42 protein-coding genes and 2 pseudogenes are annotated in these 47593 nt (G+C 66.2%); 18 read left to right on the top strand and 26 right to left on the bottom strand.

Annotated features, from left to right (window positions below):
- Positions 1–618: 618 nt before the first annotated feature.
- Both QTI24_RS30175 and QTI24_RS30180 read right to left on the bottom strand, forming a co-directional pair.
- Complete coding sequence (locus tag QTI24_RS30175) at positions 619–1137, bottom strand: hypothetical protein (RefSeq protein WP_286605503.1); 519 nt, start codon at positions 1135–1137, stop codon at positions 619–621.
- Between the two features lie 292 nt (positions 1138–1429).
- Positions 1430–2710: a tyrosine-type recombinase/integrase gene (locus QTI24_RS30180; RefSeq protein ID WP_286605567.1), complete on the bottom strand. Its 1281-nt coding sequence runs from the start codon at positions 2708–2710 to the stop codon at positions 1430–1432.
- A 237-nt stretch (positions 2711–2947) separates the two neighbouring features.
- On the opposite strand from QTI24_RS30180, the gene mutS reads away from it, so the two are divergent.
- The 3 genes from mutS (at position 2948) to QTI24_RS30195 (ending at position 7358) form a co-directional block, all read left to right on the top strand.
- Complete coding sequence (mutS, locus tag QTI24_RS30185) at positions 2948–5539, top strand: DNA mismatch repair protein MutS (protein WP_286605505.1); 2592 nt, start codon at positions 2948–2950, stop codon at positions 5537–5539.
- A 26-nt stretch (positions 5540–5565) separates the two neighbouring features.
- Positions 5566–6405 carry a proteasome-type protease gene (locus QTI24_RS30190; protein WP_286605508.1) on the top strand — a complete coding sequence of 280 codons (840 nt, stop codon included), beginning with the start codon at positions 5566–5568 and terminating at the stop codon, positions 6403–6405.
- Between the two features lie 146 nt (positions 6406–6551).
- Positions 6552–7358 carry an alpha/beta fold hydrolase gene (locus QTI24_RS30195; protein ID WP_286605509.1) on the top strand — a complete coding sequence of 269 codons (807 nt, stop codon included), beginning with the start codon at positions 6552–6554 and terminating at the stop codon, positions 7356–7358.
- Positions 7359–7483: 125 nt separating this feature from the next.
- Here the strand turns inward: QTI24_RS30195 and QTI24_RS30200 are convergent, their stop codons facing one another.
- Together QTI24_RS30200 and QTI24_RS30205 are read right to left on the bottom strand one after the other, a co-directional pair.
- The gene (locus QTI24_RS30200) at positions 7484–8308 is read right to left on the bottom strand and encodes an undecaprenyl-diphosphate phosphatase (RefSeq protein WP_286605511.1); all 825 of its coding nucleotides are present in this window, start codon (positions 8306–8308) and stop codon (positions 7484–7486) included.
- A gap of 81 nt (positions 8309–8389) precedes the next feature.
- On the bottom strand, positions 8390–9073 hold the full coding sequence (locus QTI24_RS30205; protein ID WP_286605513.1) for a GNAT family N-acetyltransferase: 684 nt from the start codon (positions 9071–9073) through the stop codon (positions 8390–8392).
- A 186-nt stretch (positions 9074–9259) separates the two neighbouring features.
- On the opposite strand from QTI24_RS30205, the pseudogene trhA reads away from it, so the two are divergent.
- Positions 9260–9927, top strand: a pseudogene (gene trhA / locus QTI24_RS30210) (PAQR family membrane homeostasis protein TrhA).
- Position 9928: 1 nt separating this feature from the next.
- Here the strand turns inward: trhA and QTI24_RS30215 are convergent.
- The 6 genes and pseudogenes from QTI24_RS30215 to QTI24_RS30240 all read right to left on the bottom strand — a co-directional run bounded on the left by QTI24_RS30215 (position 9929) and on the right by QTI24_RS30240 (position 19989).
- The gene (locus QTI24_RS30215) at positions 9929–10567 is read right to left on the bottom strand and encodes an aspartate/glutamate racemase family protein (protein WP_286605515.1); all 639 of its coding nucleotides are present in this window, start codon (positions 10565–10567) and stop codon (positions 9929–9931) included.
- 9 nt (positions 10568–10576) lie between these two features.
- A pseudogene (locus QTI24_RS30220) lies at positions 10577–10750 on the bottom strand (amino acid ABC transporter substrate-binding protein); the annotation flags it as partial.
- Positions 10751–10837: 87 nt separating this feature from the next.
- On the bottom strand, positions 10838–12316 hold the full coding sequence (locus tag QTI24_RS30225) for an efflux transporter outer membrane subunit (protein WP_286605517.1): 1479 nt from the start codon (positions 12314–12316) through the stop codon (positions 10838–10840).
- Positions 12317–12342: 26 nt separating this feature from the next.
- Positions 12343–15600 (bottom strand): efflux RND transporter permease subunit, encoded by a 3258-nt coding sequence (locus tag QTI24_RS30230; RefSeq protein ID WP_286605519.1) that lies wholly within the window; start codon positions 15598–15600, stop codon positions 12343–12345.
- Entirely contained in the window at positions 15597–18710 is a 3114-nt protein-coding gene (locus QTI24_RS30235; RefSeq protein ID WP_286605521.1) for an efflux RND transporter permease subunit, read from the bottom strand. The genes QTI24_RS30230 and QTI24_RS30235 overlap by 4 nt, the downstream gene beginning before the upstream one ends.
- 10 nt (positions 18711–18720) lie before the next feature.
- Positions 18721–19989 (bottom strand): efflux RND transporter periplasmic adaptor subunit, encoded by a 1269-nt coding sequence (locus tag QTI24_RS30240; protein WP_286605522.1) that lies wholly within the window; start codon positions 19987–19989, stop codon positions 18721–18723.
- A 216-nt stretch (positions 19990–20205) separates the two neighbouring features.
- Between QTI24_RS30240 and QTI24_RS30245 the strand changes: the two genes are divergently transcribed.
- Genes QTI24_RS30245 through QTI24_RS30270 form a run of 6 tightly spaced genes read left to right on the top strand, consistent with a single transcriptional unit; the run spans position 20206 to position 24458 of the window.
- Positions 20206–20619 carry a DUF2306 domain-containing protein gene (locus QTI24_RS30245; protein WP_286605523.1) on the top strand — a complete coding sequence of 138 codons (414 nt, stop codon included), beginning with the start codon at positions 20206–20208 and terminating at the stop codon, positions 20617–20619.
- Between the two features lie 38 nt (positions 20620–20657).
- Entirely contained in the window at positions 20658–21176 is a 519-nt protein-coding gene (locus QTI24_RS30250) for a DUF6622 family protein (protein WP_503011331.1), read from the top strand.
- 19 nt (positions 21177–21195) lie between these two features.
- Positions 21196–21477: a 2TM domain-containing protein gene (locus QTI24_RS30255; RefSeq protein WP_286605525.1), complete on the top strand. Its 282-nt coding sequence runs from the start codon at positions 21196–21198 to the stop codon at positions 21475–21477.
- The gene (locus tag QTI24_RS30260; protein ID WP_286605527.1) at positions 21474–22508 is read left to right on the top strand and encodes an alpha/beta hydrolase family protein; all 1035 of its coding nucleotides are present in this window, start codon (positions 21474–21476) and stop codon (positions 22506–22508) included. Before QTI24_RS30255 ends, QTI24_RS30260 begins: the two co-directional genes overlap by 4 nt.
- 49 nt (positions 22509–22557) lie before the next feature.
- Positions 22558–23628, top strand: a complete 1071-nt coding sequence (locus QTI24_RS30265) for a sensor histidine kinase (RefSeq protein ID WP_503011332.1) — start codon at positions 22558–22560, stop codon at positions 23626–23628.
- Positions 23625–24458 carry a LytR/AlgR family response regulator transcription factor gene (locus QTI24_RS30270; protein ID WP_286605529.1) on the top strand — a complete coding sequence of 278 codons (834 nt, stop codon included), beginning with the start codon at positions 23625–23627 and terminating at the stop codon, positions 24456–24458. Before QTI24_RS30265 ends, QTI24_RS30270 begins: the two co-directional genes overlap by 4 nt.
- A gap of 80 nt (positions 24459–24538) precedes the next feature.
- Here the strand turns inward: QTI24_RS30270 and QTI24_RS30275 are convergent, their stop codons facing one another.
- Positions 24539–24880: a hypothetical protein gene (locus QTI24_RS30275; RefSeq protein ID WP_286605531.1), complete on the bottom strand. Its 342-nt coding sequence runs from the start codon at positions 24878–24880 to the stop codon at positions 24539–24541.
- Between the two features lie 135 nt (positions 24881–25015).
- Between QTI24_RS30275 and QTI24_RS30280 the strand changes: the two genes are divergently transcribed.
- A complete protein-coding gene (locus tag QTI24_RS30280) occupies positions 25016–26818 on the top strand; it encodes a glutamine--tRNA ligase/YqeY domain fusion protein (RefSeq protein ID WP_286605533.1) in 1803 nt (600 codons plus the stop codon).
- Between the two features lie 27 nt (positions 26819–26845).
- On the opposite strand, the gene QTI24_RS30285 is transcribed toward QTI24_RS30280, so the two are convergent.
- Entirely contained in the window at positions 26846–27781 is a 936-nt protein-coding gene (locus QTI24_RS30285; RefSeq protein ID WP_286605534.1) for a M14 family metallopeptidase, read from the bottom strand.
- A 152-nt stretch (positions 27782–27933) separates the two neighbouring features.
- Between QTI24_RS30285 and QTI24_RS30290 the strand changes: the two genes are divergently transcribed.
- Positions 27934–29583, top strand: a complete 1650-nt coding sequence (locus tag QTI24_RS30290; protein WP_286605535.1) for an HsdM family class I SAM-dependent methyltransferase — start codon at positions 27934–27936, stop codon at positions 29581–29583.
- Complete coding sequence (locus QTI24_RS30295) at positions 29580–30758, top strand: restriction endonuclease subunit S (RefSeq protein ID WP_286605537.1); 1179 nt, start codon at positions 29580–29582, stop codon at positions 30756–30758. Before QTI24_RS30290 ends, QTI24_RS30295 begins: the two co-directional genes overlap by 4 nt.
- Positions 30759–30764: 6 nt before the next feature.
- Here QTI24_RS30295 and QTI24_RS30300 read toward each other — a convergent pair whose 3' ends face one another.
- The 5 genes from QTI24_RS30300 to QTI24_RS30320 all read right to left on the bottom strand — a co-directional run bounded on the left by QTI24_RS30300 (position 30765) and on the right by QTI24_RS30320 (position 35330).
- Positions 30765–31394, bottom strand: coding sequence for a TetR/AcrR family transcriptional regulator (locus QTI24_RS30300; protein WP_286605539.1), 630 nt, complete (start codon positions 31392–31394; stop codon positions 30765–30767).
- An 11-nt stretch (positions 31395–31405) separates the two neighbouring features.
- On the bottom strand, positions 31406–31828 hold the full coding sequence (locus QTI24_RS30305) for an ester cyclase (RefSeq protein WP_286605541.1): 423 nt from the start codon (positions 31826–31828) through the stop codon (positions 31406–31408).
- Between the two features lie 156 nt (positions 31829–31984).
- Positions 31985–33028: an aldo/keto reductase gene (locus QTI24_RS30310; RefSeq protein ID WP_286605543.1), complete on the bottom strand. Its 1044-nt coding sequence runs from the start codon at positions 33026–33028 to the stop codon at positions 31985–31987.
- Positions 33029–33427: 399 nt separating this feature from the next.
- Positions 33428–34381, bottom strand: coding sequence for a ribosome biogenesis GTPase YlqF (gene ylqF, locus QTI24_RS30315; protein ID WP_286605544.1), 954 nt, complete (start codon positions 34379–34381; stop codon positions 33428–33430).
- Positions 34382–34442: 61 nt separating this feature from the next.
- A complete protein-coding gene (locus QTI24_RS30320; protein WP_286605546.1) occupies positions 34443–35330 on the bottom strand; it encodes a LytTR family DNA-binding domain-containing protein in 888 nt (295 codons plus the stop codon).
- A gap of 151 nt (positions 35331–35481) precedes the next feature.
- Between QTI24_RS30320 and QTI24_RS30325 the strand changes: the two genes are divergently transcribed.
- The 3 genes from QTI24_RS30325 (at position 35482) to QTI24_RS30335 (ending at position 37884) form a co-directional block, all read left to right on the top strand.
- On the top strand, positions 35482–36717 hold the full coding sequence (locus QTI24_RS30325) for an acyltransferase family protein (protein WP_286605548.1): 1236 nt from the start codon (positions 35482–35484) through the stop codon (positions 36715–36717).
- Between the two features lie 13 nt (positions 36718–36730).
- Complete coding sequence (locus QTI24_RS30330) at positions 36731–37090, top strand: HPF/RaiA family ribosome-associated protein (protein ID WP_286605549.1); 360 nt, start codon at positions 36731–36733, stop codon at positions 37088–37090.
- Between the two features lie 131 nt (positions 37091–37221).
- Positions 37222–37884 (top strand): carboxypeptidase regulatory-like domain-containing protein, encoded by a 663-nt coding sequence (locus QTI24_RS30335; protein WP_286605551.1) that lies wholly within the window; start codon positions 37222–37224, stop codon positions 37882–37884.
- A 7-nt stretch (positions 37885–37891) separates the two neighbouring features.
- On the opposite strand, the gene QTI24_RS30340 is transcribed toward QTI24_RS30335, so the two are convergent.
- The 3 genes from QTI24_RS30340 to QTI24_RS30350 are packed head-to-tail and all read right to left on the bottom strand — an operon-like array spanning position 37892 to position 40340.
- Positions 37892–38335 (bottom strand): desulfoferrodoxin family protein, encoded by a 444-nt coding sequence (locus tag QTI24_RS30340; protein ID WP_286605552.1) that lies wholly within the window; start codon positions 38333–38335, stop codon positions 37892–37894.
- Positions 38336–38355: 20 nt separating this feature from the next.
- A complete protein-coding gene (locus QTI24_RS30345) occupies positions 38356–38730 on the bottom strand; it encodes a response regulator (protein WP_286605554.1) in 375 nt (124 codons plus the stop codon).
- On the bottom strand, positions 38727–40340 hold the full coding sequence (locus QTI24_RS30350; RefSeq protein WP_286605556.1) for a sensor histidine kinase: 1614 nt from the start codon (positions 40338–40340) through the stop codon (positions 38727–38729). Before QTI24_RS30350 ends, QTI24_RS30345 begins: the two co-directional genes overlap by 4 nt.
- Positions 40341–40437: 97 nt before the next feature.
- On the opposite strand from QTI24_RS30350, the gene QTI24_RS30355 reads away from it, so the two are divergent.
- The gene (locus QTI24_RS30355) at positions 40438–41574 is read left to right on the top strand and encodes an adenylate/guanylate cyclase domain-containing protein (RefSeq protein WP_286605557.1); all 1137 of its coding nucleotides are present in this window, start codon (positions 40438–40440) and stop codon (positions 41572–41574) included.
- Here QTI24_RS30355 and QTI24_RS30360 read toward each other — a convergent pair.
- From QTI24_RS30360 to QTI24_RS30380, 5 genes are all read right to left on the bottom strand, one after another.
- The gene (locus tag QTI24_RS30360) at positions 41571–42728 is read right to left on the bottom strand and encodes an alpha/beta hydrolase (RefSeq protein ID WP_286605558.1); all 1158 of its coding nucleotides are present in this window, start codon (positions 42726–42728) and stop codon (positions 41571–41573) included. The two genes, QTI24_RS30355 and QTI24_RS30360, sit on opposite strands and share 4 nt — an antisense overlap.
- A 45-nt stretch (positions 42729–42773) precedes the next feature.
- Positions 42774–43691 (bottom strand): SDR family oxidoreductase, encoded by a 918-nt coding sequence (locus tag QTI24_RS30365; protein WP_286605559.1) that lies wholly within the window; start codon positions 43689–43691, stop codon positions 42774–42776.
- 78 nt (positions 43692–43769) lie between these two features.
- Entirely contained in the window at positions 43770–44147 is a 378-nt protein-coding gene (locus tag QTI24_RS30370; RefSeq protein ID WP_286605560.1) for a response regulator, read from the bottom strand.
- A gap of 132 nt (positions 44148–44279) precedes the next feature.
- Positions 44280–45845, bottom strand: coding sequence for a glutamate--cysteine ligase (gene gshA / locus QTI24_RS30375; RefSeq protein ID WP_286605561.1), 1566 nt, complete (start codon positions 45843–45845; stop codon positions 44280–44282).
- Between the two features lie 186 nt (positions 45846–46031).
- Positions 46032–46688 carry an alpha/beta hydrolase gene (locus tag QTI24_RS30380; RefSeq protein ID WP_286605563.1) on the bottom strand — a complete coding sequence of 219 codons (657 nt, stop codon included), beginning with the start codon at positions 46686–46688 and terminating at the stop codon, positions 46032–46034.
- Between the two features lie 112 nt (positions 46689–46800).
- On the opposite strand from QTI24_RS30380, the gene QTI24_RS30385 reads away from it, so the two are divergent.
- The gene (locus QTI24_RS30385; RefSeq protein WP_286605565.1) at positions 46801–47127 is read left to right on the top strand and encodes a hypothetical protein; all 327 of its coding nucleotides are present in this window, start codon (positions 46801–46803) and stop codon (positions 47125–47127) included.
- 30 nt (positions 47128–47157) lie between these two features.
- Here QTI24_RS30385 and QTI24_RS30390 read toward each other — a convergent pair.
- A partial coding sequence (locus QTI24_RS30390) for an autotransporter domain-containing protein (RefSeq protein WP_286605566.1) occupies positions 47158–47593 on the bottom strand: 436 nt, incomplete at its 5' end.

Consider the following 47593-nt stretch of genomic DNA (forward strand, 5'->3'; position numbering starts at 1 on the left):
CCCCCCCCGAAGAGAGCGGTCGCTGCGCGGCAAGCCGCTTCGGGCTACGCCCTACGCGCCTTGCCGCGCAGCGAGTGAAGGAAGACTTACACCACTTGCTGGGACATCAACGTACGGTGTGTCAGCCTGTCGTCCGTAGGCCAATGCGGCATCCAAGTCCGCGTTCAAAATTGCCCAGACGGCCTTTAGTTGAGCGACGGCTTCAACGCGGGTCATGTAGAGGCTCCAGTTGATTCTCCAAGGCTGCGGTGGTAAAGCTGGGGGACCGCTTGTGGCCGGATGCAGCGCTTGGGCGTCGCCGTCGCAGCGAGAGAGGTCTCCTACTTGGCGGGGCAAGCGTTGACGCCCACCTGATAGGCGTCGTGACACGCTTGGTACACCACACGTTCGCGCACAGCGGACACGCAACCAGAATAGTGGCCGGTGCATTGCCGCACGCAATCGGGTTGGGCCTTGGATGTGTCAACATCTTTGGTTGGGAAGGGTGGTGCACCCGCTAAGAGGGAACGCGGCGGTACAAAGAGCGGCAGCAAGCTTCATCAAATTCCCTCGCGTGTTGTTGCCGCGATTCTGACCCAAGGCCGTGCATCCAACGCGAACTTCCGCTCCTCGCCGTTTTCAGTCCGGAGGGGTTCGCGCCGGATGCACTTGCCATGCCTTGTAGCCTCCTTGCGCGTACGAACTGGTGGGGAAATCACCGCCGACATAGACCGCGGTGAAAGGAATGTTGTTTGGCAGATCGAGCCGCCGTAGAAGCGCCTCCATATCGGGAATTGCCGTGAGCGCAGGGCGAACGGCCACCAGGAGGATGACGTCCGACCCGTAATTTTTCGCGCACTTTGCCGCAATGCGCTTCTCGATGGACCCCAGCAAACGGTCATCGAAGTTGATGCCGGACCACCTCTTAGGGGCCTCCGGATGACGGCGAGCTCCTTGCCATTGCATCTTTGAGTCCTCTTTGTCGTAGTACGCGCCGACGACCTCAATCCCGAGTGTCCGGCCGTCGAACCCATAGATGAGGTCAGGAGCCTCATCGCCTCGACATAGAAACGAATAACTCGTTCCGTCTCGTTCGTTCAACCACGCGATGAGGCTTTCACCGACCGCTCGTTCGTGTTGTTCTTGAATGGCTTCCAAAGGAATCTCGGAAAAGGAAGAAGGCCTCAGGATAGCGCCTCTTGGCCGGCTGAAGCCCGTCAATAGAGAACAGCATGCCTCTGTTTCTCGGCGAGGCCGCCAACGCTGCAGGGCGTTCAGAAAGGTCCGGTTGTGGCCGAGGCTGTGTGAAAACGCGATGCGGTCGACGTCATTCCGAAAGTCGACCTCTCAGACGGGCTCAGACAGCGTTTTCTCGAATGCTCAAAGGGGTCAAGGACCCTCAAAAACGTGAGTCAACGAAGTTCTCACACAGCCTCGGCCGAACTCTGCCTTACCTAGTTCCGGCGGCTAGGCTTTCGAGCCTGGCATCCAGTTTCTTGAGCCACACCCGCCGCTCCTTGTCGTAGGCGTGCCGGTTGTACACGCCCTGGATACCAGGCTGCACGTGCCCAAGGATCGCCTCGCCGACTTCACCGGGGCATCCGAGCGCCGCGAGCAGCGTTCGGCCTGTTCGTCGAAGATCATGCGGCGCCCATTTGGTCACCGGCAGGCGTGTCCGCTCCAGCTCTGGGTGAGTCTTGGCATAGGGCATGTGATAGTGGACCGCGACCCCGATAGTTTTCTGCTCGACATGCCCAAACCTTCCCCTCGACGGGAACAGGTAGCCCTTCGGGGTCGCTGCAAGCCGGCGACGCACGACCACCTCAGCGCGGCCGACGAGTGGTACCCGGAGATCCGTCGCGTGCTCGTGACGCGCATTCTTCGTCTTGAGCTTCGGCACCGTCCACCAAAGGCCAGTGGGTTCGTCAGTGATTTCGCCGGCCTCCATGGCCATGATCTCCGCCCCGCGCGTGCACGTCCACAGGTAGAGAGTCAGCGCATCGTCCGCGAGCTGCGTGAAGTTGGGCAACCAGCGGATCAGTTCGCCGGCCTCGGCGTCGCTGAGCACGCGCTTGACTGCGCCGGCCTTCTCACCGAGTAGCTCCTTGCCCTTGCTGCGGAGCTTGCCGCGCATGATCAGCCGCCACCAGTTTGGAGACTCCTCAGGCAGCCGACCGGCGTCGAGGGCGTAGTCCCATGCCGCGCCGAGTTCCTGTTTGATGCTTGCTGCCTGGACGGGAGTCGAAGAAAGTGCCTCGAGGAAGTCGAACGCTTCGGAGCGCTTCAGGGTCGCGGCCGTCAATTGGGCAACGGGGCCCAGGTTGCGATCCATCATCCGCCTGACCTCGGCCGCGCCCTTGGCCTTGCGATTGACGTCGATGTGCCCCGCGAGATAGTCCTCGACCAGGCGCCGCACGGTGTACGCCCCCACTCGCTTTTCCTTCGCTGCGGCAATCTCCACGGCGCGGTCGGCCTTCTGAGCCAGCGACGGATCGTTGCCAGCATCGCGGCTTAGCTTCAACGTCTCCCATTCCGAGACCGCCTTGCCGAAGGACATTGCAGGCCAGCGACCGATCGCCTTCTGCCGCATGCGCCCGTCGACCGGCGACTTGTAGCGGTAGGTCCATGTCTTCGTGGTGGCAGTCGCCTCCAGGCGAAGGCCGGGACAGCCGTCAACCATAATGTGCTGGTCGGGCTGCAGCTGCTTCGCAGCGCGCGCGTCAAAGTGCATGAAGTCCCGGTCGGCGTAGGTTTCCTGATGACCCGTTCCGCCGTCCGGCGTAACTTTCAAGATCAAGAGGGCCAAAACCTACGCTAGCGGCGCGAGTTTAGCCAAGTTTTGATAAGTGACGATAAGTTGAACTCTGAAACGATCGAGCGAGAAAAAGTCAATCAAATCAACGGCCTTCCATCAAAATCCGTTGTGAATCAAGCAGTTACGAAGCCCGACTTTTCAGGGCACACGCCCATGATGGCCCAGTACCTGGGTCTCAAGGCCAACCATCCGGACACTCTGCTCTTCTACCGGATGGGCGATTTCTACGAACTCTTTTACGCGGATGCTGAAAAGGCTGCGCGCCTGCTCGACATCACCCTGACCCAGCGCGGCCAGTCGGCCGGACAGCCCGTGACCATGTGCGGCGTGCCGTTCCACGCTGTCGACACGTACCTCGGCCGGCTGATCAAACTCGGCGAATCCGTCGCGATCTGCGAGCAGGTCGGCGAGGTCGGCGCAAGCAAGGGGCCGGTCGAGCGCAAGGTGGTTCGCGTGGTCACGCCCGGCACGCTGACCGACGCCGAGCTGCTCAATGACAAGAGCGAATCACTGCTGCTCTCCGTGCACGCAGGTACGCGCAACTTCTGCGGGCTCGCTTGGCTCAGCGTCACCGGGGCCGAACTCCGGCTGGCGGAATGTCCGGCCGATGCACTCGAAGCCTGGATCGCCCGCATCGCGCCCAGCGAACTGCTCTACAGCGCCGAGGTGACACCTGCCTTCGAGCAACGCCTGAAAGCCGCCCGCAGCGCCACACCATTCACCCTGTCGCTGCGACCAGCCTGGCAATTCGACGGCGGCCTGGGCGAACGCAAGCTCTGCGAACAGATGGGCAGCAACAACCTGGCGGCCTGGAGCGCCGAATCGCTGACCAACGCGCATGCCGCCGCCGCGGCTCTGCTGGGCTATGCGGAACACACCCAGGGCCGCGCGCTGTCGCACGTCCAACGGCTGTCGGTCGAACGCGATGGCGACCTGATCGAGTTGCCTCCGACCACGCGGCGCAACCTCGAACTGGTGCAGACCCTGCGCGGCGAGGAATCGCCGACGCTGTTCTCCCTGCTCGACACCTGCATGACCGGCATGGGCAGCCGGCTGCTCAAGCGCTGGCTGCTGGCACCGCGCCGCGATCGCGGCGATGCGCAGGCCCGGCTCGAAGCCATCGATGCACTCCAGGCCGCAGTGCCGGGTGGCACCTCCGCGGCCTGGCGCAGCTTGCGGGAACAACTCAAGAACACCAGTGACGTCGAGCGCATTGCGGCGCGCATCGCGCTGCGGCAAGTGCGCCCGCGCGAACTGGTGGCGCTCCGGCTCGCGCTCGCCAAGGCGGAACACCTGTCGCCCGCCCTGCCCACCTCGGCATCGCTCCCGGCGCAGATCGCCAACCAGCTCGCGCCGCCCGCCGGCTGCGTCGAACTGCTGCTGGCCGCGATCAGCCCGGAACCCGCCGCATTGGTGCGCGACGGCGGTGTCATCGCCACAGGCCATGACGCCGAACTCGACGAGCTGCGCGCCATCAGCGAGAACTGCGACGATTTCCTGCTGCAGCTCGAAGCCAGCGAGCGCGAACGCACCGGTATCGCGAATCTGCGCGTGCAATTCAACCGCGTGCATGGCTTCTACATCGAGGTCACGCAAAGCGCGCTTACCAAGGTGCCCGACAACTACCGCCGCCGCCAGACGCTGAAGAACGCCGAGCGCTTCATCACGCCCGAACTCAAGGCCTTCGAGGACAAGGCGTTATCGGCGCAGGACCGCGCCCTGGCGCGCGAGAAATGGCTCTACGAGCAACTGCTCGACGCCCTGCAGCCCTTCGTCGCGTCGCTGACTCGGCTGGCCGGCGCGCTGGCGACGCTCGACGCGCTGTGCGCCCTCGCCGAACGCTCGCATACCCTGCACTGGCGCGCGCCGCGTTTTGTGGCGCATCCGTGCATCGAGATCGACAAGGGCCGCCATCCGGTGGTCGAAGCCCGCCTCGCCGAAAAATCATCGGGCGCGTTCATTGCCAACGACACCCGCCTCGGTCCGCAGCAACGGATGCAGGTCATCACCGGCCCCAACATGGGCGGCAAGTCGACCTACATGCGGCAGGTCGCGATCATCGTGCTGCTGGCCTCGATCGGCTCGCACGTTCCGGCGGAATCCTGCCGGCTCGGGCCCATCGACGCGATCCACACGCGCATCGGCGCGGCGGACGACCTGGCCAATGCGCAATCGACCTTCATGCTGGAGATGACCGAGGCAGCACAGATCCTGCACGGCGCCACCGCCCATTCGCTGGTGCTGATGGACGAGATCGGCCGCGGCACGAGCACCTTCGATGGCCTCGCACTGGCCGCCGGCATCGCCGCGCAGCTCCACGACCGCACGCGCGCCTTCACGCTCTTCGCGACGCACTATTTCGAACTCACCGAGTTTCCGGCCACGCACCACGGCGCGGTCAACATGCACGTGAGCGCCACCGAAGCGGGGCGCGACATCGTGTTCCTGCACGAAATGCAGCCCGGCCCGGCCAGCAAGAGCTACGGGATTCAGGTCGCGCGGCTCGCCGGCATGCCGGCCGCCGTGGTCAACCATGCTCGCCAGGCGCTGGAAGCGCTGGAGGCCCAGCAGACGCAGACCCGCGCGCAGGTCGACCTCTTCGCACCGCCGCCGGTTGCCGAGGCACCAATGGCCAGCGCCGTAGAATCCGCGCTGACCGCGCTCGACCCCGACGCGATGAGCCCGCGCGAGGCATTGGAAGCGCTCTACTCACTGAAGAAACTCCAACTGCGCGACCAGGGCTGATGGTCCGATTCGTGCAAGAAGAACTCATGACTTACTGCGTCGGCATCAAACTCAACGCCGGACTGGTGTTTCTCTCCGATTCACGCACCAATGCGGGCGTGGATCACATCAGCACCTTCCGCAAGATGATCGTCTACGAGCAGCCGGGCGACCGCGTCATGGTGCTGCTGTCGGCGGGGAACCTGAGCATTTCGCAGTCGGTGCGCGAAATCCTCCAGATCGAGGAACTTCGCGAGGTACGGGAAGACGGCGAGGACGGCCCGCCGATCACGATCTGGAACGCCAAGAGCATGTTCGACGCCGCCCGCGTGCTCGGCTCGGCCGTGCGCCACGTGTACGACCGCGACGCCGAGGCGCTCAAGCACGCCGGGCTGGATTTCAACGTCTCCTTCGTCTTCGGCGGCCAGGTCAAGGGCGAAGGCATGCGCCTCTTCCTTGTCTACGCCGCCGGTAATTTCATCGAGGCGACCAGCGAGACACCCTACTTCCAGGTCGGCGAATCGAAATATGGCAAGCCCGTGCTCGACCGCGTGCTGACGCCAGACACCCCGCTCGACGAAGCCGCCAAGTGCGCGCTGGTCTCGATGGATTCGACGATGAAGTCGAACCTGTCGGTCGGCCTGCCGCTGGACCTGGTGGTCTACGAGGCCAACCGCCTGCAGACCGACAAGGTGGTCTGCATCGACGCCGACAACCCCTACTACCGCATGATGCACAACAGCTGGGGACAGAAGCTGCGCGAGGTGTTCGACAGCATCGAGGATCCGGTCTGGGACGACGCCTTCACCGAGCACCCGCTCAAGATGCCTGCCACGCGGCACAGCCCGCTGCGCAAGATTTCCACTCCAGACGAAAAGCTGATCTAGATAGAACTCGCCCCCAGGCTCGCCCACTTCGTGTGGCCGCCCACCCCCTGCCGGGGGCAACCCCGGCGGCCCGGCCAAGCCGGTTCCGCGGGGTTTTGCGAACGGGCATCGCTTCGCTGGCCGGCTTGTTCAAATCGCGCATTCCCATGCTCCCTCCCGTCATCTTTTCCCACGGCAACAGCTTTCCCGCGAGCACCTACCGCGTGATGCTCGACAGCCTGCGCAATCGCGGCTTCGAGATCGATGCGATCGAGAAATTCGGCCACGATCCAAAGTATCCTGTGACCGACAACTGGCCGCATCTCGTACAGCAGCTCGCGGACTTCGCGAACGAACGCGCCAAGCAGGCCGGCGCGCCGGTGTTCCTCATCGGTCATTCGCTCGGTGGATTCCTGAGCCTGATGTGCGCCGCGCGCCATCCGACGCTCGCCAGGGGCGTGGTGCTGATCGATTCGCCGATCATCGGAGGCTGGCGCGCCGGCACCATCAACCTCATGAAGCGCACGCCGCTGATGAAGAGCGTCTCACCCGGCATGATCAGCCGCAGGCGCAAGAACCTCTGGGAGCACCGCGAGGCGGTCTTCGAGCACTTTCGCAGCAAGAAGGCTTTCGCGAAATGGGACGAGCGCGTGCTGCGCGACTACATCGAGCACGGCACTTTCGATGTCGACGACGCACGGGCGCTGAGCTTCGATCGCGATGTGGAAACGGCGATCTACGACACGCTCCCCCACAACCTGAGCTCGCTGCTGCGCGCCCACCCGCTCAAGTGCCCCGTCGCCTTCATCGGCGGGCGCCAGTCCGTCGAGATGCGGCGGGTCGGCATGACGATGACGCAGCAGGTCACCAAGGGCCGCATCATGATGCTCGACGGCACGCACCTGTTCCCGATGGAAAAGCCGATCGCGACGGCCGCTGCGGTGGAGGCCTCATTGCGCAACTTGCTCGCCTAAAAAAAACCAACGACCGTCCCGATCCCCTTCCAGGAATACCGTGGAACCGGCTCCGCCGGGCCACGGGTATGGCCCCCGACAGGGGGTGGGCAGCTACACGAAGTGAGCAAGCCTGGGGGCGAGCGTCAATCCTTCCAGACGACAGCGCCACTCCACGCAGTCGCCAGCACCACGATGCCGAAGGCGATGCGATACCACGCGAAGGGGATGAAGTCGTGCGTGCTGATGTAGCGCAGCAGCCAGCGCACGCATAACCACGCGCTGACGAACGAGAACACCAGCCCGACCGCGAACAGCGGAATGTCGGCCACCGACAGCAGCGCGCGCTCCTTGTAGAGGCTGTAGGCCCCTGCGCCGATCAGCGTCGGAATTGCGAGGAAAAACGAGAAGTCGGTCGCCGCCTTGCGCGACAGCCCCAGCAGCATGCCGCCGATGATGGTCGCGCCGCTGCGGCTGGTGCCGGGGATCATCGCGAAGCATTGCACGATGCCGACCTTGAGCGCATCCCACGGCGTCATGTCGTCGACGTGCTCGACGCGCACCGAACCGGGTGGCCGCTTCTCGGCCCACAGGATGATGAAGCCGCCGATGATGAAGGTGCTGGCCACCACCACCGGCGTGAACAAGTGCGCCTTGATCATCTTGCCGAACAGCAGCCCCAGCACGACAGCCGGCAGGAAGCCGATCAGCACGTTGAGCGCGAAACGCCGCGCCTTGGGCTGGCGCGGCAGCGCGACGATGGTGGAATGGATCTTCTGCCAATAGACCAGGATGACCGCGAAGATCGCACCAGTCTGGATCGCAATGTCGAACACCTTGGCCTTGTCGTCGTCGAAGCCGAGCAGCGAGCCCGCGAGGATCAGATGGCCTGTCGATGAGATGGGTAGGAATTCCGTCAGACCCTCGACGATGCCCATGATGGCGGCCTTGACCAGCAAAACGATATCCACACACGCTCCTTGAAAGAGCGTCGATTATCGCGATGGCGGCGGTCAGGATCCGTTCAGGCGGCAGATCGGGCTGGGTGAGGCTCAGCGCTGCGAGATCACACGCACGATGGCCTCGCAGTGGTCACGAAAACCCATCCGGCCATAGAGACGGTGGGCGCTCTCGTTGTCTCGCATGACATGGAGGAACGGCGTTTCGCCGCGCTGCAACTGGCGGCGAATCAGTTTCGCGACCAGGCGGCGCGCAAGCCCTCGCCCCTGGGAGTCGGGGTGCGTGCACACGCCGCTGATCTCGCGCAGCGAACCCGCGCTCATGCGTTCGCCGGCCATGGCGATCAGGCGATCCCCTTCGAAGCAGCCGAAATACTCGCCGAGCTCGGGTGTCCTCGGCCCGAAGGGTCCAGGCCGTGTCAGCGCGGCCAGCTCGACGGCCTGCGCCGCATGCTCCGGCCGCAGTGGGACGGCGTCGCCCCACTCCTCAGCCTCGACCTCGGGCATGGGGCCGTCCCACACCATCCTGAACATGGTCGAATCCAGTTCGATCTGCCAGCCATCCGGCGCGTCACCCGACCAGTCCATGCAATAGAAGCGATCGCCCGGCTCGCAATAGCGAGCGAGTGCGTCGAAATCGGGACTCTGGACGTTCTCGAACCCGACGATCGGCGAGAAGCCCGGCGCGTACCGGCGGGCATGGCCATCGCCGATGGCGTATTTCGAATGCGGGCCGGCAAGGGTGTGCCAGGCGATGTTGTCGAGGAGATCCTTCATCGGAGCGCGGGTGCTGTGGACGGACGCTCATGCTACAGGCCCGACGGGGAGATCTTTCGACCGGAGAAGCATCCGAGTTGTCGGGGGATTTCTCCGGCCCTGCGCGTTCGCCACCACTGTGCCATCGCTTTCGGGTACGGTCGCCTCTCACCGTCACGAGTGCTTCTTCCCATGAACAGTCAACGTATGCAGCCGTCCGCGGCACCTGTCAATCTGCTGCCCACCACCACGGCTCGCGAACAGACGGGCATGGAAGAACTGGCCAACGCGCTGAGCCACGGCGCAGGGCTGATGCTCGCCATCGCGTCGCTGCCCATTCTGGTGTACAGCGCTTCCCAGGACGGAGCGGCGGCGGTGGTCGGCGCCAGTCTTTTCGCCGGCACGATGATCGCCCTGTACCCCTGTACCACGCGTTGCCAACGGGAAGGGCCAAGGCCTGGTTCAACCAGCTCGACCACGCAGCGATCTATCTGTTCATCGCCGGCAGCTACATCCCTTTTCTGCTGGGAGTGCTGCGCGGGCCCTGGGGATGGATGCTGTTCGGCGGCGTGTGGTCCGCAGCTGCACTGGGGGTCGCCGCCAAGCTGTTCAACCGGCTTCGGCATCCGCTGTGGTCCACCGGCCTGTACGTGGCCATGGGATGGATGGTCGTGATCGCGGCCGTCCCGCTGTATGAGCGCATGTCTGCGGCAGGGCTCACCTGGCTCGTCGCCGGTGGCCTGCTCTACACGGCAGGTGCTGTGGTCTTTCTGCTGGACTCCAAAGTGCGCTTCGCGCATTTCGCCTGGCATCTGTTCGTGCTTGGCGGCAGCGCCTGCCATTTCTTCGCTGCGCTCTGGTACGCGCAGGGCTGAGTCAAACGCGCTCGCGCAGGGCGCGCACGGCGCTGTCGACCGTGGTCAGTACCGGCAGGCCCGTCGCAGCCTCACAGGCCTTCCGCGCCCGCGCCATGCTGAATTGCGCCAGGGCGATGCGCGTGCAGCCACGGTCGCGGAGCGAACGGGCCTGCGCGACGATCAATTCATCGTGCCGCTGGGCGTCTCCGGCGTTCAGCGCGTCGAGTGCACCTTCGGCGAGCGCGAGTTCGAGTTCCACGCTCGGCGGAAACTCAGGCGGCATCGACTCCAACGTCGGCCCGAAGGTCGCGAGAAGCCCAAGCTTGCCGGCACCGGCCGCAGCCTCCGCCACCATGGCCTCATTGGGCTTCAGCACTGGAATGCCCGCATGCCGCCGCGCCACCGCCTCGATGCATGGCCCGAAGGCCGAGCAGGTGAAGAGGATGCCCTGTGCACCGGTGTCGACCGCGTACTGCGCCAGCCGCTGGAAGCGCTCGTGCATCGCCTCATCCAGTCCACGCCCGCCGCGCGCGAGATCGGCGCTCAGGCTGTCGTCGATCAGGTTCATGCGCGTGGCCGCGGGCCAGTCGCGTTCGAGCGCCTCGTTGATGGGAGCGACCGAATGGGTCAGCGCGTGGATCAGGGCAATGCGGGTCATGGGAGAGGCTCAGATCTCCTTCGACGACGGATTGGCGAACGCGTCCTTCGTCTCGGCGTTGAGCGGGTAGTTGATGTTGATGTTCTTCGGCGGAGGAATCGGCGACATGAACCAGCGGTTGTACAGCTTTTCCATTTCGCCCGATTTCATCATCCCGCCGACCACGCGGCCCCTCAGCGCCTTGGCCTCGCGCATCGACCAGGCCGAAGCGCAGTTGTTCGAGTCGGGCGCTTACCTCCAGGCCGCCCCGCCTGCGCGGCGGCTGACGACTCAGGAGCCGGCGCGCGCCACGGGCGGCTGCTTCGTGCCCGGCGCCATCCACTCGGCCTCCCAGCCGCCGCCCAGCGACTGGATCAGTCCCACGGCCGCGTTCTGGCGGTTGACCTGCAACTGCAGCAGGTTGCGCCGCGCGTTGAGCGCCGAGACCTGCGCCACCACGACGCTCGTGTAGTCGATGGTGCCCGCGCGGTAGCGGTTGACGAACTGCTGCTCCGTTCGGTCCGCGGCGGCCGATGCCTGCCGGCGCAGACCTTCCTGCTCGGCGAGGCTGGCGCCCGCAGTGAGTTGGTCTTCGACATTCTGGAAGGCGGTCAATACCGTCTGGCGGTAGCGCGCCACGGACGCCTCATGACCTGCCTTGGCCGCGTCCACGCTGGCGCCGATGGCTCCCGCGTCGAACACGACCTGCGCGACGGACAGCCCCAGAGACCAGAGCGTGTTCGATGCATTGAACAGATCGCCGACGCGGCTCGACGCACTGCTGATGCCCCCGTTCAGCGTGAAGCTGGGGTAGTACGCCGCGCGCGCGATGCCGATCTGTGCATTGGCCGCAGCCACGTCACGCTCGGCAGCGGCGATGTCGGGCCGGCGCTGCAGCAGGGTCGAGGGCACGCCGGCCGGAATGCCGGGCACGACGGGATTCCACTCGGCCACCGGCAAGGAGAAGTCCGCAGGCGCGGCGCCGACCAAGACGGCAATCGCATGTTCCAGCGTATCGCGGTTCCGCTGGGTCTCGAGGGCGTCGGCCTGCGTGTTGACGTACAGGGTCTCCGCCTGCAGCACATCGCTCTGCGCCGCAATGCTTGCAGCGTAGCGGTTGCGTGTGATCTCCAGGCTGCGCTTGTAGCCTTCGAGCGTTTCCCTCAGGATGCGCAGTTCGGCATCTGCCTCGCGCAGCGAGAAATAGCTGCTCGCAAGGCTGCCCACGGTGGACAGCCGTGCCAGGGCGAGATCGGCTTCGCTCGCCTGAGCGCCGGCCTGCGCACTGTCCACGGCCTTGCGCAGCCGGCCCCACACGTCCGGCGCCCAGTCGGCGTTGAGCGAAGCGGTCATGGCGTTGGTTGGCGAAGTGTTGCGGGCGCCAGCCCGGCGCGCGCTGCCGTCGGCCGAGACGGTGGGGAACAGCGCCGCGCGCTGCCCGCGCACCAGCGCCTGCGCCTGCGAGTAGTTGGCGACAGCCACCGCGATGTTCTGGTTGGACACCTGCACACGCGCCGCAAGCTCGTTCAGCACCGGATCGCCGAAGAGCGTCCACCACTCGCCACGGTCCAGCGCGTCGGCGGGCGCCGCGGGGAGCCAGCCCTCGGCAGCGGGTGCGGATTTCCATGCGGCCGGCGCCGTGGTCTCGGGCTGGACATAGGCAGGGCCGATGGCGCAGCCTGCCAGCGCCGCAGCCAATGCCAAGACCAGGGCAGTGCGCTCGAGACCGCCTGCACGGCGGCGGGGAAAAAGTCGATTCGTTGCGGTCATGGTGTCGGATGCTCTGTCGCGGGCCTTCATGCGGAGGCGTCGGCCGCGCGGCCCAGGAATTTCTCGTTGGCGGGACGCCGGCGCAGCTTGTCGAGCAGCACGTAGACGACCGGCGTGGTCAGCAGCGTCAGCAACTGGCTCGCGATCAGTCCGCCGATGATCGCCACGCCCAGCGGCTGGCGCAGCTCCGCGCCGAGGCCGAAGCCGATGGCGAGCGGCAACGCACCGAGCGCAGCGGCCAGCGTGGTCATCAGGATCGGACGGAAGCGCAGCAGGCAGGCCTCGCGCACCGCCTCCACGGCGGTCAGTCCGCGCGAGCGCTCGGCCTCCAGCGCGAAGTCGATGATCAGGATGGCGTTCTTCTTGACGATGCCGATCAGCAGGAACACGCCGATCAACGCGATGATCGAGAACTCCATGCGAAACAGCAGCAGCGCCAGCACCGCGCCCACGCCGGCCGAAGGCAGCGTGGTCAGGACGGTGATCGGGTGGATGAGGCTCTCGTAGAGCACGCCCAGCACGATGTAGATCACGATCAGCGCCGCGATGATCAGGAACCACTGCTGCCCCTGCGACTGTTGCGCCGCCAGCGCCGTGCCCTGGAAGCTGCCGCGCACGTTGACCGGCATGGCGATGTCGGCCTCGGCCTGCGCGACGATGCGCTTGGCATCCGACAGGCTCACGCCATCGGCCAGGCTGAAGGAGACGGTACTCGCGAGCTCGGTGTCCTGGTGGTCGATGGAGGTCGGTACCGCGCGCTCGGTGAACTTCGCGAAGGCCGACAGCGGCACCATGAGCGTCGTGTCGGTGGCGATCTGCTGGCCGGCGGATGACGTGCGCGACCCCGGATTGGCGGAGGTCGTGGTCGACGTGCCTGTGGTCGCGTCCTTGTTGAGTTCGACCGAGGACGTGATCGACTCGCCGCTCGTGGTGGTCGTCGTGTTCAGGGTCGAGGGCACGTACAGGTCCCTGAGTGCGTTCGGCGAGCGCTGGAAGCGTGGCGACCACTCCATGATCACCGAGTACTGGTTGAGCTCGTCGTAGATGGTCGCCACCGAGCGCTGCCCGTAGGCGTTGTAGAGCGCGTTGTCCACTGCGGCCGATGTCACGCCGAGCCGCGCCGCGGCATTGCGATCGACCTCGACGAAGGTCTCGACGCCGTTGTCGGCGTCGTCGCTGTCCACGTCGGTCAGCGCGGTTTCCTGGCGCAGCCGGTCGGCCAGCTTGGTCGACCACGCACGCAGGTCGGCGAGGTTGTCGCTCTTGAGCGTGTACTGGTAGCTGGAATTGCTCGAGCGCCCGCCCATGCGAAGGTCCTGCACCGGACTCAGGAACACGCGCAGCCCCGAGAGCTGGTTGAGCTGCGGACGCAGGCGGTCGATGACGGCCTGCGTCTTCACATTGCGTTCGGACACCGGCTTGAGGTTGACGAACATGAAGCCGCCGCCCGCACGCCCGCCACCCGAGAAGCCCACCACCGTGTCGACGGCCGGGTCCTTGCGGATGATGTCCACCGCCTGCCGGAGCTTCTCGGCCACGGCCGCCGACGAGATGCTCTGGTCGGCGCGCAGGCCGGCGTTGAGCTGACCATTGTCCTGCTGGGGGAAGTAGCCCTTGGGAATCGCGTTGAAGAGATAAACATTGAGCCCGATCACCGCCAGCAGCACGACGATCACGACGCCCTTGCTCGCCAGCGCCCAGTCGAGGCTGTGGGCATACACACGCAGCGTGCCGTCCCATGCGCGCTCCGACTGCCGGATGAACCAGCCGCGCACGCGTCCGGGCTTCTTGCCGCCCTCTTCCGCCTCGCTTCGCAGCAGCATGGCGCACAGCATCGGCGTGGTGGTGAGCGAGATCACGAGCGAAATCAGCACCGCGGCCGACAGCGTGACAGCGAATTCGCGGAACAGCCGCCCCACCTGCCCGCCCATGAACAGCAGCGGGATGAACACCGCCACCAGCGATAGGCTGATCGACAGCACCGTGAAGCCGACCTCCCGCGCGCCGCGCAGTGCCGCCTCGACGCGGTTCATGCCGGCCTCGACGTGGCGAGTCGTGTTCTCGAGCACGACGATCGCGTCATCCACCACGAAGCCGGTGGCGACCGTGAGCGCCATCAGGCTCAGGTTGTTGAGGCTGTAGCCCAGCAGGTGCATCACGCCGAAGGTGCCGAGCAGCGAGACGATCGTCGCCACGGCCGGCACGATGGTGGCGCGGGCCTTGCGCAGGAACAATCCGACCACCAGCACGACGAGCACCACGGAGATCATCAGCGTGAACTCGATCTCTCGCAGCGAGGCACGGATCGAGTTGGTGCGGTCGGAGGCGACCTGGATGTCGATGTCCTGCGGCAGTTGCTCGCGCAGCTCGGGCAGCAGCTTGCGCACGCCGTCCACGGTCTCGATGATGTTGGCCCCCGGCGATTGCGTGACGAGCACCACGACCGAGGGCTCGCCATTGAAGAGACCCAACGTGCGAGTGTTCTCCACACTGTCGATGACTCGCGCCACATCGCCCAGGCGCACTGCGGCATCGTTGCGCCACGCAATGACGAGGTCGCGGTAGTCAGCAGCACGACGCCCCGGCGCCGGCGTATAGATCTGCAGTTTGCGATCGGCGCTTTCGATCGCGCCCTTCGGCCGGTTGGCGTTGTTGGCCTGAATGGCCGCGCGCACATCCTCGGTGCTGATGCCCAGCTTGTTGAGCGCGAACGGCTCCAGCTCGACGCGCACCGCAGGCAGTGATCCGCCGCCGATCTCGACCTCGCCCACACCCTCGACCTGCGACAGCCGCTGGCTCACGATGTTCGACACCGCTTCGTAGATCTGGCCGGGCGTGCGAGTCTTGGAGGTCAGCGCCAGGATGATGACCGGCGCCGCCGTGGGATTGCGCTTGCGGTAGGTCGGATTGCTGCGCAGCGTGGCGGGCAGATCGACACGAGCGGCGTTGATGGCGGCCTGCACCTCACGTGCCGCGCTGTCGATGTTGCGGCTCAGGTCGAACTGGAGCGTGACACGAGCGGAGCCGTTGGAACTCGTCGACGTCAGTTCATTGACGCCGGGAATGATGCCCAGTCTGCGCTCCAGAGGCGTCGCGACGCTCGAAGCCATCGTGCTCGGGCTTGCACCGGCAAGGCTGGCCTGTACGGAGATGGTCGGGAAGTCGACTTGCGGGAGCGGCGAAACCGGCAGCACGAAGAACGCGACGATGCCGGCCAGGGCAATGCCGATGGTCAGCAATACCGTGGCGATGGGGCGCTCGACAAAAGGCTTGGAAAGGTTCAAGCAGTCGCCCTCCGTCCAAACCTCTGCCCCATCCGATCGAACGCCAGATAGATCACGGGCGTGGTGAACAGCGTCAACACCTGGCTCACGACGAGCCCACCAAAGATCGCCAACCCAAGAGGACGCCGCAGCTCAGCGCCCTCGCCCCACCCGAACATCAGAGGCAGCGCGGCAAACAAGGCGGCCAGCGTGGTCATCAAGATGGGCCGGAACCGCAGCAACGCCGCCTGGTGAATCGCCTCCAGCGGCGCCTTCCCCTGGTTGCGTTCGGCGTCGATCGCGAAGTCGATCATCATGATCGCGTTCTTCTTCACGATGCCGATCAGCAGGATGATCCCGATGATTCCGATCACCCCCAGGTCATTGCCCGTCACCATCAAGGCCAGCAACGCACCCACACCTGCCGAAGGCAGCGTGGAAAGAATCGTCAGCGGGTGGATGTAGCTCTCGTACAGCACCCCCAGCACGATGTACACGCACACCACCGCCGCCAGAATCAGCCACAGCTGGTTGGTCAGCGACTTCTCGTAGGCCCCTGCGGCACCGAGGAACGTCATGCTCACGCTCGCCGGCATGGCAATGTCCTTCGCCGCCGCACGGATCGCCGCGACCGACTTGCCTAGCGCCACATCCGGTGCCGTATCGAAGCCCACCGTCGCCGCCGGGTACTGCGCCACCCGCGTCACCTGCAAGGGCGCGAACTGCTCCCGCACCGTCGCCAGCGAAGACAGCGGTGTCGCCGTGCCCGCACCCGTGCGCAACTGAAGATTGCCCAACCCCTCCGGCGAAGCCAGCGCCTCGCGCTGCGCTTCCAGAATCACGCGGTACTGATTGGTCTCGGTGAAGATCGTCGAGACGATGCGCTGGCCGAACGCGCTATAGAGCACGTCGTCCACCGAACTGGCTGTCACCGACAGGCGCGACGCCGTGTTGCGGTCGATATCCACATAGGCAGCCAAGCCTTGGGCGCCGGCATCCGTCGTCGGATTGCGCACCTGCGGCACGCTACGCAGACGCTCGACGAGCTTGCGCGCCCAAGTGTTCACCGTCGCGGTATCGACACCTTCGAGCGACACGCGGAACTCCGTCGGCCCGGTCTCGGCATCGATCGTCAAGTCCTGTGTCGGCTGGAGATAGAGCGTCACGCCGGCCACGTTGCTGCGCACGCGTTCGCGCAGCCGCTGCATCACTTCACTCTGCGTATCGTGATCGCGGCGCAGGTTGATGAGCATGCTGCCCGTGTTCAACGCCGTGTTGTTCGCTGCATCCACACCGACCACCGAACTCAGGCTCTGCACATCCGGGTCGGCGAGGATCGCGTTGGCTGCGGATTGCTGCAACTCGGCCATGCGCGCGTACGACACTTCCTGCGCCGCCTCGATCCGCGCCTTGAGCTGCCCCGTATCCTGCGTCGGAAACAGCCCCTTGGGAATGAAGACGTACAGCAGCACGGTCAGCGCCAGCGTCAGCAACGCCACCACCATCGTCAGCGACTGGTGACGGAACACCCACTGCAGCCAGATGTCATAGCGCGCGATCACACGGTCGAAGAAGCGTTGCACGCTCGCCCCGAAGCGGCCGCCCTCTTCCGCCTCCGGCTTGAGCCAGCGCGCGGACATCATCGGCACCAGCGTGAGCGAGACCACCGCGGAGATCAGGATGGTGATCGCCAGCGTGACCGCGAACTCGCGGAAAAGCCGCCCCACCACGTCGCCCATGAACAGCAGCGGAATCAGCACCGCGATCAGCGAGACCGTCAGGGAAATGATGGTGAAGCCGATCTGCGTCGCGCCCTTGAGCGCAGCCTGGAATGGCGGCTCGCCCTTCTCCAGGTAGCGGGCGATGTTCTCGATCATCACGATCGCGTCGTCCACCACGAAGCCGGTCGCGATGGTCAGCGCCATCAGGCTCAGGTTGTTGAGGCTGTAGCCCAGCAGATACATCAGCCCGAAGGTGCCGATCAGCGAGATGGGCACCGCGATGCTGGCGATGATGGTCGCGCGCACGCTGTGCAGGAAGAAGAAGATCACCAGCACGACCAGCACCACGGCGAGCGCCAGTTCGAGCTGCACGTGGCTGACCGATGCGCGGATGCCGGTCGTGCGGTCGCTCAGCACCTCGACCTTCAGCGAGCCGGGCAGCGATGCCTCCAGTTCGGGCAGCTGCTTCTTGATGGCGTCGACCGTGCCGATCACGTTGGCGCCGGGTTGGCGCTGCACGTTGAGAATGATCGCCGGGTACAGCTTGCCGTCCTGCTCGCCGGTCTTCGCACTCGAATGCACGGCTGCCCAGGCGCCGAGCTGCGTGTTCTCCGCACCGTCGATGACGCGCGCCACGTCGGTCATGCGTACGGGGGCGCCGTTCTTCCACGCGACGATGAGGTTCTTGTAGTCGGCCGCCGTCACGAGCTGGTCGTTGGCGTTGATGGTGTACGCGCGCTTCGGTCCGTCGAAGCTGCCCTTGGCGCTGTTGGCGTTGGCCGCGGCGATCGCGGTGCGCAAGGTGTCGAGCCCGATGCCGACCGACGCCAGCGCGTTGGTGTTGGCCTGGATGCGCACCGCCGGCCGCTGGCCGCCCGAGAGCGACACCAGACCGACGCCACCAACCTGGCTGATCTTCTGCGCGAGCCGCGTATTCACGAGGTTCTGCACCTCGGTGAGCGGCATGGTTTCGGAACTCACAGCCAGCGTGAGGATGGGCGCATCCGCGGGATTGACCTTGGCGTAGACGGGCGGCGCCGGCAGGTCGGCCGGCAGCAGCGAGCCACCCGCGTTGATGGCGGCTTGCACCTGCTGCTCGGCGACGTCGAGCGTCTGGTCGAGCGCGAACTGCAGCGTGACGATCGACACGCCGGTCGCGCTGGTCGAACTCATGCGGTCGAGTCCGGCCATCTGGCCGAACTGGCGCTCCAGCGGCGCGGTCACGGTGCGGCTCATCACCTCCGGGCTCGCGCCGGGGTAGAGCGTCTGCACCTGGATGGTCGGGTAGTCGACCTGCGGCAACGCCGCCAGCGGCAGGAAGCGGAATCCGACCAGGCCCGCGAGCACGATCGCGAGCATGAGCAGCGCCGTCGCGACGGGCCGCTCGATGAATGGCTTCGACGGGCTCATGCGCTCACCCTCACTGTGGAGGACGCTGGCGTCTGCTGCCTTCGCCGCGCGCCGTGCGCGGGCCGTTCGCCGGGCGCTGCGCAGCGGGGTTGTCGCCTTGCAGCAGCACGCGGGCGCCGTCCTTCAGGCGGTCGCCGCCTTCGGTCACGACGTCCTCTCCGACCTTCAGGCCGTCGACGATCGCGACCACGTCGACCGTGGACTCGCCGCGCTTCACCGTGCGCATCGACACCGTGCGGTCTTCATTGACGACATACACGAAGTTGCCGTTGGGACCGGTACGCACCGCCGTCACCGGCACCACGATCGCGTCGACCGTGCGCAAGGTCATCTGCACATTGACGAACTGGTTCGGGAACAGCGGCGTGCCGGCGTTCGCGAAGCGGGCCTTGGCCCGCACGGTGCCGGTGCTGGTGTCGACGACGTTGTCGAGCGTGGAGAAGACACCGGTGTCCAGCGTCGCGGAGCGCACGCGGTCGAGCGCCTTGACGGAGAGGGGCTCGCCTTTGGCAAGCTGCGCCTGGATGTCAGGCACGCGGTCCTGAGGCACGGCGAACTGCACGTCGATGGGGTTCATCTGCGTGATGACGGCAATCCCGGTGGTCGCGTTGGCGGTCACGATGTTGCCGGGGTCGACCGTGCGCAGGCCGATGCGGCCGGTCACGGGCGCGGTGATGCGCGTGTAGTCGAGGTTCAGCTTGGCGGCGGCCTCGGCGGCGCGGTCGGTGATCACGGTGCCTTCGAGTTGCTTGACCAGCGCGGCTTGCGTATCGACATCCTGCCGGGCAATCGAGTCCTGGGTCAGAAGCGTGCGGTAGCGCGCCAGCGTGACACGTGCCGCCTCGAGCGACGCCTCGTCGCGCACGCGGGTGCCCTGGGCCTGCATCAGCGCCTGCTCGTAGGGACGCGGGTCGATGCGCGCCAGCAGCTGGCCCTTGGTCACGGATTGGCCTTCCGTATAAAGCACCTCGGTCAGCACGCCGCCGACCTGCGGGCGCAGCGTGATGGTCGCCAGCGGCGTCACCGTGCCCAGGGCGTCGATGACGATCGGCAGTTCGGCCCGGCGTGCGGCAGCATGGCCGACCGTGGAACTCGCACCACCGAAGGCGCCGCGGCCGCCGGTCGGCTCGCCGGAACGCTTGATCAGATACCAGGCACCCCACGCCAGCCCGCCTACCACCAGCAGCGCCAGCAAGCTGCCCAGCCAGCGGCGCCGGCGCGAGGGAGCCCGGGGGGCGGGATGGACGGTAGAGGTGGGCTCGGGGATGGGAGACGACATCGGTGAGTTGGGCAAAGGAGCAGCAGGCTACTAGTGGAGCGCCGAATCGTAGCGCCCAGCCCCTTCCAACCGTAAAGCCTCGGTAAAGCCGGCATTGCCTCCTGCATCTGGCGACAGCGGAATGCCACTGGCGCCGCTTCGAGGCAGTTCGTCGCATGGGCGTGGCGGGCATCGGGAGCGATCGGCACAGTCCGCCCATCGATCCAGGAGCCCGCCGTGCAAATGTCCCCGATCATCGCCGTCCACCTCACCGCTGCCGTGAGCGCCCTCGTCCTCGGACCCGTCGTCCTCTGGGCCCGACGCGGCCGCACCCAGCACCCCAGGCTTCACCGCGCGCTCGGCTACGCGTGGGTCACGCTGATGGTCATGACCGCGGTGTCGGCCCTCTTCATCCGTGACTTCAAGCTGCCGAACATCGGGGGCTACACGCCCGTCCATCTGCTGGTGCCGGTGGTCTTCTTCGGGCTGACGCGAGCCTTCTGGAAGCTTGCCAAGGGCGACATCCGCAGCCATCGCATCTCGATGCAGGCGACCTACATCAGCGCCTGCATCGTGGCCGGCGCCTTCACGCTGTTGCCCAGCCGCTATCTCGGCCAGATGCTCTGGCGCCAGTGGCTGGGCCTTGTCTGATTTCTCTCATTCGTCTTAATCCCGCACGGAGAACCACCATGCTCATGCTGACCCAGATCCTCTTTCACACGCCCAAGTGGGTGTTCGCGCTCTTCGCCACCTTGCTCTGGCTCGGCGCCAGGCAACTGCTGGCCGGCAGCGTGAGCCTCGTGCGGGTGACGCTGATGCCCATCGTGATGACGGGGCTTTCGGTCTACGGCGTCGCCTCCGCCTTCGGCGACTCGCCGATGGCATTGCTGGCCTGGGCCGTCACGGCCTTCGCACTGCTCGGCTTCGTGATGCAGCGCGCGTTGCCGGACAGCACGCGCTACGACGCGGCAGCGCGCCAATTTCACGTCGCCGGCAGCGCGGTCCCGATGCTGCTGATGATGGGTATCTTCTTCACCAAATACGTCGTGGGCGTGCTGCTCGCGATGCATCCGGAACTCGCGCACCAGGTGTCGTTCGCGGTCGGAATCAGCACGCTTTATGGCGTCTTCACCGGTATCTTCATGGGTCGTGCAATCCGGCTGTGGCGCCTTGCGATTCAAGCCGACCGTGCCACGCTCGCCGTCTGACATCCGAAGGAGCCACACCATGACCACGAACGACATCGACCGACTGGCGCGACGCCGCGCCAAGGCCAAGATCGGCTGGTTCATCCACGCCACGGCCTACGTCACGGTCAACCTGCTGCTGGTCGCCTTCTCGCTGGCCAGCGGCCATGGATGGGCGATCTACCCGGCCCTGGGCTGGGGGCTCGGCCTTGTACTGCACGGGGCGGCCGTGTGGCTCTTCGCACCCGGCGGCCGCCTGCTGGAGCGGATGGTGGACCGCGAACGCGCCCGGCTCGCCGACGCCAAGGGAGATCAGTGGTGAAGGCGTCGACTTGGTGCCGGCTGGCGCTGGCTGCAGCCTGCACTCTGGTTTCCGCCGCGCAGGCAGCCACCGGGCTCACCGTGCTGGCCGCACCGACGGACTCCGGGCCGGTCACGGTCTTCTACCCGACCGCCGCGCCCGCCACGGCGGTGCGGCGCGGCCCTTTCACCCTGAACGTCGCCGTCGATGCGACACCCATCACCGGCAACCGCCGCCTGATCGTCATCTCGCACGGCTCGGGCGGTGCGCCCTGGGTACACACCGACATGACCCAGATGCTGGTGGCGGCCGGCTTCACGGTGGCCGTGCCGGAGCACGCCGGGGACAACTGGCACGACCACAGCGCGGTCGGCCCGGCGTCGTGGAGGCACCGGCCGCACGAGGTGACTCAGGCCATCGACGCAATGGCGGTCGACCCGCGCTTTGCGCCGCTGCTCGACCTGAAGCGCGTCGGCATCTACGGCATGTCGGCCGGTGGACTTACCGCACTGACCCTGGCCGGCGCACGCTGGTCTCCGGCGCTGCTCGCACGGCATTGCGAAGCCCATCTCGCGGAGGACTTTCCGACCTGCGTCGGTCTCAGCACCGAACTGACCGGCGGTCCGCTCGACGCGCTCCGCATGGGCGTGGCCCGCCGGGTCATCCGCTCGAAGTTCGACGGGGAGACGGCACTCGAAGGTTGGACCGATCCGCGCATCGCCGTCGCCGTGGCCGCGGTGCCGATGGCGGCACCCATCGACATGCCGACGCTCGCGGCTCCCCACATCCCGCTCGGCCTGGTGCGCGCCGGACAGGACGCCTGGCTCGCGCCGCGCTGGCACATCGACGCCGTGCGCGCCACCTGCACAAGCTGCGTGCTGCTCGCGGACATGACCGAAGCCGGCCATGAATCGATCCTCTCGCCCATGCCTCCGGACCTGCCGCCGCGCGCCGCTCGGCTCCTGAACGACCCGCCCGGCTTCGACCGCCGCACGCTCGACGCCGTCTACGCAGCCATGCGCGATTTCTTCGTCCAGAATCTGCTGCCATGACAGCACTGTGGCCCATCCTGCGCGGCGCGCCCGACGCCGGAGACATCTCGTGATCGCCACTCTCCGGCGCAACATGACGCGCGAGAACGGCGTGGACCTGCTGCGGCACGCCCTGACCACCGCGCTCTTCTCTTCGCTCATCGCCGTCGCGCTCGCCATCTCCGGGCGTGGCGCCTGGGGTGCGCAGCTTGTCTATTCGCTCTCGATCGGGCTGATCAGTTGGTTTGTCATCGATATCGGGCGGCTGATGCTGAGCCCCGATCCCCGGAAGCTCTGGCCGAACGGCATCAAGGGCGTGCTGCTGGTGCTGGTCGGGATCACGGCCGGATTCCTCGGCGGCAATGCCATCGGAGACGCCTGGACCGGTGCGCCCCTGCTCGAGTTCTGGACCTTCGCGCCGCACAAGTTCGCCTCGACCCTGGTCATCACCGCCGTCGCCGGGATCGCGATCTGCTATTTCTATTACAGCCGCGGCAAGAGCAAGTACCTCGAAGGCGAGATCGCCCTCGCCCAGCGCGACGCCGCGGATGCGCGTCTCAAGCTGCTCGAAACCCAGCTCGAGCCGCACATGCTGTTCAACACGCTGGCCAATCTGCGGGCGCTGATCACGACGGATCCGCAGCGCGCCGTGGCCATGCTCGACCGCCTCAACAGCTACCTGCGCGTAACGCTCGGCGGATCGCGCGCGTTGGCCCATCCGCTCGCCGCCGAGTTCGACCGGCTTGGCGATTACCTCGAACTGATGTCGGTGCGCATGGGCGACCGGCTGCGCTACACGCTGGACCTGCCCGAGAACCTGCGCGACGTGCTGGTGCCGCCGCTGATGCTTCAGCCGCTGGTGGAAAACAGCATCCGCCACGGCCTGGAGCCACAGGTGCAAGGCGGCGAGATCACGGTGCGCGCACGGCGCGACGGCGGCCAACTCATCATCGAAGTGAGCGACACGGGCGTGGGCATCGGCAATGCGCCTGCGCCCTCCGCGGCCGAAGCCGGCGGATTCGGCGTTGCCCAGGTGCGCGAGCGGCTCACCACGGTCTATGGCACGCAGAGCTCGATGACCATGAGCGCGCTCGCGACCGGCGGAACGCGCGCCACCATCACCTTCCCATTGCCGACATGAACCCGACCGCCCTCATCGCCGAAGACGAACCGCTCCTGGCCCAGGCATTGCGCGCAGAACTCGCCGCCGCCTGGCCCGAGCTTCAGATCCTCGCCACGGTGGGCGACGGCCGCAGCGCCGTCCGCGAGGCGCTGGAACGGCTGCCACAGGTGCTCTTCCTCGACATCCGCATGCCGGGGCTCGACGGATTGGGCGTCGCCGCCGAACTCGCTGACGCGTGGCCTGCGGACGAGGCACCGATGCCGCAACTGGTCTTCGTGACCGCCTACGACGAATACGCCGCGCGCGCCTTCGACGCCGAAGCCATCGACTACGTGCTGAAACCCGTGCAGCCCGATCGCCTGCGCCGCACCGTGGACCGACTGCGGCAGGCGCTTGAAACTCGAAACCCGCCGTCATTGCCGGCCGACGACCTGCTCGCCGATACGCTCGCGCAATGGCGCAAGGTCCTCGCCGCCGCGGGCCAAGGCGCGCCATCGCCAGGCAACGGCGGACCGCTGAAGCTCATCGCCGCCAGCGAGGCCGGCTCATCGGGCAACAGCGTGCGGATGGTGCCCATCGACGAGGTGCAGTATTTCGAAGCAGCCGACAAGTACGTCCGTGTGCTGACCACCACGCACGAATACCTGATCCGCACGCCACTGAAGCAACTGCTGCCGCAACTCGATCCCCACGTCTTCTGGCAGGTGCACCGCGCCGTGGTCGTGCGCAGCAACGCCATCGAGTCCGTGCACCGCGACGACGCCGGCAAGCAACACCTGAACTTGCGCGGGCGGGCGGAGAAGATCCCGGTCAGCCGGCTTTATGCGCACCTCTTCCGCGCGATGTAAGAACAAAGTCGACGCCCAAGAAAAAACCGGCCGCTGGGGCCGGTTTCGTCATGTGACAGCAAGAGATTTATTGACTCGGCTTAGCGCCAGTCGCGGCGATGGCCGTGATTGCGGTAGTAGCCCGGCGCCGGACGGTAGTAACCACGCGGAGGACCGTAGTACGCCCGTGGCGGCCCGTAGTAAACGGGAGCCGGACGGTAGTACACCGGCGGCGGCGGCGCGTAATACACCGGTGCCGGCGGATAGTAGACGGGCGCCGGCGCGTAATACGGCGCACCCACGCCGACCGCGACGCCAGGGACGTTGACGCCGACTGACCAGGCTACGTTGCCGGCGCTCGCCGAGGCCGTGGCAAACAGTGCGCCCGCTGCGACCGCTCCGGCGGCAGCCCATTTGAAGAGAGTGGAACGAGTGACGCTCATGATTTGAACTCCTATAAGGGCGGGGTCGGCCGCCCATGTCTGTATTGAACGCGGCAAGTGTCAAGACGGTGTACGCCGCTCTGTGAAGAAGGTTGCCAAAAGTAACTCCATTGGGGCGCCACCTAGAATGAGTGGATGACTTCCCCCGCAGACAACGACACCGCCAAGCCCAGCAATTTCCTGCGCCATGTGATCGAAAACGACCTCGAACAGGGCAATTATTCCACCCGCAAGTGGGGCGGCTCGCCGGGCGACGCCGCCCATCACGCACAGGGCATGCAGGACCCGGCCCGGGTGCGCATGCGCTTTCCTCCCGAGCCCAACGGCTACCTGCACATCGGGCACGCCAAGAGCATCTGGCTCAACTTCGAACTGGCCAAGGAATACGGCGGCGTCTGCCACCTGCGCTTCGACGACACCAACCCCGAGAAGGAAGAGCAGGAATACGTCGACGCCATCCGCGATGCCGTGAAGTGGCTCGGATACGACGCCGTGCTGGCCGACGACCCGGCCCACCCCGGTGCGCCCAACGAGCACGTGTACTTCGCGAGCAACTACTTCGACTTCATGTACCGCGCGGCCGAATACCTGGTCGGCGCCGGCCTGGCCTACGTCGACGAGCAGAGCGCCGAAGAGATCCGAGCCACCCGCGGCGACTTCAACACACCCGGCACCGACAGCCCCTTCCGCGCCCGCACGCCCGAAGAAAACCTGGACCGCTTCCGCGCCATGCGCGACGGCCAGCTCGAGGACGGTGCCGCCGTGCTGCGCGCCAGGATCGACATGGCGAGCCCCAACATCAACATGCGCGACCCCGCGCTGTACCGCATCCGCCGTGCGACGCACCACAACACGGGCGACAAGTGGTGCATCTACCCGATGTATACCTTCGCGCATCCCATCGAGGACGCGCTGGAGCAGATCACCCACAGCTTCTGCACGCTGGAATTCGAAGACCAGCGCCCCTTCTACGACTGGCTGCTCGACCGCCTCGCCGAAGGCGGCCTGGTCGCCTCGCCGCATCCGCGCCAGTATGAGTTCGCGCGCCTCAACGTCACCCATGTGATCACCAGCAAGCGCAAGCTGCGCCAACTGGTCGAGGAAGGCCACGTCGACGGTTGGGACGACCCGCGCATGCCCACCCTCGCCGGCCTGCGCCGCCGCGGCTACACACCCGACGCGCTCAAGCTGTTCTGCGAACGCTCCGGCGTGACCAAGTCGGGCGGCTGGATCGACTACGCGAGCCTCGAAGCCGCCCTGCGCGACACGCTCGACCCGATCGCGCCGCGCGCCATGGCCGTGCTCGACCCCGTGAAGCTCGTCATCACCAACTGGGGCGAACTCATGGGCGGCGACGACGTGCTGGACGATTGCACGGCCCCCATCCACCCGCACCACCCCGAGATGGGCCGCCGCAATTTCAAGCTGGGCCGCGAGGTGTGGATCGAACGCACCGACTACGAGGAAGTGCAGCCCAAGGGCTTCTTCCGCCTCTTCCCGGGCAACAAGGTACGGCTGAAATACGGCCACGTCATCGAGTGCACCGGCGGCACCAAGGACGCGGACGGCAATCTCATCGAAGTGCAAGCCAGGCTGGTGCCCGACACCAAGAGCGGCACGCCGGGCGCCGACGCGATCAAGGTCAAGGGCAACATCAGCTGGGTCGCCGCGGCCGACGCCCTGCAGGCCGAGGTGCGGCTGTACGAGCGCCTGTTCGCAGCGCCGCAGCCCGGCAACGGCGAGTTGCTCGACGAACTGAATCGCGAGAGCCTGCTAACCACCATGGCCTACGTCGAGCCTTCACTGGCGCAGGCCCAGGAAGGCGCGCCCATCCAGTTCGAGCGGCATGGCTACTTCGTGCTGGATTCGCGCGCGGACAGCGCCGGCCGGCGCGTGTTCAACCGGGCGGCCGGGATGCGGGACAGCTGGGGGAAATAATTCCCTGGCAAGTTCCCGAGGGCGCCCCTACAGCGGTTTCGTGAGGTAAACCGCCTCGCGCCCCACGATCGCCCGCTGCGCCGGCATGAAGATCGTGCATTCGTCGCACGGTGCACGAATCTCGTCCGGCCCATTGGTCGCGATCAGGTCGCCCTTCGCGAAGGTCTCGAAACCGACCAGCGGACGCACGAAGCGGAATTCCTCGGACTGGATCACATGCGTCTGCAGAAGCTCGAAGCGGCGCTGCGCCTCGGGCGCGGGCGTCGCAGGGTCCTTGTCGACGAGGCCGAAGTGCGCAAGGAATCGCATCGTGACCTCGGTGGCCAGATCGGCGGCGGCCTGCTTGAAGTGCTGGCCGCACTCGACCACCATTGCAGCACCGGGAGCATCGGGACCTGCATGCAGGCCGTGCTGGATCAACGGCGTGCCGGAGCCGAGCCCGCTGGGCATTACCAGATGGACCGGTGGCAAGCCGATCGCCAGCGCCACCTTGGCATTGCGATCGAAGGCGGGGTAGACCCAGAACGGCACCACGTCCTGGCTCGTGGAGTGGATATCGAGGATGTGGTCCGCCGCGGCCACCACCGGTCGCAGTTGGCGCGCCCTGCGCAATTCGGGGCTGTCGTCCGGCCCGTCCAGCCATTCGTCGGACCAGACGCGGTTGAGGTTGTGCACGATCTGGCGGTTCTCGTGCGGCCGCTCCGGGTCGAAGGCGTTGTAGGCCTCCACATGCGCGAAGCTCACGGTCAGCGTCCCGATCTTCGGCCGCACGCCGGTGTCCAGCAGATGGGTCGCGGCAACCATGCCGCAGATCTCGTTGCCGTGGGTCAGCGCGTTGATCAGCACGTGCGGCCCGGGTTGGCCGGATTCGAAGCGGTGAACGTAGTCGATGCCGGTGTTGCCGTCGCGGTAGGCGGAGATGTCGCGCGGGAGGACTTCCAAGTCGGGCAGCTTCTGGGTCATGGGTGGTTTTTTCTAGGGGAAGGACGGCGCAGCCGGGTCTCCGGAGTTTGCCCCACCTCGCGACCTGGCGTCGGCCGCCGAATTGCCTCGTAGACTCGTGGGCTCACCATGCGCACCGCCCCCTTCCCGTTCCCATGCCCCTGACCGCTGAAATGCGACGGTCGATCGACCAGATTCGCGACTACCTGTTTGGCGGCGGCTACCCGGACCCTGTCAGCAACGCAGAACAGCTGTCGTTCCTGTTCTTCTTCTATCTGCTCGAGAGCATCGACGACGAGAACAAGGTCCGCGCCGAAGTCCTGAAGCAGCCCTACACGAGCTTGTTCAACGGCGATTGGACGCTCAGGAACCCGACGAACGCCACCATCCCCTCGGCCCACGAAGGCAACCTCGCCGCGACGGTACTGCAAACCGGCACGCCGACCATTCCGCGCAGCCGCTTCCGCTGGTCGGCGTGGGCCAGCGAACTGACGGGCGATGCGCTCGTGCGCTTCGTACGCGACGAGGTGTTTCCGTTCTTCGCCGAGATCGGCGCCGCTGGCGCGCACGATTTCATGCGCGGCGCCCGCCTCGGCATCAACGAGCCGACGGTGCTCTCGCAGGTCGTTCGCCTGGTCGACGGCCTCGGGCTGGCCGATGCCGACTCCGACACCAAGGGCGACCTGTTCGAGCACGTGCTGCGGCAGATCAGGCAGGCCGGCGAGTTGGGTCAGTTCCGCACGCCGCGCCACATCATCCGCAGCGTCGTGGAGATGGTGGACCCGACCCTTGGCGAAACCATCTACGACCCGGCCGCCGGCACCGCGGGTTTCCTGGTCGCGGCCTACAACCACATCCGTCTAGCCCATTCGTCGCCCGACGCCATCTCCGAAGCGGAAGTCGACGGCAAGAGCCAGCGGCGCGGCCTGGGCGACCGGCTCACGCCGGAGGATCTCGTTGTCCTCCAGCGCAAGACTTTCTTCGGCAACGACGTCGACCCGAAGATGGTGCGGCTGGCGACCATGAACCTCACGCTGCGCGGGCTCGCCAACGTCCGCATCCTGCAGCGCAATGTGCTGACCGCCGTGCTCGGCGACGAGCAGAAGGCCGGGCACGGCCTGCCGCGGGACGGCTTCGACGTGGTGCTGGCCAACCCGCCCTTCTCGGGCCGCGTCGACAAGGATCGCATCGCGGAAGAGGTGCGGGTCGGCGCCACCAGCAGCACTGAGCTGCTCTTTCTCAAGTACATGCTCGACAGCCTGCGCTCCGACGGCCGCGCCGCAGTCATCGTGCCTGAAGGCGTGCTGTTCGGCTCCACTGCGGCCCACAAGACACTGCGACGCCAGCTCGTGGAGAACAACCAGGTCGACGCGGTGATGAGCCTGCCGGGCGGCGTGTTCCATCCGTATTCGGGCGTGAAGACCTCGGCACTCTTCTTTCGCAAGGGCGGGCAAACCGAGCATGTGCTGTTCCTCCACGTCGAGCAAGACGGCTACGCGCTCGACGCCAACCACGACACGCCCATCGACAAGGATGACCTGCCCCGCCTCGCAAAGGTCTACGCGCAGCGCGACGAATCACTTGCGCAATGGCAGGCGCGCGAACCCGAGGCCGAGTGGAACGGCAAATGGTGGTTCGCCGACGCGCCCGCGCTGCGCGCCAACGACTACAACCTGTCGGCCAGCCGCTACCGGCCCCTGAGCGAAGCGCAAGCCGAGCATCGAAATCCGCGCGAATTGCTCGACGAGTTGATCGCGCTTCAACTGGAGTGCACCGAGGAGATGGAAACGCTTCGAATGCTGCTTGCGGAGTTGGATGGATGACTGCGCCATGGGTGGCGCTCAGGGAGGTGGTCGAGGCGAAAACGGGCACGATGAACCCGTCCGCCTGGCCGAATGACCCATTCACCTACGTCGACGTCGCCGCCGTCGACAACAAGAGAAAGACCATCACCGGCGCCCGCGTCCTGATGGGCGCCGAGGCGCCGAGCCGCGCGCGCAAAGTGATGCGCACCGGCGACGTGCTGGTCTCCACCGTGCGGCCGAACCTCAATGCGGTCGCGCTGGTGCCCGAATCGCTCGACGGCGAAGTCGCCAGCACCGCGTTCTGCGTGCTGCGCGCGACGCCACGCGTGCTGCCCGAGTACCTGTACTTCTTCGTTCGATCCAGCCGCTTTGTCCGCAGCGTGTGCAAACTGGCGACCGGCGCGCTGTACCCGGCCGTGTCCGATGCGCGCATCCTCGACCAGAAGCTGCCCCTGCCCGACCTGAAGGCGCAGCGGCGCATCGTCGACGTGCTGCTGTGCGCGCAGAGCGTGATCCGATTGCGGCGCGACATCCGCGTGAAGACGAACCAGATGGTGCCGGCATTGTTCTTCGACCTGTTCGGCGACTCGATGACCAATCCGAAGGGCTGGCCCGTCGTGCCGCTCGGCAGCCTGCTGAAGCTCAATCCGCAGAACGGCTTGTACAAGCACAAGTCGGCCTACGGCACGGGCACGCCCATCGTGCGTATCGACAGCTTTCGCGATGGCGAGCTGAGCGATCCGGCACTCATCAAGCGGCTGCAACTCGACGACGAGGAAATCCAGCGGTACGGGCTGGCCGAGGGGGACATCATCGTCAACCGCGTCAACAGCCCCGAGCACCTGGGCAAGAGCGTGCTGATTCCGTCGCTGGCGGAGCCGACGGTGTTCGAGTCGAACATGATGCGGCTCGTGATGGATCGCGAACGCGCCCTGCCGCGCTACATCTTCGCGGCGCTGCAGACAAACCGGACGCGACGGCACTTCCAGATCAACGCCAAGCGGGCCATCAACCAGGCGAGCCTCAACCAGCAGGATCTGAAGTCGCTGTCGGTGATGCTGCCGCCGATGGACAAGCAGATCGGCTTTTCGCGCTATGCGGAAGCCGCGGCGACCGCCCAGACGACGGAGACGGCGATGCTCAAGGGGGCCGAGGCGACCTTGGAGTCGCTGCTGGTGCGGACCTTCGGCTGAGCCGAATCAACTTTTCTTCGCCGCCTCCACCAACGCGCGGATCGCCCAGCGCCTCACCTTCACGGCTTCCGCATCATCGAGCTGCAGCACGTCCTTGAACACCACCATCGCCTCGGTGCCGATGACCAGCGCCAGCGCATGGCTCAAGTTCTTGAACGCGGCCGGCCTGAACTGATTCCGCGCGGGCTCCAGCGCGGCCTCGATGAGCGGCGTGCGTCGATTCTGGCGAGCGGGCCAATCGCCGTCGTGCTCGCCCCGCACGACTCTTTCGATCGAATGCGCCAGCATCATCCGCAACGGAATCTCGTTGGCCGCGATCATGTCGTGCAGCGCGCCATCGACGCGCTCCAGGCGCGTCACAGGGTCCTGCGTCTGCACGCCTTGCAGCACATCCGCCGGCTCGGGGACCGCCATGTCGAGCGAAGCCTCCCGATGCAGCGCATCGACGTTCGGGAAATAGCGGTAGGCCGTTGCGCGCGACACGGCCGCTTCCTCGGCGATTTCCTCCAGTGTCGGCTTGCGGCCCTGCTTCAGCAGGCGGGAGGCGGCCTGCAGGAGGTCCTTGCGGGTTCGGCGGCGCTGGTTGGGGCGGCCGACGACGTTGTCGGCGGAAATCTGCTCGGCCCGCATGCGCATCGTGCTCGGCCTCAGTCCTGGGGCAATTGCTGAATGACGGCCGCGAGATCGAGCCACACGTTTTCCCGCTGGATGGCGCCGCTCTCGGCGAACTCCACCACGTGCAGCAGGCGGAATTCGAGCGGGCGGCCCCGCCCTTCCAGACCAAAGGGCCTGCCCGGCGCCGTGCCCCGCCACATCGATTCATCGACGAGGAAACCGTCGCCGTAGAGCCGGCGCAGGCATTCGACCTTGCCGTCCGACAGGTCGCTGAACAGGCTTTCGTAAAAGGGACGCGCGCCCGCGTGGCCGCGCGTCGGCCCGGAGGGAGAGCCGACGATGTCGTGTTCCACGTCGGGCGCGAGGGTCGCCAGGACGCCTTCGACGTCGTCGTTGGCTTCGAAGTTGAAGTGCTCTTCGATCTTCCGGTCCATCTGCGTGTGGGTGAGTGCCATGGTCGGGTCCTCCGGCGGGGTCGGGGTTGGGTATCCGCGAACTTTAATGAGACGAAAATCTCATTGCAAGAATTCAATCTCAATTCAATACAAAGTTCTCATTGCGAGAAGCTATGCACCGGCGACTTCGGCCCCTACCATGCCCATCATCCTTGCTCAACGCGCCGAATCGGCGAGCTGCTTTCGGCGGTATTCGCCCTGCCGAGTGAACATCCAGCCGGGGTATTCGGCCGGCAGTCGACTCACCGCGTCGAGTTGCTCCAACTCGGCCGCGCTCAACTCGACCTGCGTGGCGGCCATGTTGTCGGCGAGCTGTTCGGGCCGCTTCGCGCCGACGATGACGCTGGTGACCTGCGGCTGGTGCAGCAGCCACGCGAGCGCGATCTGCGCCACCGAGACGCCATGCGCCTCCGCGATGGGGCGCATCGCGTCGATGCAGTCGTAGGCGCGGTCCTTGTTGACCGGCGGGAAGTCGAAGCTCGTGCGACGGCTGCCCTGCTCGCCCTGCTGGTCGCGCCCATACTTGCCGCTGAGCAAGCCGCCTGCGAGGGGGCTCCACACCATCAGCCCGACGCCTTCGCTGCGAAGCATCGGGACCAGCTCGCGCTCGAGGTCGCGCCCGGCGACGGTGTAGTAGGCCTGCAGCGACTCGAAGCGCGACAGCCCCCAGCGCTCGGCGATGCCGAGGGCCTTGACGATCTGCCAGGCCGCCCAGTTGGAGACGCCGACGTTGCGCACATGGCCCTGCCGCACGAGCTGGTCGAGCGCCCGCACCGTTTCCTCGATCGGCGTGGCCGGGTCGAAGCCGTGGATCTGGTACAGGTCGACATGGTCGAGCTGCAGCCGTTTCAGGCTGGCCTTGACGCCGTCCATGATGTGGCTGCGCGAGGCGCCCCGCGCATTCGGGCCGGTGCCGGTCTCGCTGAACACCTTGGTCGCGACGATCACGCTCTCGCGCGGAACCTTGAGGTTCTTCAGCGCCTGTCCGGTGATCTGCTCCGACAGGCCACCCGAGTACACGTCAGCGGTGTCGATGAAGTTGATGCCCGCATCGAGCGCGGCGCCGACGAGGCGTTCGGCATCGGCTTGCTGAACGTCGCCGATCTGCGACCAGATGCCTTCGCCGCCGCCGAAGGTCATGGTGCCCAGGCAAAGTTCGGACACGAAGAGGCCGGTACGGCCGAGCGGATGGTGACGCATGACGGAAGACTCCTTGAGCGAGACGTGAGAACCGGGCGGGGACGGGACCCTTCGACCCGGGCGAGCGTGCGAGCATAGGCCTGCGCGGCAATTCCTGCAGGCGACCAAACCGCGAACCCGATGGCCGCAACGCGCTGACCTCGCTGCCCGAGTTCAAGGCTTTCGCGGCCGGCATCCGCGACCGCTGCGAGGAGCCGCCGGTCACCGTCGAACTGACGGAGATCGGCTCGTATGGCTTCTTCGGCGGCTGAGCCCGGTCCGCCGGCGACCGGGCGCGCGATCGACAACTCGTGAAGCGCCTGCTGGCCGCGGGCGCGCGCACCGACGCGATCGAGATCGCGCGCGCGGCCGGGCAGGCTGACGCGGCGCAGTCGGCAGGGCTTCGCCGAGCCGGCCGGGCTACGGTGCTTCGGCTGGCGGATCGTCCTCGCGCCGGCCCGTGCCCTTCTTGCGTTTGCGCGCTTCCTTCTTCGCCTGGCGCTCTGCATCCACGCGCTGGCCGGCTGTGAGCCACTCCGCAAACTCCGCCGGCGTCTCCAGCGTGATGCGGCCCATGTTGCCGCTGCGGAATTCGTGCATCACGATCTCGGCCGCCTTCTGCAGATTGACCCGGCCCTTGCCCAGCAATGCGCCGCGCTTGCGGCCGATGGCTTCCAGCACCTGCTCGTCGCTCAGGCCCTCGATCGGGTCGATCTTGAAGCGCGCCTCGACCAGTCCAGCGTAGTGCCGCTTCAGGTAGTCCAGCAGTTCGAGCGCGACCTCTTCTTCGTCGAAGGCATTGCGGCCGATGGCGCCGCTCGCGGCCAGGTTGTAGCCGCTCTTGGCGACGATGATGCGCGGCCACAGCATGCCGGGCGTGTCCCACAGGTAGAAGTCGTCGGCCAGTGTGATGCGCTGTTCCAGCTTGGTGATGCCGGCCTCGTCGCCGGTCTTGGCCCTGCGGCTGCCGGTGAGCGTGTTGATCAGCGTGGATTTGCCCACGTTCGGAATGCCGCAGATCAGGACGCGCATCGGCTTGGCCATGCCGCCGCGCAGCGGTGAGAGTTCGTGGCAGGCGTCGATGAGTTGCCGCGCCGGCGTGGTCTGGCTCGCGTCGAGCCCGATGGCGCGCGTGGCCGGCTGCGCGTTGTAGTGCGCCAGCCAGAGCGCCGTGCGTTCGGGGTCGGCCAGGTCCTGCTTGTTGAGCACCTTGAGGCCCGGCTTGTGGCCGGTGAGGTCGGCCAGCATCGGGTTGGCGCTGGAGCCGGGCAGGCGGGCGTCGAGCAACTCGATGACGACGTCGATGTCCTTGATGCGCTCGGCGATGGCCTTCTGGGTCAGATGCATGTGACCGGGGAACCACTGGATGGCCATCGGGATGTCTTTCTCTTTCTGCGGGGACGACCGTGGATTGTCGCCGGGCCGGCGCGGGGCCTCAGGCTTGCAATGCGGGCCGGTAGCGGCGGCTGCACGGGATGTGCGTACCGTCGCGCATGTGCAGGCGCGCATCGCCGCCGTCGAGTGGCTCGATTTCGGCGATGCGGTCCAGGTTGGCGGCGTAACTGCGATGCACCCGGGCGTAGCGTGCGGGATCGAGTTGCGTCAGGAAGTCCGTGAGCGTGGCGCGCAGCAGGTAGTCGTGTCCGTTGACGCGCAACCCGACGTAATTGCCCTGCGCCTGCAGCCAGTCGATGTCGCTGGCCGCGATCAGGAATTCGCGACGCAGCTTGCGAACGAGGAAACGATCGGGCCTGGGTGGGGCATCGGGAGAGCCGGGGGGTTCAGGGGGATCCGGCTCCGCCGCGCTTTCGGGCGGATCGAGCACTCGCGCCTCGCCCTGCAGCCGCAGCATGAAAAGCCGGTAGCTCATGATCGCCAGCAGGAACAGCGCATAGGTTCGCGCGTCCTTCAGGTACTCATAGGGCCATTGGGCCAGCCAGTCGCCGAAGTCGTACCGGCTGCCGGCCCACGCATAGACGATCTGCCGCAGGCCGACCATCAGCGCCACGTGGCCCAGGCTGAAGACCACGCTGCCCAGCACATGCCACGCCCAATTGCGCCGCCAGGTCGACCGGTTCAGCGGGAAGCGGCGCTCGAAGGCGATCAGGACCGGCACCAGCGCCAGCAGGGCCAGGTGGCTGGAAATCTCCCAGGTCACCGGCTGCCAGGTCGCCGTGCCGTGCCCGGCCTCGCGCGCATCGATCACGGCAACCACCGTGGCGAAGGCCGCCTGGACCGTCAGCACGAGGATCCACAAACCCGCCTCCACCCATCGCCGGAAGGGCCGATAACGCTCGAACATGTTCATCCGCGGCTCGCTCATGCGCGGATTCTCACGAAATCCGCCGGGATGGCGGATTTTTCGTCCCCCGCCGTCGCCGTTCGTCACAAACCGGCCACGCATCGTCACTGGGCCGCCCTCTTACCCGGCCTGCCGCCTGACCATGCCATCCGGCGTTCACAAGGAGCACGGCATGACAACGAATCGACGACACGACATCGACGCGCTGCGGGCACTGGCGTTCCTGCTGCTCATCCTCTACCACGTGGGCATGTACTACGTGGCCGACTGGCCCTGGCACATCAAGAGCCCGCATGCGGCCGCATGGCTGCGATGGCCGATGGTGGTCGTCAATGTCTGGCGTATGGACCTGGTGTTCCTGGTCTCGGGGGTGGCCTTCGGCTTCCTCAGCCGGGGGTTGGCGCCGTTGGCCTTGATCCGGCAGCGGGCGCTGCGGCTGCTGCTGCCGCTGGTCTTCGGCATGGCGGTGGTCGTGCCTTACCAGGCCTACGCCCAAGGCGTCGCCAACGGACTGGTCGCGCCGGGCTTCGCGGCCTTCATGGCGCGCTATCTGGTCGGGGGACCGTGGCCCAAGGGGGCGTTCGACGGGTCCGACTTTCCCATGACGTGGAATCACCTCTGGTACCTGCCCTATCTCTTCACCTACAGCGCCGCCCTGGCGCTGCTGACGCCGCTGATGCGATCCGCGCCCATCCTGCGTGTTCGTGCCGCCTTCACGGGGCTTCGGCGTTGGCGGCTGCTGGTGCTCCCCGCCCTGCCGCTGATGCTGTACACGCTGGTGCTGGCGCCGCGCTTCCCGGCCACGCACGACCTGATTCACGACTGGTACTTGCACGCCCTGTACTTCACCGTGTTCCTCTATGGCTACTGGATGGGCATCGACGAGGGCATCTGGCGCGAACTGGAGCGGCTGCGAGGCTGGTCGCTCGCATTGGCCATGGCCTGCATTGCAGCCTTCATTGCGCTGAGAGTCACCGATGGCGACGCCCAGATCGTCGTCTGGGCCTCGCGGGTGCTGCGCGCGGCCTACCTGTGGACGGCCATCGTGGCCATCCTCGGCTTTGCCCACCGCCACCTGAACCGCCCCTGGCGCTGGCTGGATTGGGCGAACGAGTCGGTCTACCCCTGGTACATGCTGCACCAGACGCTGATCATTGCCGGCGCCGTTGCCCTGGCATCACTTCGGCTCGGATCGGTGCTGGAACCCGCCCTGCTGGTCGCGATCACCCTGATTGCATGCTGGGTACTGACGGACGGCCTCATCCGCGGATTCCGCTGGCTGCGGCCGCTGTTCGGGCTTAAGCCGATCGGCGATGTGGGCATTCGAACCTCGGAGCCGTTGCCCAAATGCTTACGCACGCCGGCACGTAATGGGCGCAAAGTAGGGCCTTGGCCATCAGGCAAGTGAAAGGGGATACAGCATGCAGATTCAGGTCAACACAAGCAACGGCATCGAGAACAAGGACACGCTGGAGCGGTGGGCCGACGGCGAATTGAGGCAATCCCTGAGCCGCTTCGTGGCCGAAGTAACCCGGGTGGAAGTCCATCTCAGCGACGAGAACCACGACCCCAGCGGTGCGGCCGACAAGCGTTGCGTGATGGAAGCGCGACTCGCCCATCATCAGCCGCTGGCCGTCACGCAGCACGCGCCCAACATGGACGAGGCTTTCCGCGGGGCCTCCGACAAGCTCAAGCGTGCGCTCGACAGCACGCTGGGACGCCTCTACGGCCACCGCAACCGCGAGTCGATTCGCAAGGACGGCGACGCAATCGTCGAATAGCGCTTTTCCTCCACTGATCGGTGTATTGACGGCTTCGGCGCGCGTGGACTACTCTTTTTGCACAACGCCGATGCTGTCGCACATGAAGGGAGTTTCCATTGAATGGAGCCCGGTTTCCGCGAGTCCTTACCTTGCTGATCCTGTCTTGCGGCCTGCTGGGTCCTAGCCTGGCCGGCAGTGTGCGGGGCAAGGTCGTCTTCGCAGGCACTGCACCTGCCCAGACCAAAGTGCCTGTCACGATCGACCAGTACCTGTGCGGCACTGAAAAACTCTCCGATGACCTGCAGGTCTCCGCCGCCCGCGAGATCCGCAACGCGGTCGTGTGGATCGAGAACCCGCCGCGCGGTGCGGTATCGCCACCACGGACCGAGAAGGTCGAGATGGACCAGAAGGGCTGCTCGTTCATGCCCCGGGTCGTCGTCGTTCCTGCGGGCGGGACCGTGGACTTCCTCAACAGCGATCGCCTGCTGCACAACATCCACGCGACACCCAAGCGCAACGTGTCGTTCAACCGCACGCAGCCGATGGGCCGGACGATCCCGGTCACCTTCGCGGAGCCGGAGATCGTGCGCATCAACTGCGACCTGCACTCGTGGATGACGGCGTGGGTGGTCGTGACGGCGCACCCGTTCTACGCGGTCACCGGTGCGGATGGGCGCTTTGCTTTCGACAACCTGCCGCCGGGCCAATACCAGCTGCAAATCTGGCAGGAACGACTTGGCACGATGCAGGCCACGGTTGCGGTCAACGACCAGCAGCCCGCGCAGGTCACTGTCGAGATGAAAGGCCGTTGATCGCTCGTCAGGGAACGACGGTGATCTTCCTGGACGATTCCCACGCGGAGGAGTGCGTGGGCTCGGCCACCGCCCTCAAGGCCCCGCCTTCATCGAGCGCAACGGTGAAGGTCACCGTGGGTGATGAATACACCGGGTGCAGGTACGCGCGCGCGATTTCCACCGAGTCCTTGTAGAGGGCGATGTAGCGCACGAAATGCTCCTGGAGCGAGGGATGCAACGACTCGGCGCCCACGCTCACCGTGACGTTGAACCACGCCCCGCGCTTCACGCTGTCCGGCGCGACGATCTTGGGCGTGTGCTTGGGGTCGAAGCCCTTGTGGACTTCGCGGAACTCGGGCGTGAACTGCTGGGCCTGGTCCTCGGCCTGTACCGGGAAGGCGCCGAAGCCCGCCATCAGGGCCAGTACCACGACGACCTGGCGGGCAGCGTGTCGAACGGACATCGTCATGCGACCTCCTCGCTGTGCAGTCAGAGACCGGGAAGAAACTGCTTGACCATGGTCAGCAGCTCGCTCGGGCTGTAGGGCTTGGCGAGGTAGCTCGAGGCGCCAGCCTGCATCGCCTTCTCGCGATCACCGCTCAGCGCGTACGAGGTGATGACGATGATCGGGATGTGCTGCGTCGGCTCTTCGGTGGTCAGCAGCTTCGTGGCATCCAGGCCGGACATCTTGGGCAGTTGCACATCCATCAGGATGAGGTCGGGCAGGTGCTGCTGCGCGAGCGCGACACCGGTCTCGCCATCGGCCGCTTCGAGCAGCTTGCAGGCCGAACGGCTGAGCAGTTGCCGCACGATCTTGCGGTTGTACTCGTTGTCCTCGACATAGAGAATCGTGTGCTCGCTCATTCGCTCCCCTCGCCCGCGCGCAACGGCACGGAAAACATGAATGTGGAGCCCTGCCCCAGTTTGCTCTCGACCCAGATGCGGCCGCCGAGCCGCTCCACGAACTTCTTCGAGATGCTGAGCCCCAGACCCGTTCCGCCGAACTCTCGCGTGATCGTCGTGTCGACCTGGCGGAACTCCGTGAAGATGTTGTCGAGCTCCTGCTGCGCAATGCCGATGCCAGTGTCGGCGACCCGGTAGATGAGTTCGCTGCCGCACAGCTCGACCGCAATGTCGACCCGGCCCTGCCGTGTGAACTTCAAGGCATTGCCGGCAAGATTGGTCAGGCACTGCGTCAGGCGGCCGCTGTCGCCGTACGCCACTGGCAGGTCGTCCGGCACATGCGCCGTGAACTCCAGGCCTTTCTCGGCCGCGATGGAGCGCAGCGAGGTCCGGACCGTGTTGACGACGTCGCCGACGGAATACTCGCCGAGCGCCAGCTCCATGCGCCCCGCCTCGATCTTCGAGAGGTCTAGCACGTCGTTGATGAGCCGCAGCAGATTGCGGCCGTTCACCTGGATATCCGTGAGCGGCTCCTTGAGCTCCTCGGGCACGGTGCCGTAGATCCCGTCGATCATCATTTCGCTGAACCCCAGGATCGCGTTCATCGGCGTGCGCAGCTCGTGGCTCATGTTGGCCAGGAACTCCGACTTGGCTTTGCTCGCGCGCGACAACTGCTCATTCAGGTCCACGAGCTTCGCGGCCGCTTGCCGCTGTGATTCGTCGAAACGATGCAGTTGCAGGCTCATGTGGTTCATCCGGTCGGCGAGCGCCCCGAATTCGTCACGGTTGGGAACCGAGATTTTGCGCCCGAAGTTTCCCGCCGCGACATCGCCGAGGAAAACTTGCGCCTCGCGCACCGGCAGGATGAAGGACCACGAAATCACGAAACCGCACAGCCATGCCAGCAGCACCGCGCTCACGGCGAAGACGGAGGTGAGGATCAGCGACCGCCGGTTGGCGGCGCCGACGCTCTCCCGCAGCCGCGCCATGCGATCCTGCTCGACATCGACGAGCTGGCCCATGCGCAGCGCGATCTGCTCGTCGAGCTTTTCTTCGCGCCTGAGCAGTTCGGTCGTGATGGTGTCGAGCTTGCCGTCGCGGATGGCGTTGGCGATGTCGGCCACCACGCCCATGGCGTCGTCCTGCGAGGCGCGAACCTGGTCGATCAGGCCCTTCTGCCCGGCCGCGGCGGCGGTCTCCAGCTTGGCCAGCGTTTCGTTGAAGCGGTTGTTCTCGCGCAGGATGCGCTCGATGGCCGCCTCGTCCTTCGACAACAGCGCCAGTGCGGTGAAGTGCATCTGCCGGTCCAGCGCATGCTGGCTCTGCTGGGCCCAACTGACCCGCTCGTGCGCCTCATCGAGCAGTCGGCTCTGCGCCGTGGTGTTCACGAGGATCAGCAGGCTGGCAACCGCCATCGCGATGAACAGCAGCGTGATGATGAGAAACGCGAACAGCAGCTTGGTGTGGACCGAGGCGCGAACACCCGCCACCCCGTGCACGAGTCCGGCGAAAGGTGAGCGCTTCAACACCTGCGTTACAAGCTGTTCGAGTTTGATGGCCAGGCTCCCCATGGGCCAGGGAGAGTGCTCCCGCACCACTCGCCATTGGCGTTGCAGCCTTGTGGAACCCCCACGAAGCCGCTACATTTTTTGTCCCGGGAGAACGACGATGAGAACCCCACCACGCATCCTCATCGTCGACGACAACGCGACCAACGTCAAGATTCTGCAGGCCCGGCTGGCCAGCGAGGGTTACGAGGTGGTCTCGGCAGCCGACGGCGAAGAGGGACTTTCCGCCGCCCGGCAACTCACTCCGGACCTGATCCTGCTCGACGTGATGATGCCCAAGATCGGCGGCGTCGAGGTGTGCCGGCGCCTGCGCGCCGACCCCGACTTCCCCTTCACGCCCATCATCATGGTGACGGCGATGGCCGACCTGAAGGACGTCATCGCGGGGCTCGAAGCGGGCGCGGACGAATACCTGACAAAGCCGGTGGATCACGCCGCGCTGGCCGCGCGCGTGCGTTCGATGCTTCGCATCAAGGGCCTGCACGACCGCGTCGAATCGCTGGTGGACGAGATGAAGCATTGGAATGCATCGCTCGAACGCCGCGTCGCGACACAGGTGTCCGAACTCGAACGGGTCGGCCGGTTGCGGCGCTTCTTCTCGCCGCAACTCGCCGAGCTGATCGTCAGCGGCGGTGCGGAAGACCCGCTGCAGAGCCATCGTCGCGAGATCACCGTGGTGTTCCTCGACCTGCGCGGCTTCACCGCCTTTGCCGAACGCTCCGAGCCCGAGGAAGTGATGGGCGTGCTGCGCCAGTACCACGCCGCGACCGGTGAACTGATCCTCGCGCACGAAGGAACGCTGGAGCACTTCACCGGGGACGGGATGATGATCTTCTTCAACGACCCGATCCCCATCCCCGACGCCGCCGAGCGCGCCGTGCGAATGTCGCTCGCGATCCGCGAACGCATCGGATCGATCGCCGAGAGCTGGGTGCGGCGCGGCTACTCGCTGGGACTCGGCATCGGCATCGCGCAAGGCTTCGCCACCATCGGCGCGATCGGCTTCGATGGGCGCTGGGACTACGGGGCGATCGGCACGGTCACCAACCTGGCGGCGCGACTGTGCGGCGAAGCGGCAAGCAGTCAGATCCTGATTTCACGCCCTGTCTATGCGCAACTGGAGGCCATGCTCGACGTGGAGCCTCCGCAGGCGCTCACACTGAAGGGGTTTCAGCGCCCCATCGACTGCTTCAGCGTGCGAGGTATAAGCGGTACTGCGCTGAAAGCCGCCCGCTAGCGCTGCACGAACTGAATCAGGATCCGGCTCACTTCCTCCGGCTGTTCCTGCTGCACCCAATGCCCGGCGCCGCCGACGATGTGCACGCCGGTCATCTGCGTGCAGGCACTGGCCTGCATCGCCTCGAAGTCGCCGGGCTTCTGGTAGATGCCCCAGTCGCTCCTGCCGGCGATGAAGCACGAGGGCACGTCGATCGTTCGACCCGACCAGGTCTGCAGCTCCGCCGTGTACTGTCCGCCGGTCCCGCAGCGATACCACTGCAGGCCGCCCTGGAAGCCGGTGTGAGCGTACTCGGCGGCGTACACCGCCAGCTCGTCCTCGGGCAGCCAGCGGCAGGCTGCGATCTGCTCCGGGGTCGGCATATCGGCGGCCACGGTTTCGGCCATGGTCTTGTCGGCTTCCATCACGTAGTAGGCGGGAAGCTGCCCGAGTTCATCGGCCGTGAGCGACTGCAGGCGAAACGGCTTGTTGGCCGGCCAGTCCGCGCTCTTGCAGTGGTAGTAGGCGCGCAGGAAAGCGTGAAGGCCCTGTGGCGCGTGGCGCATGTGACCATCGGCTTCACGCGTCGAGTAATACCACTGGTAGTGCTTGCGCGGCGGCGACAGCTCGCCCAGGTCCTTCAACAGCGTGGCGATGACGCCGAGGCCCGAGGCGGCGGGCGCGGAATCGGCCGCGCCGAAAGGAATGGGAGGCACGCCGCCGAACGGTGCGCTCATCAGCACGACCGAGCGGAACACGTCGGGCCGCACCAGCGCGCACCATGCGGCCACCGGCGAGCCGAAGTCATGGCCAACGACCGCGGCCACGGTGCGATGGCCCAGTGCAGCGATCAGTCCGAGTGCATCGCGCACGAGGTTCAGCATTCGAAACTCGTCGAGATCGGCGTCGAATCCCTCGCGCCATCCGGTGGTACGCCCGTAGCCGCGCTGATCGGGCGCGACCACGTGGTAACCGGCCGCCGCGAGCGGCAGCATCACCTTGCGCCAGCTATAGGCCAGTTCCGGGAATCCGTGCAGCAACAGCAGGCATGGCCTGTCGGGTGTCTCGAAGCCGGCTTCCAGCATGTGCATCGACAGGCCGTTGCTGTTGTCGACGAATCGCGACCGGATGCCCGGAGGCAGAGGCAGGGGATCGAGTGCGGGATCCGTATTCATGACGTCCTCCTGGAATGCCGGCCGGTGCGGCAGTGTGGCAGCGTGTCAGTGCTGGCGGGCGTTCGCCATGGCCTTGCCCACTTCGTTGGAGCCCTGTGCCGCCCCACTCTGAGGCACGATCTCGCCACTGCGGTCGGTCACTTCGGCAAGCCGCTGCGCGAGTTGCTCCGGTGCATCGGCGTCGAGGCCGATCCACGCGCCCTGGGTCAGCGTGATGTGCGCCGCCTCGAAGGTGCCGGCGCCAGCGCAAAGGATGGCGCGATTGGGTGCGTCCTGCGCGGCCAGCACCAGCATCGCCGGCACGACGGCCTCTGGCTTGAGGGCGTTGAGCACTTCCTCGGACATCAGGTCCTCGGTCATGCGGGTGGCGGCCGTGGGCGCCAGGCAGTTCACGCGGATGTCGTTCTTCGCGCCCTCTATGCTCAGCGTCTGCATGAGACCCACCAGCGCGAGCTTGGCGGCGCCGTAGTTGCTCTGCCCGAAGTTGCCGTAAAGGCCGGACGACGAAGTCGTCATCACGATGCGGCCGTATTTCTGTTCGTTCATGATCGGCCAGACGGCCTTGGTGCAATGCACCGCGCCCATCAGATGGACATCCATCACGAGGCGGAAATCGGCAACATCCATCTTCGCAAAGCTCTTGTCGCGCAGGATGCCGGCGTTGTTGACGAGGATGTCGACGCGGCCCCAGGCGTCGACTGCCTGTCGCACCATCGCCTGCACGGCCTCGAAGTCGGTGACCGAGGCGCCATTGGCGATCGCCTCGCCGCCCGCGGCCTTGATCTCGTCGACCACCGCCTGCGCTGCGCTGACGGAACCGCCGGAACCGTCACGCGCGCCCCCGAGATCGTTGACCAGAACTTTGGCGCCGCGCGCCGCGAGCGCCAGGGCATGCTGACGGCCCAGTCCGTTGCCCGCGCCGGTGACGATGGCCACGCGGCCCTTGAAATCGAGATTGCTCATGCCGGAATGCTTTCGTTGGAGTCGTTGACGCGACGCGTTTTACCCCAAACGGACGGCCTCCCCCGTCGCAGCCGTGACCTAGTTCGTTCTACTGAGCTTTTCGCAGTAGTCCAGAAGGAGGTCAATTTCGGCGGACTTGTCGAAAAAGGCATCGGCGCCCATCGCCTTGGAGCGCGCACGCATATCCGGCGTCGCGTAGTTGCTGAGCACCACGACCTTCTGATGGGCCGATCTCTTCCGGCAAGCGTCCACCACGCCGAGGCCATTGCCCTGGTCCAGGAACAGGTCGACGATCGCCACGTCCCAACTATCCCGGTGGTTCCGCAACCACGACACGGCTTCGGCTTCGCCACTGGCGTGAGCGATCACCGTCGCATCCGCAATGTCTTCGAGAAAGCCGACGAGGTTGTCCCGGATCACCGGGTTGTCTTCGACCAGGTAGGTCTTGAAAGTCATTTTGAGGACAGGGCAAATCAGAGTTGACAGATGTTTTTCGTCTCTGATGCCCATCATCCCTGTCCCTCATGACACCACGGTGGGTCATAGCGGCCAATGCAGGTAGGCATGCACCTACCGAGTGCACACCGGTCAGAGCGCGGCGCGGGCTTGCGGCGTCTCGGCCCAGTGGTTCTTGAAGCCGAGGCGCGCCGGAGACACGTACTGTTCGCGGTAGATCTCGAAAGGCATGGTGTCGCTGGCCTCGATGCGCTCCTGGGCCTCGATCGAGGCTTGCGTCATGTGTTCGAACTGCGCTTGCTTCTCGGCCGGGAACGGCAGCGCGACCAGGGTTTCGCGTGTCCGCTCGGACTGGGCACGAACGAAGCCGACGAAGGAGTTGCCGTGCGCTTTCATGGCCTCCAGCACGCGTGCCGACGGCAGGACGGCCGGGTCGGCGAGCGCGGCGCGGGCGGCCTGCACGGCCTCGGCGTGCTTCGTTCCGCCGTGGGCCGCATCCAGCGCCCCGGCGATGGCAACGAATTCCTCGAGTAGTTCCGCCCCCCAATCGGTGAGCGCCACTTGACGGCCGTCGCGCAGCAATTGCAGGCCCGGTTCGCGTCCGCGCGCAGCCGTGACGTTCTGGTTGTGCGCCAGGTTGGCGATCTCCTCGCGCGTGTCGGGCGGGCTGTCCGTCAGCAGGCAGTGCAGCAGGAAGACATCGAGGAAACGCATGGTCTGTGCGTTGATGCCGACAGGCTCGAAGGGATCGAGGTCCATCAGCCGCACTTCGACGTATTCGACCCCGCGCTCGCGCAGCGCGTGCAGCGGTCGCTCGCCGGGGTAGATCACGCGCTTGGGGCGGATGGTGCCGTAGAACTCGTTCTCGATCTGCAGCAGGCTGGTGGCGAGCTGGTTGTAGTCGCCGCCGAGACTGCGGATGCCGATCGCCTCGTAGGCGGGCCACGGCCGCGTGAGTGCATCCTGGAGCGACGCGCCATAGCCGTCGAGGCTGTTGTAGCTCACGGCCAGCGATGCCTGCGCCTCGCTCTGGTAGCCCAGTCGACCCATGCGCAGCGAGGTGCCGTTGGGCATGTGCATGCTGCCCTCGCCCAGCGGCTGCAACTCGTGCGGCCGGCCGTCGACGAAGGTCGAACACAGCGCGGGCGATGCGCCGAAGAGGTAGAGCAACAGGAAGGCGTGCCTGCGAAAGTTGCGGATCAGCCCGAAATATTGCTCACTCGACACCTCCGGCAGCGACCAGTTGTAGTGAATGCCCGAAATGGTCTGCATGCGCCGCCCGTAGCGGTGGCTCAGGCCCATGCGGTAGACGCTCTTGGCGCGACCAACGTTGGATGAGCCGTAGCGCCCGATGGGGATGGTCTCATCGGTCGGCAGGCCGCACGGCATGCTCGATACCCAGAGCCGCTCGTCGCCGGCTTCGTCCAGCACGCGGTAGGTGAACTGGTGCACGCGCACCAGTTCTTCGAGCGCGGTCTCCACGTCGGCATGGGCGCCGGTGATGAGTTCGAGCTGCGACTCGCTGAAATCGGTGGTGATGTGCGGGTGCGTGAGCGCCGAACCCAGGGCCACGGGATGCGGCGTCAACGCCAGCTTGCCATCCGGTTGGGCACGGAGGCTCTCCTTCTCGATCCCGCGCCGGACTCCCCTCAGCCGTACGGGCGAGAGCGCGTCGAGGCGCTCCTTCAGTTGGGTCATGTTGATATGGCCTGTCATTTTCGTGGGGCTGGACGGTAGCACGACAAGAAAGATGTTGCTCGCCCCCAGGCTTGCTCACTTCGTGTAGCCGCCACCCCCTGCCGGGGGCAACACCAGCGGCCCGGCGGAGCCGGTTCCGCGGTGTTTCACCAGCGGGCCTGGCTGCGCCGGCGATGGGGAACGGGCTCAGGCGAGGACGCGTAGCAGGAAAGCGTTGAGATCGGCGATTTCTTCCATGCAGACGGAGTGCTCCATGGGGTATTCATGCCATTCGACGTCGTAGCCGAGGGCCTTGAGAGCGTCGCGGCCGTAGGTGGCGCGGGCGATGGGGATAACGCCGTCGCGCTGGCCGTGGACCTGGAAGATGGGGGTGGACTGGTTGGCGGGGCTTCGCTCCGTCGCGATCGTCTCTGCCAGCGGGAGGTAGCCCGAGAGGCCGACGATGCCTGCCAGGCGTTCGGGGTGGCGCAGGCCGGTCATGAAGGACATGGCGCAGCCCTGGGAGAAGCCAGCGATGACGATGCGTCCGGCCGGGATGCCGCGTCCCTTTTCCTTCGCGAGCAGGGCCTCGATCGCGGCCTGTGAGCTGCGCAGGCCGGTTTCGTCCTCGGGTTGGCCGGGGCCCAGGATGTCATACCAGGCCGGCATGCGGTAGCCGCCGTTGATGGTGACGGGCATCACCGGCGCATTGGGGAACACGAATCGAACCGGGCCGACGGCCGAGAGGTCGAGTTCGTTGGCGATGGGCACGAAGTCATTGCCGTCGGCGCCCAGGCCGTGCATGAGGAGGACGGTCGCCGTGGGGTTCGGGCCGGTTTCGATTTCGATGGGAGGAAGTGACATGGCTCCGAAGTTACCGCAGAACGGATGGCAAATCCCGTCAGGACGGCAGGTTGGCTGACTCGGCCTGCGATCGAGGGGCTCTAGGATTGCCGTCCACTCCAAGGAGTCCACATTGAGCACCTCCCACGACACGGAGACCGCCGGCGCCCTGCTCGTCCGACCCAAGTTCGGCGGTGCGGCTTTGGTGTGCGGCGAATGCCAGAAGCGCAGCAACGGGCCTTCGAAGCTGAAGGCCAAGGAAGTCCGCAAGCTGTTGAAGAAGGAACTGCACAACCTGCCGGTTCGCCTGCGCATCGTGCAGTGCAGTTGCCTGGGCCTCTGCCCCAGGAAAGCGCTGGCTGTCTCCGCCGTGGCTGACGGGCAGGTGCTGGCGGCGGAGCTTCGTTCAGAAGACGAGGCGCGTGCGGCCGCCGCCGCATTCGCACGGGCTTTCTCCTAGCCGCGTCGCTTTACCGGGGCATCGCTCCTGCTACCAGCTCATGCGCACGCCGAGCGAGCCTTGCACCGACGACTTCAGCTGCACGTCGCCACCGGCATCGAAGAGCCGCCCGATTTCGCCGTACATCGTGACGACGGGGGTCAGCGCCAGCGTCATGCCGGCCGCGACTTCGGTCGAGGTGTAGCCCGTCGCACTCGCGATGTGCGTGCTCGCCGCCGGCCCCACGAAAGTGGCGATGTCCGAACCGGAACTCGCGTGGTAGACATTGAACCGGCCATAGGGCTGCAGGCGCCCCGCACGGGTGGCGATGTCGCCCTTGATGCGCAGGCCCAATCGGCCGATCCACCCGCCGTCAGCGTCCTGCTGCACGCGCGCGCCGCTGATCAGCACGTCGTCGAAGCTGCTGCGCTGGTAGGCGAGCTGCGCCTGCGGCTCGATGGTCCAGCCCTCGGCCAGAGCGAAAGGC

Origin of the sequence: Variovorax sp. J22P240, from assembly GCF_030316855.1 — a bacterium.
In the GTDB taxonomy this organism is placed as follows: Bacteria; Pseudomonadota; Gammaproteobacteria; order Burkholderiales; family Burkholderiaceae_C; genus Variovorax.

Coding starts and splice junctions, on each gene's coding strand:
- QTI24_RS30180 (WP_286605567.1), bottom strand. CDS start 2,710: ATGCACTTTGACGCGCGCGCTGCGAAGCAGCTGCAGCCCGACCAGCAC.
- mutS (WP_286605505.1), top strand. CDS start 2,948: ATGATGGCCCAGTACCTGGGTCTCAAGGCCAACCATCCGGACACTCTG.
- QTI24_RS30190 (WP_286605508.1), top strand. CDS start 5,566: ATGACTTACTGCGTCGGCATCAAACTCAACGCCGGACTGGTGTTTCTC.
- QTI24_RS30195 (WP_286605509.1), top strand. CDS start 6,552: ATGCTCCCTCCCGTCATCTTTTCCCACGGCAACAGCTTTCCCGCGAGC.
- QTI24_RS30205 (WP_286605513.1), bottom strand. CDS start 9,073: ATGAAGGATCTCCTCGACAACATCGCCTGGCACACCCTTGCCGGCCCG.
- QTI24_RS30215 (WP_286605515.1), bottom strand. CDS start 10,567: ATGACCCGCATTGCCCTGATCCACGCGCTGACCCATTCGGTCGCTCCC.
- QTI24_RS30225 (WP_286605517.1), bottom strand. CDS start 12,316: ATGACCGCAACGAATCGACTTTTTCCCCGCCGCCGTGCAGGCGGTCTC.
- QTI24_RS30235 (WP_286605521.1), bottom strand. CDS start 18,710: ATGAGCCCGTCGAAGCCATTCATCGAGCGGCCCGTCGCGACGGCGCTG.
- QTI24_RS30240 (WP_286605522.1), bottom strand. CDS start 19,989: ATGTCGTCTCCCATCCCCGAGCCCACCTCTACCGTCCATCCCGCCCCC.
- QTI24_RS30250 (WP_503011331.1), top strand. CDS start 20,658: ATGCTCATGCTGACCCAGATCCTCTTTCACACGCCCAAGTGGGTGTTC.
- QTI24_RS30255 (WP_286605525.1), top strand. CDS start 21,196: ATGACCACGAACGACATCGACCGACTGGCGCGACGCCGCGCCAAGGCC.
- QTI24_RS30270 (WP_286605529.1), top strand. CDS start 23,625: ATGAACCCGACCGCCCTCATCGCCGAAGACGAACCGCTCCTGGCCCAG.
- QTI24_RS30275 (WP_286605531.1), bottom strand. CDS start 24,880: ATGAGCGTCACTCGTTCCACTCTCTTCAAATGGGCTGCCGCCGGAGCG.
- QTI24_RS30280 (WP_286605533.1), top strand. CDS start 25,016: ATGACTTCCCCCGCAGACAACGACACCGCCAAGCCCAGCAATTTCCTG.
- QTI24_RS30285 (WP_286605534.1), bottom strand. CDS start 27,781: ATGACCCAGAAGCTGCCCGACTTGGAAGTCCTCCCGCGCGACATCTCC.
- QTI24_RS30290 (WP_286605535.1), top strand. CDS start 27,934: ATGCGACGGTCGATCGACCAGATTCGCGACTACCTGTTTGGCGGCGGC.
- QTI24_RS30295 (WP_286605537.1), top strand. CDS start 29,580: ATGACTGCGCCATGGGTGGCGCTCAGGGAGGTGGTCGAGGCGAAAACG.
- QTI24_RS30300 (WP_286605539.1), bottom strand. CDS start 31,394: ATGCGCATGCGGGCCGAGCAGATTTCCGCCGACAACGTCGTCGGCCGC.
- QTI24_RS30305 (WP_286605541.1), bottom strand. CDS start 31,828: ATGGCACTCACCCACACGCAGATGGACCGGAAGATCGAAGAGCACTTC.
- QTI24_RS30310 (WP_286605543.1), bottom strand. CDS start 33,028: ATGCGTCACCATCCGCTCGGCCGTACCGGCCTCTTCGTGTCCGAACTT.
- ylqF (WP_286605544.1), bottom strand. CDS start 34,381: ATGGCCATCCAGTGGTTCCCCGGTCACATGCATCTGACCCAGAAGGCC.
- QTI24_RS30320 (WP_286605546.1), bottom strand. CDS start 35,330: ATGAGCGAGCCGCGGATGAACATGTTCGAGCGTTATCGGCCCTTCCGG.
- QTI24_RS30325 (WP_286605548.1), top strand. CDS start 35,482: ATGACAACGAATCGACGACACGACATCGACGCGCTGCGGGCACTGGCG.
- QTI24_RS30330 (WP_286605549.1), top strand. CDS start 36,731: ATGCAGATTCAGGTCAACACAAGCAACGGCATCGAGAACAAGGACACG.
- QTI24_RS30340 (WP_286605552.1), bottom strand. CDS start 38,335: ATGACGATGTCCGTTCGACACGCTGCCCGCCAGGTCGTCGTGGTACTG.
- QTI24_RS30345 (WP_286605554.1), bottom strand. CDS start 38,730: ATGAGCGAGCACACGATTCTCTATGTCGAGGACAACGAGTACAACCGC.
- QTI24_RS30350 (WP_286605556.1), bottom strand. CDS start 40,340: ATGGGGAGCCTGGCCATCAAACTCGAACAGCTTGTAACGCAGGTGTTG.
- QTI24_RS30355 (WP_286605557.1), top strand. CDS start 40,438: ATGAGAACCCCACCACGCATCCTCATCGTCGACGACAACGCGACCAAC.
- QTI24_RS30360 (WP_286605558.1), bottom strand. CDS start 42,728: ATGAATACGGATCCCGCACTCGATCCCCTGCCTCTGCCTCCGGGCATC.
- QTI24_RS30365 (WP_286605559.1), bottom strand. CDS start 43,691: ATGAGCAATCTCGATTTCAAGGGCCGCGTGGCCATCGTCACCGGCGCG.
- QTI24_RS30370 (WP_286605560.1), bottom strand. CDS start 44,147: ATGACTTTCAAGACCTACCTGGTCGAAGACAACCCGGTGATCCGGGAC.
- gshA (WP_286605561.1), bottom strand. CDS start 45,845: ATGACCCAACTGAAGGAGCGCCTCGACGCGCTCTCGCCCGTACGGCTG.
- QTI24_RS30380 (WP_286605563.1), bottom strand. CDS start 46,688: ATGTCACTTCCTCCCATCGAAATCGAAACCGGCCCGAACCCCACGGCG.